At 70.4% G+C, this 50,588-nt stretch carries 48 protein-coding genes and 1 pseudogene; 29 read left to right on the forward strand and 20 right to left on the reverse strand.

The genetic code is table 11. From position 1 onward, the window contains the following. Positions 1–282 precede the first annotated feature (282 nt). Complete coding sequence (locus ACGG9C_RS09605) at positions 283–1,197, forward strand: phosphoribosylaminoimidazolesuccinocarboxamide synthase (RefSeq protein WP_228480894.1); 915 nt, start codon at positions 283–285, stop codon at positions 1,195–1,197. A 21-nt stretch (positions 1,198–1,218) separates the two neighbouring features. On the opposite strand, the gene ACGG9C_RS09610 is transcribed toward ACGG9C_RS09605, so the two are convergent. Together ACGG9C_RS09610 and ACGG9C_RS09615 are read right to left on the reverse strand one after the other, a co-directional pair. Beyond that, positions 1,219–1,968: a cytochrome c biogenesis CcdA family protein gene (locus ACGG9C_RS09610; protein WP_286717506.1), complete on the reverse strand. Its 750-nt coding sequence runs from the start codon at positions 1,966–1,968 to the stop codon at positions 1,219–1,221. Further along, entirely contained in the window at positions 1,968–2,531 is a 564-nt protein-coding gene (locus tag ACGG9C_RS09615) for a thioredoxin family protein (RefSeq protein WP_390178592.1), read from the reverse strand. The genes ACGG9C_RS09610 and ACGG9C_RS09615 overlap by 1 nt, the downstream gene beginning before the upstream one ends. Before the next feature lie 123 nt (positions 2,532–2,654). Here ACGG9C_RS09615 and ACGG9C_RS09620 point away from each other — a divergent pair, with 123 nt between their 5' ends. Continuing rightward, positions 2,655–3,974: a uracil-xanthine permease family protein gene (locus tag ACGG9C_RS09620; protein ID WP_194384311.1), complete on the forward strand. Its 1,320-nt coding sequence runs from the start codon at positions 2,655–2,657 to the stop codon at positions 3,972–3,974. 39 nt (positions 3,975–4,013) lie between these two features. Continuing rightward, entirely contained in the window at positions 4,014–4,898 is an 885-nt protein-coding gene (locus ACGG9C_RS09625; RefSeq protein WP_071043405.1) for a VOC family protein, read from the forward strand. Positions 4,899–4,916: 18 nt separating this feature from the next. Here the strand turns inward: ACGG9C_RS09625 and ACGG9C_RS09630 are convergent. The 6 genes and pseudogenes from ACGG9C_RS09630 to ACGG9C_RS09655 form a co-directional block, all read right to left on the reverse strand. Next, a pseudogene (locus tag ACGG9C_RS09630) lies at positions 4,917–5,945 on the reverse strand (LacI family DNA-binding transcriptional regulator); the annotation flags it as partial. Positions 5,946–5,975: 30 nt separating this feature from the next. Then, complete coding sequence (locus ACGG9C_RS09635; RefSeq protein ID WP_390178593.1) at positions 5,976–7,451, reverse strand: GH1 family beta-glucosidase; 1,476 nt, start codon at positions 7,449–7,451, stop codon at positions 5,976–5,978. Between the two features lie 5 nt (positions 7,452–7,456). Next, entirely contained in the window at positions 7,457–8,371 is a 915-nt protein-coding gene (locus tag ACGG9C_RS09640; protein ID WP_071043406.1) for a carbohydrate ABC transporter permease, read from the reverse strand. Then, complete coding sequence (locus ACGG9C_RS09645) at positions 8,368–9,474, reverse strand: carbohydrate ABC transporter permease (RefSeq protein WP_390178594.1); 1,107 nt, start codon at positions 9,472–9,474, stop codon at positions 8,368–8,370. Before ACGG9C_RS09645 ends, ACGG9C_RS09640 begins: the two co-directional genes overlap by 4 nt. A gap of 87 nt (positions 9,475–9,561) precedes the next feature. Further along, entirely contained in the window at positions 9,562–10,842 is a 1,281-nt protein-coding gene (locus tag ACGG9C_RS09650) for an extracellular solute-binding protein (protein WP_194384308.1), read from the reverse strand. 200 nt (positions 10,843–11,042) lie between these two features. Further along, a complete protein-coding gene (locus ACGG9C_RS09655) occupies positions 11,043–12,176 on the reverse strand; it encodes an ECF transporter S component (protein ID WP_194384307.1) in 1,134 nt (377 codons plus the stop codon). Between the two features lie 446 nt (positions 12,177–12,622). On the opposite strand from ACGG9C_RS09655, the gene purS reads away from it, so the two are divergent. Together purS and purQ are read left to right on the forward strand one after the other, a co-directional pair. Next, the gene (gene purS / locus ACGG9C_RS09660; RefSeq protein WP_194384306.1) at positions 12,623–12,871 is read left to right on the forward strand and encodes a phosphoribosylformylglycinamidine synthase subunit PurS; all 249 of its coding nucleotides are present in this window, start codon (positions 12,623–12,625) and stop codon (positions 12,869–12,871) included. After that, positions 12,868–13,572 carry a phosphoribosylformylglycinamidine synthase subunit PurQ gene (gene purQ / locus ACGG9C_RS09665; protein ID WP_071043411.1) on the forward strand — a complete coding sequence of 235 codons (705 nt, stop codon included), beginning with the start codon at positions 12,868–12,870 and terminating at the stop codon, positions 13,570–13,572. Before purS ends, purQ begins: the two co-directional genes overlap by 4 nt. Positions 13,573–13,729: 157 nt before the next feature. Here purQ and ACGG9C_RS09670 read toward each other — a convergent pair whose 3' ends face one another. Beyond that, the gene (locus tag ACGG9C_RS09670; RefSeq protein ID WP_194384305.1) at positions 13,730–14,164 is read right to left on the reverse strand and encodes a DUF1761 domain-containing protein; all 435 of its coding nucleotides are present in this window, start codon (positions 14,162–14,164) and stop codon (positions 13,730–13,732) included. A gap of 100 nt (positions 14,165–14,264) precedes the next feature. On the opposite strand from ACGG9C_RS09670, the gene ACGG9C_RS09675 reads away from it, so the two are divergent. Continuing rightward, positions 14,265–15,197, forward strand: coding sequence for a 2-hydroxyacid dehydrogenase (locus ACGG9C_RS09675; protein WP_228480892.1), 933 nt, complete (start codon positions 14,265–14,267; stop codon positions 15,195–15,197). A gap of 95 nt (positions 15,198–15,292) precedes the next feature. On the opposite strand, the gene ACGG9C_RS09680 is transcribed toward ACGG9C_RS09675, so the two are convergent. Both ACGG9C_RS09680 and ACGG9C_RS09685 read right to left on the reverse strand, forming a co-directional pair. After that, positions 15,293–15,505: an SCO4848 family membrane protein gene (locus ACGG9C_RS09680; protein WP_194384304.1), complete on the reverse strand. Its 213-nt coding sequence runs from the start codon at positions 15,503–15,505 to the stop codon at positions 15,293–15,295. Positions 15,506–15,707: 202 nt separating this feature from the next. Continuing rightward, complete coding sequence (locus ACGG9C_RS09685; RefSeq protein WP_228480891.1) at positions 15,708–16,322, reverse strand: NTP transferase domain-containing protein; 615 nt, start codon at positions 16,320–16,322, stop codon at positions 15,708–15,710. Between the two features lie 49 nt (positions 16,323–16,371). Between ACGG9C_RS09685 and ACGG9C_RS09690 the strand changes: the two genes are divergently transcribed. The 6 genes from ACGG9C_RS09690 to treS all read left to right on the forward strand — a co-directional run bounded on the left by ACGG9C_RS09690 (position 16,372) and on the right by treS (position 25,623). Then, positions 16,372–17,535: an XdhC family protein gene (locus ACGG9C_RS09690; protein ID WP_194384303.1), complete on the forward strand. Its 1,164-nt coding sequence runs from the start codon at positions 16,372–16,374 to the stop codon at positions 17,533–17,535. 111 nt (positions 17,536–17,646) lie between these two features. Then, on the forward strand, positions 17,647–18,423 hold the full coding sequence (locus ACGG9C_RS09695; protein ID WP_194384302.1) for a nucleoside phosphorylase: 777 nt from the start codon (positions 17,647–17,649) through the stop codon (positions 18,421–18,423). A gap of 230 nt (positions 18,424–18,653) precedes the next feature. Further along, on the forward strand, positions 18,654–19,490 hold the full coding sequence (locus ACGG9C_RS09700) for an FAD binding domain-containing protein (protein WP_194384301.1): 837 nt from the start codon (positions 18,654–18,656) through the stop codon (positions 19,488–19,490). After that, on the forward strand, positions 19,487–22,453 hold the full coding sequence (locus ACGG9C_RS09705) for a molybdopterin cofactor-binding domain-containing protein (protein WP_194384300.1): 2,967 nt from the start codon (positions 19,487–19,489) through the stop codon (positions 22,451–22,453). Before ACGG9C_RS09700 ends, ACGG9C_RS09705 begins: the two co-directional genes overlap by 4 nt. 9 nt (positions 22,454–22,462) lie before the next feature. Next, complete coding sequence (locus ACGG9C_RS09710) at positions 22,463–23,047, forward strand: helix-turn-helix domain-containing protein (protein WP_071044314.1); 585 nt, start codon at positions 22,463–22,465, stop codon at positions 23,045–23,047. 269 nt (positions 23,048–23,316) lie between these two features. After that, the gene (treS, locus tag ACGG9C_RS09715; RefSeq protein WP_194384299.1) at positions 23,317–25,623 is read left to right on the forward strand and encodes a maltose alpha-D-glucosyltransferase; all 2,307 of its coding nucleotides are present in this window, start codon (positions 23,317–23,319) and stop codon (positions 25,621–25,623) included. 71 nt (positions 25,624–25,694) lie between these two features. On the opposite strand, the gene ACGG9C_RS09720 is transcribed toward treS, so the two are convergent. Continuing rightward, a complete protein-coding gene (locus tag ACGG9C_RS09720; RefSeq protein ID WP_194384298.1) occupies positions 25,695–26,948 on the reverse strand; it encodes a phosphotransferase in 1,254 nt (417 codons plus the stop codon). 89 nt (positions 26,949–27,037) lie between these two features. On the opposite strand from ACGG9C_RS09720, the gene ACGG9C_RS09725 reads away from it, so the two are divergent. Next, entirely contained in the window at positions 27,038–27,682 is a 645-nt protein-coding gene (locus ACGG9C_RS09725) for a DUF2087 domain-containing protein (RefSeq protein WP_194384297.1), read from the forward strand. A 16-nt stretch (positions 27,683–27,698) separates the two neighbouring features. Here the strand turns inward: ACGG9C_RS09725 and ACGG9C_RS09730 are convergent, their stop codons facing one another. Next, entirely contained in the window at positions 27,699–28,445 is a 747-nt protein-coding gene (locus ACGG9C_RS09730; RefSeq protein WP_194384296.1) for an SDR family oxidoreductase, read from the reverse strand. A 158-nt stretch (positions 28,446–28,603) separates the two neighbouring features. Here ACGG9C_RS09730 and sigJ point away from each other — a divergent pair, with 158 nt between their 5' ends. The 5 genes from sigJ (at position 28,604) to ACGG9C_RS09755 (ending at position 33,780) form a co-directional block, all read left to right on the forward strand. Beyond that, on the forward strand, positions 28,604–29,470 hold the full coding sequence (gene sigJ, locus ACGG9C_RS09735; protein WP_194384295.1) for an RNA polymerase sigma factor SigJ: 867 nt from the start codon (positions 28,604–28,606) through the stop codon (positions 29,468–29,470). A gap of 220 nt (positions 29,471–29,690) precedes the next feature. After that, the gene (locus ACGG9C_RS09740; protein WP_390178595.1) at positions 29,691–30,281 is read left to right on the forward strand and encodes a helix-turn-helix domain-containing protein; all 591 of its coding nucleotides are present in this window, start codon (positions 29,691–29,693) and stop codon (positions 30,279–30,281) included. Between the two features lie 110 nt (positions 30,282–30,391). Next, the gene (locus tag ACGG9C_RS09745) at positions 30,392–31,459 is read left to right on the forward strand and encodes an ABC transporter substrate-binding protein (protein ID WP_194384293.1); all 1,068 of its coding nucleotides are present in this window, start codon (positions 30,392–30,394) and stop codon (positions 31,457–31,459) included. A 59-nt stretch (positions 31,460–31,518) separates the two neighbouring features. Next, a complete protein-coding gene (locus tag ACGG9C_RS09750) occupies positions 31,519–32,886 on the forward strand; it encodes an amidohydrolase family protein (RefSeq protein WP_194384292.1) in 1,368 nt (455 codons plus the stop codon). Positions 32,887–32,928: 42 nt separating this feature from the next. Then, on the forward strand, positions 32,929–33,780 hold the full coding sequence (locus ACGG9C_RS09755) for a nitroreductase family protein (RefSeq protein WP_390178596.1): 852 nt from the start codon (positions 32,929–32,931) through the stop codon (positions 33,778–33,780). A 50-nt stretch (positions 33,781–33,830) separates the two neighbouring features. On the opposite strand, the gene ACGG9C_RS09760 is transcribed toward ACGG9C_RS09755, so the two are convergent. Together ACGG9C_RS09760 and ACGG9C_RS09765 are read right to left on the reverse strand one after the other, a co-directional pair. Next, complete coding sequence (locus ACGG9C_RS09760) at positions 33,831–34,511, reverse strand: DUF4166 domain-containing protein (protein ID WP_228480890.1); 681 nt, start codon at positions 34,509–34,511, stop codon at positions 33,831–33,833. Beyond that, a complete protein-coding gene (locus tag ACGG9C_RS09765) occupies positions 34,508–35,116 on the reverse strand; it encodes an SRPBCC family protein (protein WP_194384290.1) in 609 nt (202 codons plus the stop codon). The genes ACGG9C_RS09760 and ACGG9C_RS09765 overlap by 4 nt, the downstream gene beginning before the upstream one ends. An 81-nt stretch (positions 35,117–35,197) precedes the next feature. Here ACGG9C_RS09765 and ACGG9C_RS09770 point away from each other — a divergent pair, with 81 nt between their 5' ends. The 6 genes from ACGG9C_RS09770 (at position 35,198) to ACGG9C_RS09795 (ending at position 42,049) form a co-directional block, all read left to right on the forward strand. After that, positions 35,198–35,737 carry a YaeQ family protein gene (locus tag ACGG9C_RS09770; protein WP_194384289.1) on the forward strand — a complete coding sequence of 180 codons (540 nt, stop codon included), beginning with the start codon at positions 35,198–35,200 and terminating at the stop codon, positions 35,735–35,737. 109 nt (positions 35,738–35,846) lie between these two features. Beyond that, entirely contained in the window at positions 35,847–37,346 is a 1,500-nt protein-coding gene (locus tag ACGG9C_RS09775) for an aldehyde dehydrogenase (RefSeq protein ID WP_194384288.1), read from the forward strand. Positions 37,347–37,348: 2 nt separating this feature from the next. Further along, positions 37,349–38,737 (forward strand): NtaA/DmoA family FMN-dependent monooxygenase, encoded by a 1,389-nt coding sequence (locus ACGG9C_RS09780; protein WP_194384287.1) that lies wholly within the window; start codon positions 37,349–37,351, stop codon positions 38,735–38,737. A gap of 312 nt (positions 38,738–39,049) precedes the next feature. Continuing rightward, positions 39,050–39,550 carry a thiamine pyrophosphate-binding protein gene (locus ACGG9C_RS09785; RefSeq protein ID WP_194384286.1) on the forward strand — a complete coding sequence of 167 codons (501 nt, stop codon included), beginning with the start codon at positions 39,050–39,052 and terminating at the stop codon, positions 39,548–39,550. Beyond that, positions 39,547–40,161, forward strand: a complete 615-nt coding sequence (locus ACGG9C_RS09790; protein ID WP_194384285.1) for a thiamine pyrophosphate-dependent enzyme — start codon at positions 39,547–39,549, stop codon at positions 40,159–40,161. Before ACGG9C_RS09785 ends, ACGG9C_RS09790 begins: the two co-directional genes overlap by 4 nt. Before the next feature lie 325 nt (positions 40,162–40,486). After that, complete coding sequence (locus tag ACGG9C_RS09795; protein ID WP_194384284.1) at positions 40,487–42,049, forward strand: GMC family oxidoreductase; 1,563 nt, start codon at positions 40,487–40,489, stop codon at positions 42,047–42,049. A gap of 18 nt (positions 42,050–42,067) precedes the next feature. Here ACGG9C_RS09795 and ACGG9C_RS09800 read toward each other — a convergent pair whose 3' ends face one another. Continuing rightward, complete coding sequence (locus ACGG9C_RS09800) at positions 42,068–42,895, reverse strand: alpha/beta fold hydrolase (protein WP_194384283.1); 828 nt, start codon at positions 42,893–42,895, stop codon at positions 42,068–42,070. A gap of 115 nt (positions 42,896–43,010) precedes the next feature. On the opposite strand from ACGG9C_RS09800, the gene add reads away from it, so the two are divergent. Beyond that, entirely contained in the window at positions 43,011–44,045 is a 1,035-nt protein-coding gene (gene add, locus ACGG9C_RS09805; RefSeq protein WP_194384282.1) for an adenosine deaminase, read from the forward strand. Between the two features lie 115 nt (positions 44,046–44,160). Here add and ACGG9C_RS09810 read toward each other — a convergent pair whose 3' ends face one another. The 4 genes from ACGG9C_RS09810 to ACGG9C_RS09825 form a co-directional block, all read right to left on the reverse strand. Next, positions 44,161–44,577 (reverse strand): hypothetical protein, encoded by a 417-nt coding sequence (locus tag ACGG9C_RS09810; RefSeq protein ID WP_228480889.1) that lies wholly within the window; start codon positions 44,575–44,577, stop codon positions 44,161–44,163. A 47-nt stretch (positions 44,578–44,624) separates the two neighbouring features. Then, positions 44,625–45,215: a sigma-70 family RNA polymerase sigma factor gene (locus ACGG9C_RS09815; RefSeq protein ID WP_194384281.1), complete on the reverse strand. Its 591-nt coding sequence runs from the start codon at positions 45,213–45,215 to the stop codon at positions 44,625–44,627. Between the two features lie 63 nt (positions 45,216–45,278). Then, positions 45,279–46,118 carry an alpha/beta fold hydrolase gene (locus ACGG9C_RS09820; protein WP_194384280.1) on the reverse strand — a complete coding sequence of 280 codons (840 nt, stop codon included), beginning with the start codon at positions 46,116–46,118 and terminating at the stop codon, positions 45,279–45,281. Positions 46,119–46,243: 125 nt separating this feature from the next. Continuing rightward, positions 46,244–47,035 carry an SDR family NAD(P)-dependent oxidoreductase gene (locus ACGG9C_RS09825; protein ID WP_194384279.1) on the reverse strand — a complete coding sequence of 264 codons (792 nt, stop codon included), beginning with the start codon at positions 47,033–47,035 and terminating at the stop codon, positions 46,244–46,246. A gap of 110 nt (positions 47,036–47,145) precedes the next feature. Between ACGG9C_RS09825 and ACGG9C_RS09830 the strand changes: the two genes are divergently transcribed. The 4 genes from ACGG9C_RS09830 (at position 47,146) to ACGG9C_RS09845 (ending at position 50,160) form a co-directional block, all read left to right on the forward strand. Beyond that, positions 47,146–47,652, forward strand: a complete 507-nt coding sequence (locus tag ACGG9C_RS09830; protein ID WP_194384278.1) for a MarR family winged helix-turn-helix transcriptional regulator — start codon at positions 47,146–47,148, stop codon at positions 47,650–47,652. 76 nt (positions 47,653–47,728) lie between these two features. Next, positions 47,729–48,076, forward strand: a complete 348-nt coding sequence (locus tag ACGG9C_RS09835) for a TraR/DksA C4-type zinc finger protein (RefSeq protein WP_194384277.1) — start codon at positions 47,729–47,731, stop codon at positions 48,074–48,076. 91 nt (positions 48,077–48,167) lie between these two features. After that, positions 48,168–49,397, forward strand: coding sequence for an MFS transporter (locus ACGG9C_RS09840; protein WP_194384276.1), 1,230 nt, complete (start codon positions 48,168–48,170; stop codon positions 49,395–49,397). Between the two features lie 172 nt (positions 49,398–49,569). Beyond that, complete coding sequence (locus ACGG9C_RS09845) at positions 49,570–50,160, forward strand: nucleoside deaminase (protein ID WP_194384275.1); 591 nt, start codon at positions 49,570–49,572, stop codon at positions 50,158–50,160. The last annotated feature ends 428 nt before the right edge of the window (positions 50,161–50,588 follow it).

The raw sequence follows: 50,588 nt of genomic DNA on the forward strand, positions 1-50,588 counted from the left end.
GCCGTTTCGCCCGACATGCGCGCACGTTTGAGGAGTTGTGAACCGCGCCCGGGGCGGAGCGGCAGGTCGCCGCCCGGGGGATGCCGACCGCCACGTCGCATCGGTTGCCACGCGGCGGCGCCCCGCCCACGCGGCGGCGCGTGCGTAACTCCGCACAAACGGCTGCCGCGACGGCAGAACGGGGCGATTTCACCGCTGCGCATGTCCCGTTTGAGGAGTTGTGAACCGCGCGGCCGGGTGGAGCGGCAGGTCGCGGCCCGGGGCGACCGGGATAATGGGCGGGTGAGCACCGACGCACCCGCCCCCGCCTCGGCCGACCTGCCCGGTTGGCGTCACGTCTACTCGGGCAAGGTCCGCGACCTGTACGTTCCCGCCGACGTGGCCGACGCTGCAGACGCCGATCGGATGCTCGTGATCGCGAGCGACCGCGTGTCGGCTTTCGACCATGTGCTCTCCCCCGGCATCCCGGGCAAGGGCGAACTGCTGACGCGCCTCAGCATGTGGTGGTTCGACCGCCTCGCGGGCTCCGACGGCGGTCCGCGCATTCCGAATCACATCGTCGACGGCGCCGAGCCGCCGGCTGCGGTGGCGGGCCGCGCGATGGTCGTGCGCTCTCTCGACATGCTGCCGATCGAGTGCGTCGTGCGGGGCTACCTCACGGGTTCCGGCTATCAGGAGTACGTCTCGTCGGGCACCGTCTGCGGCATTCTGCTGCCGGCGGGGCTCGAGGACGGCGACCGCCTTCCCGAGCCGCTCTACACCCCGGCCTACAAGGCCCCCCTGGGCGAGCACGACGAGAACATCACGTTCGAGCAGTCCGTCGAGCTCGTCGGCGAGGATCAGGCGGCGGCCCTGCGCGACGCGTCGCTGGCGATCTACACCCGCGCCGCCGCCACTGCCGAGGCTGCGGGGCTGATCCTCGCGGACACGAAGTTCGAGTTCGGCCTCGATGCCGAGGGCACCCTGACCCTGGCCGACGAGGTGCTCACGAGCGACTCGTCACGATACTGGGATGCGGATGCGTGGCGAGACGGCTCGACCCCCGCCGAGCGCATGGCGAGCTTCGACAAGCAGATCGTGCGCAACTGGCTCGCCGCGCACTGGGACAAGACCGGAACGCCTCCCGAGCTCCCCGCCGAGATCGTCGAGCGCACCGCCGCCCGCTACCGCGAGCTCCTGGACCGCCTCACCGCCTGACCCCCACCGGAGGCGGTGTCGTCAGCCGAGGAGAAGGCGCTCGAGGTTCTCGATCGGCTCGTACCAGCCCTGGTCGAGCACCCAGGTCTGGAGCACGCGGTCCCACCCGAGCGCGACACCCACCCCCACGACGAGCAGGATGCCGCCGACAACGCGGCGGAACACGCCGTGCGGGTCGCTCAGCCAGCCGAGCCTGCGCACGATCGCCGTGCCGGCGAGCGCCACCCCGAGCAGAGCGAGCGCGAGACCGATCGCGTAGGCGGTGACGTAGACCGTGCCGGCGGCGAAGCTCGCGGGAAGCACGGTCGCCACGATGAGCGCGTAGGTGGGCGAGCAGCTGCTGAAGGCCGGACCGAGCGCGGCGCCCAGGGCGACGTCGCCCGTGAGCCCGCCGCGACGGTATCCGCGATCGAGCAGGCGACCGCCGCCGGCTTGCAGCCCGGTGGCGACGGTGACCCGCTCCCACAGCGCCGGGAAGAGCATCGTGAGGCCGAGCACGGCGACGATGACGCCCGAGACGGCCTGCCAGATCCATGCCGGCACGCCGAGGAGCGCCGAGGTCGCCTTCAGCAGCAGGGTGAAGGCGATCACCGAGGCCGCCAGGGATCCCGCGATGACCAACGGCCGGAACCACTGCCGCTCGGCGATGCCGGCATCGGCCCGGGTGCGCGCCGCGGTGCCGCCGACGATCACGGGCAGCAGCGGCAGCACGCACGGCGCGAGCACCGTGAGCACACCCGCCGCGAACGCCACCAGCGTGAGCCCGAGCATCAGTCCAGGCCGAGGCCGGTCAGCGCCGTCTCGAGCGTCGGGTCGTCATAGGGCACGAACGACGCCGTCGCGGCACCGCTGTCGTCCAGCGCGACGACCGTCGTCTGCTGACGGACGTCGTATCGCTGCCGCAGGTCCTGCTGCGTGTCGTAGTCGACCTTGAGCACGGTCACCCCGTCGGGCACGCCCTGCGCGACGATGTCGTCGTCGAGCGCGCGGCACTGCGGACACCACGTGGCGTGGAAGAACAGCACGCGCGTGCCCTCGGCCGCGGCGAGCGCGCTCTCGCTGTACTCCACGTACGCACCGGGCGAGGCCCCGGCGGCCGCGTCGCCGGCATCCGCCGCCTCGTCGCCATCGGCCGCGTCGGACCCCCCGGCATCGGCGTCGGACTCTTCCGCCTCGCCCGTGGGATCCGCCTCCCCCGTGGGATCCGCCTCGCTCGTGGGCGTCTCGACCGCGGCGGGCTCTCCACCGCCGGTCACGGACAGGGCGACCGCGCCCCCGACACCGACGACCAGAAGGCCCGCGACGGCGAGGGCGACGACGGTTCCGCGCTTCATGCATCCATCCTCCCCCGCCGGACGCGCCGAAAGCATGACGAAGCGCTGACGGATGCCGCCGCCGACACCCGATATCGTGTCGGCGGCGCGGATTCGCCTGTCGCCCAGCCTCGAGGAGCACGTATGCCTGTCTGGTCCCTGCACGGAAACGGTCGAACCGTCGAGCCCGGCAAGGTGGTGGCGCCCGGGGAGCGGCTGAACTGGCCCGCCACGATAGCGATCGGCATGCAGCATGTCATCGCGATGTTCGGTGCGACGTTCCTCGTGCCGGTGCTCACCGGATTCCCCGTGCCCACGACGCTGCTGTTCTCGGGCGTGGGCACGATCCTGTTCCTGCTGATCACGCGCAACAAGCTTCCCAGCTACCTGGGTTCGTCGTTCGCATTCATCGCTCCGGTCACCGCCGCCACCGCCACCGCGGGCATGGGGTCGGCGCTCGCGGGCATCGTCGCCGTCGGCGTGCTGCTGGCGGCCGTGGGCGTGATCGTGCAGGTCGCCGGACTCGGATGGATCGACCGCCTCATGCCGCCGGTCGTCGCCGGTGCAATCGTGGCCCTCATCGGCTTCAACCTCGCCCCGGTGGCGTGGGACAACTTCCAGCAGCAGCCCCTGACGGCGACCATCACGCTCGTCTCCGTGGTGCTGTTCAGCGTTCTCTTCCGCGGCTTCCTCGGCCGCATCTCGATCTTCCTCGGCGTGATCGTCGGCTACGTCGTCGCCCTTCTCTCGGGCGAGGTCGACTTCACGGCGCTGAACGAGGCCGCCTGGGTGGGCCTGCCGCCCTTCCAGATCGCCGACTTCGCCTCGCCCCAGACGTGGGGGGTGATCGCGATGTTCCTGCCGGTGGTGCTGGTGCTGATCGCCGAGAACGTCGGCCACGTGCGGGGGGTCGCGGCGATGACGGATGCATCGGTCAACCGTCACACCGGCCGCGCGCTCCTCGCCGACGGCGCGGCGACCACCGTCGCGGGCCTGTTCGGCGGCTCGGGAACGACCACCTACGGCGAGAACATCGGCGTGATGGCCGCTACACGGGTGTACTCGACGGCGGCGTACTGGGTCGCCGGCGCAACCGCCATCCTGCTCAGCCTGTCGCCGAAGGTGGGCGAGCTGTTCAACTCGATCCCCGCGGGCGTGCTCGGCGGGGTGACGACCGCGCTGTACGGCCTCATCGGCATCATCGGCATCAAGATCTGGGTCGACAACCGCGTGGACTTCTCGCGTCCGGTCAACCAGTACACCGGAGCCGTCGCGCTGGTCGTCGCCATCGCCGGATTCACGATGCAGTGGGGCGACTTCCAGCTGGGAGCCATCGTCATCGGCTCCGCCGCGGCGCTGCTGATCTACCACCTCGGCAACGCGATCGCCCGCGCCCGCAGAACCGGCGCCGACGACGGTGGCCCCATCCCGGCTGTCGGGGCTCTCGGCGGCGACCCGGAGTGATCCGGAACACCACGACGGTCGCCGCGGTTGTTCATTCCCATGAATGAGAAAACCCGCGGCGACCGGCTGGCGTCCGCGACCTCGATGGGCGCGGTGACGCTGCTCGTCGCCGATCTCGACGCGATGATGCGCTTCTACCGCGACGTCGTCACTCTGCAGGTGCTCGCCGAGGACGCGACGTCGGCGACCCTCGGCCGTGCCGGGCACGCAATCCTGGTGCTGCGGCATGAGCCGACGCTCCGGCACGCCGTTCCCGGATCGGCAGGGCTGTTCCACACCGCGATCCTCTTCGAGAGCCAGCGCGCCCTGGCCGCCGCCCTGTACTCCGTCGCGCGCCACGCCCCGGGAAGCTTCACCGGCTCGGCCGATCATCTCGTCAGTCAGGCGTTCTACCTCACCGATCCCGAGGGCAACGGCATCGAACTCTACTGGGATCGAGCGCGCACGGAGTGGTCGTGGACCCACGGCCAGGTCGAGATGGCGACGCTGTTCCTCGACCCGAACGCGTTCCTCTCCGAACATCTCACCGATGAGGCGGCGCTCGGTGCCACCGCCGACGATCCCGCCGCGGTCGGACACGTGCATCTGTCCGTCGGGGATGCCGCCACGGCGCGCGCGTTCTACGCCGACACGATGGGGTTCGATGTGACCGCATCCCTCGGGAACCAGGCCGTCTTCGTCAGCGCCGGCGGATACCACCATCACATGGCGATGAACGTCTGGAATTCTCGGGGGGCCGGCCCGCGCATGCCCGCGCTCGGCCTGGGCCGCGTGGACCTGGTGCTCCCCGACGACGACGCCCTCGGCGCCCTGGGCGAACGGCTTCGGGATCGCGGGGTGCCGGTGCGCGACGACGGCCGCACCGTCACCTTCGACGACCCCTGGAACAACGTGCTGCACGCGGGGGTCTCCGGCCGCGGGTGAGGCGGCTCCGTGCAGCGATCAGGCGGAGTCGCGCACGATGAGATCGGCGGGAAGCACCGTCACGTGGGCAGGCTCGAGCCCGGCGAGGCGGTCGAGCAGCATGCTCGCCATCTGCTCGCCCTGCTCGAACGACGGCTGGCGAACCGTCGTCAGCCGTGGGGTGACGGATGTCGCAACCGGGGAATCGTCGAACCCGACGATCGCGACGTCACCGGGAACCGATATGCCCTCGGCCGCCAGCACGCTGAGCACACCCTGCGCCATGAGGTCGCTCGCGACGAAGATCGCTTCGGGGCAGGGACCCGCCGCGAGCATGCGGCGCATCGCGGCGGCGCCGCCGTCGGTGGTGAAGTCGCCGTCCTCGACGATTCCCTCGGCGAGGTCGGCGGCGGCGAGGGCATCGCGATACCCCTGGAGGCGGTCGATCGCCGCCGGCATGTCGAGCGGGCCGCTGATCGAGGCGATCGTGCGGTGGCCCTTGCCGATCAGGTGCGCGGTCGCCTCGTAGCCGCCGCGGCGGTTGTCGACGTCGACGTAGTAGTCGCGTTCGCGCGTGGTCACGGGACGGCCGCCGTAGACGACGGGGACGGCGGCAGCGATGCGATCCAGGTACGTGTCGCTGGTGTGGTGGGAGACGACGATGGCGCCGTCGACCGCACCCGAGCGCATGTAGCTCGTGGTCTTGTCGCCCGGGTCGTCGCTCGCGATCACGAGGTTGAGCACGTAGTCGGACTGACTGAGGCGTGCATTGATGCCGGAGACGACCGAGGCGAAGAACGGGTCCCCGAAGAACCGCGTGGTGTCCTCGGGCACGATCAGCGCGATCGCGTGGGTCTGACGACTGGCGAGGGTGCGCGCGGCGCGGTTGGGCACGTAGTTGAGGTCGGCGATCGCGCGGGTGACCGCTTCGACGGCCTCCGGGCTGACGGCGGGGGAACCGTTGACGACGCGTGACACCGTCGACCTCGACACCCCGGCCTCGGCGGCGACCTCCTCGATCGTGACGGCCCCGCGAGCTGCGGACGACGTGGTCACCACGACTCCTTCCCTACGCCTGCGCGATCGGGCGGTGCGGGATCACAGCGCGCGCGAGGCGATGATGCGAGCGTACTCGCGACCGCTGTCCTTCACGGCCCGCTCCTGCGTGGCGTAGTCCACGCGCACGATGCCGAACCGCTTCTCGTAGCCCCACGCCCACTCGAAGTTGTCGAGCATCGACCAGTAGAAGTACCCGCCGACCTCGACACCGGCCTCGATCGCGTCGAGCACGGCGCCCAAGTGTCCGCGCAGGAACTCGACGCGGTCGGCATCGTGCACACGGGTCTCGCCGTCTTCGACGATCGCGACGTCGTCGTAGGCGGCGCCGTTCTCGGTGACGTACAGCGCCGTCCCGGCCGGGCCCGCATAGTCGGCCGACACCCGCTGCAGCAGGCGGGTGAGTCCTTCCGGCTGCACCTCCCACTGCATCGGGGTGCGCGGAAGTCCCCGCTCGTGCCAGAAGATGCCCTCGTGCGAGGGGAACGCCGAGTGCGCGGGACGCGCGGTGGGCGCATCGCCGCCGACGGGTGCGACCTCCGGCTCGTGACCGCCCACGTACTCGCCGTGGTAGTAGTTCACGCCGAGCGAGTCGATGCGGCTCGCGATCGTCTCGAGGTCGCCCGGCCGCACGGCGGTCTCGAACGCGGCGACGGCGTCGGCATCCACTCGCCGGATGTCCTCGACCACGTCCGCCGGGTACTCCCCGCGGAAGATCGGATCGAGGAACCAGCGGTTGAACTGTCCGTCGATGCGACGCGCGGCGTCGGCGTCGGCGGGGTCGGCGGGATCCACGGCGTCGGCGACGGTGAGGTTCAGCGTGATGCCGAGGTTCAGCGACGCGTCGCGCTCACGGAGCGCCGAGATCGTCTGTCCGTGCCCGAGCAGCAGATGGTGCGAGGCGAGCAGGCCCTCTTCCACGCTGTAGTGACCGGGGGCGTGGATGCCGGCGGTGTAGCTGAGGAACGACGAGCACCACGGTTCGTTGAGGGTCGTCCACACGCGCACCCGGTCGCCCAGGGCGTCGTGCATGTCGAGCGCGTACTCGGTGAAGCGGGCTGCCGTGTCGCGGTTCGCCCACCCGCCCTTCTCCTGCAGCGCCTGCGGCAGATCCCAGTGGTAGAGGGTGAGCCAGGGCAGGATGCCGGCATCCAGCAGCTCATCGACGAGACGCTTGTAGAAGTCGACGCCGGCCGCGTTCACCGCGCCGCCGTCGGGCCGCACGCGAGACCACGACGTCGAGAAGCGATAGGTGTTCAGGCCCATGTCCGACATGAGCGCGACGTCGTCGCGGTAGCGGTGGTAGTGATCGCAGGCGACGTCGCCGTTGTCGCCGTTGATCACGGCGTCGGGCACCCGGCAGAACGCGTCCCAGATCGAGTCGCGACGACCGTCCTCGCGGGCCGCGCCTTCGATCTGGAAGGCCGCGGTGGCGGCGCCGAACAGGAAGTCCGACGGGAACGGGCGCGAGGGGGCGGTCATCCGGGGGGAGTCCTCTCGGGAGGTGGTGGCGGTCATGGTGCTCATCCCTTCACGGCTCCTGCCATGATGCCGCTCACCAGCTGCTTGCCGACGAACACGAAGAGGATCAACAGGGGGATGGTCGCCAGCAGCACGCCCGCCAGCACGATGGAGTAGTCGACGAAGTAGTTCGACTGCAGCAGCGACAGCGCCACCGGCAGCGTCGGGTTCTGCCGGTCGAGCACGATGAACGGCCAGAAGAAGTTGTTCCAGGCGGTCACGAACGTGAACAGTCCGAGCATCGCGGCGGCCGGGCGCGCGGCGGGCAGGCCGATCGTCCAGAAGGTGCGGAACGATGTCGCACCGTCGACGCGCGCCGCCTCGATGAGCTCGTCGGGAACGGACTGGCGCAGGTACTGCGTCATCCAGAACACCCCGAATGCCGTCACCAGTGCCGGAACGATGATCGCACCGATCTGGCCGGTCCAGCCGAGGTCGGCGAAGAGGATGTACAGCGGAACGACGCCGAGCTGCATCGGCACGGCCATCGTGGCGATGACGAAGACGAGCAGCCAGTTGGCACCGCGGAACCGCAGCTTCGCGAAGGCCCAGCCGGCGAGGGTCGAGAAGAACACGACGGACAGGGCGATGAGCGCCGAGCTGTAGATGGAGTTCCACAGCGCGAGCCAGAAGTTCACGGCCGGGTCGTTGACGACCGCGAGGGCGTTGTCGATGAAATTGCCGCCGGGCAGCCACGACATGTCGGGGTCGCGGATGGTGGAGGCGTCGCCGGATCCGATGAGGAACGACCAGTAGAAGGGGAACAGCGACCCGCCGAGCACGATCGCCAGCGCACCGTAGACGAACCAGCCCGGTCGCGATCCGCGGATCGCGCGGCGGCGACGCGGGCGTCGCTTCTCCTCGGCGGGGATGTCACTGTCGGCGATGGTGACGGGAGGAGTGGTGGTGGTGCTCATCGCTCGTCCTCTCGGGTCGGGCCGGTCGCGGATGCGGCACGCGCACGAGCGTCGCTCTGCACGGCGAGCCGGGCGGATCGGGCGGCGGCGCGGCGTTCGGATCGGGTCTGGGTGGTGCGGGTTCCTTCGGTGCGCACCAGCCCCTGGGTGACGAACAGGTTGATGACGCCGATGAGCAGGATGATGATGAAGAGGATCCACGCGAGGGCGGCGGCGCGGCCGAAGTTCCATTCGCCCCAGCCGATGTTGTAGAGCCAGAGGGTGATCGTCAGCCACTGCGAGTTCGGCCCGCCGGTGCCGTACTGGTCGTACATGCGCGGCTCGTCGAAGATCTGCAGACCGCCGATGGTGGAGGTGATGATCACGAAGATCAGCGTCGGGCGCAGGCTCGGCACGGTGATCGAGAAGAACTGGCGCACCTTGCCCGCGCCGTCGACCGTCGCGGCCTCGTAGTAGTCGCGCGGGATGGCCTGCATCGCCGCCAGCAGGATGAGGGTGTTGTAACCGGTCCAGCGGAAGTTCACCATCGTCGCGATCGCGATGTGGCTGGCGAACGCATCCGAGTGCCACTGGATGGCGGGGATGCCGAGGTTCTGCAGGGTCGTGTTGACGAGGCCGTACTGGTCGCCGAACAGGTTGCTGAAGATGAGGGCGACGGCCACCGGAGCCATGACATAGGGGACGAGGACCCCCATGCGCCAGAAGGTCTTGGCGCGGATGTTCTGGTCGAGCATCGCGGCGATGAAGATCGCGGCGATCAGCTGCGGGATGGATGACAGCAGGAAGATGCTGAAGGTGTTGCGCAGGGCGATCCAGAACTTCGGGTTCCCGAGGATCCAGCCGTACTGCTCGAAGCCGACGAATTCGCCCGCGTTTCGCACCAGGTCCCAGTCCATGAACGAGATGACCGCGGTGTAGGCGATCGGGAACAGCCCGACGATCGCGAACAGGATGAAGAACGGCGAGATGTAGAGGTAGGGCGAGAACTTCAGGTCCCAGGTGCTCAGCCGATGCCCGAAGGCGATCCGCTTGACGGGGCGCTCCGGCTCGGGGGTCTCGCTCCGCCGGCTCGGGGCCTTCGGCGGGGTGGTTGTCGCGGTCACGACGGTCCTCGTTTCATGCGTGCGATACGGCGGGGGCGCTCGTCGCTTCGGGGGCGGGTGCGCGCTCGCACCCGCCCCCGAAGGGTGTCAGCCGATGAGCTCGACTTCGGAGACCCACTGGTCCCACGAGGTCTGGGCGTCCTGCGTCCCGTCTTCGACACGGGTCAGCGCCTGCTGCATCGCGTCGTTGATCTGGAAGTAGTACTCGCCCTTGAACGGCGACACGGTGACGGCGTTGGCCCGGTCACTCAGGATCGATCCGACCGGTGCGTCGTTGAAGTAGGCGTTGGTCGCCTCCAGCAGCGTCGGGTCGGTGAGCGCCTCGTTCTGGCTCGGGAACGTTCCAGCGGCCTCGAACGCCTTGATCTGCTGCTCGGGAGCGGTCAGCCAGTCGGCCAGTTCCTGCGCGGCCTCGACGTTGGCGCCGTTGCCGGGGACGGTCAGGTACGACCCGCCCCAGTTGCCGCCGCCGTTCGGGAAGACGTTCGCGATGTCCCAGCCGGTGGTGTCGGCTGCGTTGCCCTCGATGACGCCGAGCATCCAGCCCGGGCAGAGCATGGTGGCGAAGGCGCCGTTGGACAGGCCGGCGAACCAGTCGTCGGACCACTGACCGAGGTGGGCGGACTGGTCCGCACTCGCCTCGAGCACCTGGTCGTAGATGTCGGCGACCTCGGGGTTCTCGGTCGCGGTGATCTCCCCCGTCTCGGGGTCTTCGTAAGCAGCGGGCAGCTGGTTGACCATGCCCTGGTAGGTGCCGCCGGCGGAGTCGAAGAAGGCGTTCCCCGTGGCCTCCACGTACTGCTCGCCCATCTCGAAGTAGGTGGACCAGTCGCCCTCGAGCATCGCGGCGACCTCGTCGCGATCGGTGGGCAGGCCCGCCTCGGCGAACAGGTCGGAGCGGTAGCACACGCCCTCGGGCCCGATGTCGGTGCCGTATCCGATGAGGTTGCCCTCGGCGTCGGTGGCGGCCTCAACCTTCCAGTCGAGCCAGCGGTCGGACAGGTCGGTGGGAACCGGGGCGAGCAGGTCGGCGTATTCCATCACCTCGGGCAGCCAGTCGACCTCGATGGCCTCGATGTCGGCGAGGCCGGTCTTGCCGAGCTTCTGGAAGTAGTTGGCGCGGGCGTCATTCGAGGTGGCCGCGCGGTTGTGCACGATCGTGACGTTCGGGTGCTCGTCCATGTACTCCTGCAGGAGCTCATCGGTGTAGCCGAAGTCGTTGAAGGTGGCGATCGTCAGCTCGACCTCTTCATCGCCCGAGCCACTGCTCGACGAGTCCGACGAGCCGGCACAGCCGGCGAGGACGAGGGCTGTGGCGGATGCCGCGGCTGCCGCGGCAGCGGCGCGGCGCAAGGCGCGTGATTTCACGGGTCACTCCTTTGTGGTGTGGGTCCTGGTGGATGCCGGTGCTCGCCGCATGCAAGTCATGAGAGCGCTCTCACCGAACGAGGAGAGACGCTACGGGAGCGCTCTCACGATGTCAAGGGAGCGCTCCCACCCTGATCACGGTTTGGTCACGCGCTACTCGGACGCGGCGTCACGCCACATTCATGACGTGGAATACAGCCTCAGCGGCGGCGTGATCGCGGGCGGAGGAGTCGCGGGATGGGCTCGTCTCGCAGCCGCAGAGGAGCGACCAGACGCGCGAGGGCGAGCGCCGCGAACCCGGCGATGAGCTTGTCGGCAAGCGATGCGAGGAAGTTGACGGAGAAGACGGCGAGCCACATGCCTTGCGCGGTACGCAGTGCGGTGATGTACGCGTCGGTGACGTGGCCCGACCCGTCTCCGTCGTACAGCAGTCCGTTCAACGGAGCGGCGATGAGGGTGCACACGAGTGCCACGACGAGGTTGAGCACGACGAAGCGAGGGATCGTGTGGGCGAACCGGCGGATCCCGTATCCCCACAGCACCGCACCGGCGGCGTTGACGAGCCCGAACAGCATGGTCTCGGGAGAGGTGATGAGGGCCGCGAGGAGGTTCGTGGACACCCCGACCGCCAGGCCGTACCAGGGCCCGAGGGCGAAGGCCGCGGTCGCCGTGCCGATCATGTCGAGGTAGACGGGCAGACGCAGCTCCCCCGCCACCGCGGTGCCGAACAGGTTCAATCCCACCGACCCCACGAGGATCGCGACGATCAGGCTCGCCCGCAGCGTGGCCAGGGTGGGGCCATCAGCGTCCGCGTGCGTCGTCGTCGGTGCCGCGCCGGCACTGGGTGTCGGGCTGGTGCTGGGGATGCCGGTGCTGGGCGGCGGGCTGGTGCTGACCGTCTGGCCCGGGCTCGGAACGGCGCCGGTGCTGGGCGACGGGACCGTGTCGGCGGCCGTGGTCAGCGAGGCCGTGTCGGTGGCATCCGAGTCCGGGCCCTCTGCGCCCACGACCGCCCCACGGTCGGTTCGCGCCGCCAGACAGCGTCGACGCCAGTCGCGGGCGGATTGCTCGTCGCCACCGAGAGCGAGGACGATCTCGGCGACGAGGTCGGCGTTGATGCGCCGCCGGCCGGGCCGGAACACGTCGTACACCGTCGAGCGGGCGATCCGCGCTCCCGCCGGGCTCGCGCCCTCGGCTTCTCGCCGGCGCGCGATCCGCGCAGCGATGTCGGCGTACGACACGTCGCCGGATTCGATACGGAGGCGCTGGAGGTCCGCGGCGATCGCGTCGAAGGGTGCAGATGCGCGCGTGGACGCATCCTCTTCTTCTGTCATCGTCTCCCCCGATGCCCCCCCCCCCGGCACAGTGATCCTGATGCTACGACACCGAATCGGCAGGTATCGATTCCACCGTCACACGGCGACCCGAGCGAGCCCGCGAACGCGATCTGTCTGTCCGGGAGTGTCCGGAATCGGCGTCGACCCGGGGCGCTGACCGCCCTGTCCCGTTGACTGGTGCACGTCGCCGCCGTCTCGACCTCGGGCGAAGTGGGGGCCGCGAGGCTCGCCCGTCGAATCCGGCCGCGGCGACGATGACTGACCGGCGTTCATCCGCGCCGTCAGCGGAGGCGCGGGTGTCCGGGGGACGATGCGGCCTTCGACAGGGTGTGGCCGCGGTGGGGGCCGCGGCCACACCCTCTCCTTGCCATCGCCGGGCTCGGAGACGCGGCCCGCGCAGATAGGATGGTCGCGATCCCTGCCCGCGACATCCGGAGCCTCGTATGCCCACCATCGTCGTCGACGTCATGCCCAAGGCCGAGCTGCTGGACCCGCAGGGGAAGGCCGTCTCCGGCGCCCTGGGGCGCCTCGGCAACACCGATTTCTCGGACGTCCGCATCGGCAAGCGGTTCGAGCTCACCGTCGACGGCGAGGTCACCGACGAGGTGCTCGCCTCGGCGCGCAAGATCGCCGATGAGATCCTGTCGAACTCCGTGATCGAAGACGTCGTGGGCATCGAGGTGGTCGAGTGACCGCCCGCATCGGGGTCATCACCTTCCCGGGTTCCCTCGACGACGTCGACGCGCGACGCGCGATCGCCCTCGCCGGCGCAGAGCCCGTCGCACTGTGGCACGGCTCGCACGACCTCGACGGTGTCGATGCACTCGTCCTGCCCGGGGGCTTCAGCTACGGCGACTACCTGCGCGCCGGAGCCATCGCCGCCCTCGCGCCGATCATGGCCGAGGTGAAGGACGCCGCCGCGGCGGGAATGCCCATCCTCGGCATCTGCAACGGCTTCCAGATGCTCGTCGAGGCGCATCTGCTGCCGGGCGGGCTCATCCGCAACGCCCATCAGCAATTCATCCGCCGCGATCAGCGGCTGCGCGTGGAGAACGCCGACACCGCCTGGACGGCCCAGTTCACCGCGGCGCAGGAGATCGTCATCCCGCTCAAGAACGCCGACGGCGGGTACACGGCCGACGCCGACACCCTCGCGCGCATCGAGGGAGAGGGGCTGGTCGCCTTCCGCTATCTGGGCGTCAACCCCAACGGCTCGCTCAATGACATCGCCGGTCTCACCAACGAGCGCGGCAACGTCGTCGGTCTCATGCCGCATCCGGAACATGCCGTCGAGGCCGGCTTCGGGCCCGACACAGCTGCGGCGATGCGCTCCGGCGTCGACGGCCTGTCCTTCTTCACCTCGGCCGTCTCGACTCTCGTCGCCGCCGCCTGACGTCACCCGGGGCGCCTTCCCGCGCCCCGCCCCGCCCCGCCCCGCGTTCCCCGGTTCACCTGTCACGGGATGTCGCATCCGCCGGGGATGCCGACATCGCGTGACAAACGAATCGCGAAAGCGGCTCGTCGGGCCGCGGGAGGGCGGGAGAGCGGGATCAGACGGTGCCGGCCGGGGGCCAGACGCCGATGATGATCGCCATGACGACGAGCGTGACCAGTTCGTGCGCGATGTTCAGCACCGTCAATGAGGTCGGGCGACCCTCGAACGCGTCGTGGGTGATGAAGCGCGCCGCGGTGAAGCCCGCCCAGAGGATCACCGAGGTGGCCAGCGTCGCCCACAGGTATCCGCCGCCGTAGAAGTGCCACGCGATCGTCGCGGCACCGGCGAGCACCCATGCGGTGATGAAGCTCACGATGAGGGTCGTGATGATCGGCCACAGCGCGGTCGCGGCGGGCCGGTCCATGTCGACCTTCGCCAGCCGGGCCCACCGTGTACCGAACACTTTCGGCGTGTACCAGATCGACCCCACCACCATGGAAGACAGAGTCGCGATCAACACGGCCCAGTAGTTGATCTCGGGAATGGTCATCTCGGCCTCCTCGTCACGCCGACGGCGTGTGCTCGGCGCGAGCGTATCGCCCACCGGCGCCGACCGCATCCGATCTGCGCGCACGCGATAGCGTGGCGAGGTGACTTCCGGCACCTCATCCCTCGTCGTCAGCGTCCCCACCGAGCGCCTCGCGCACGACATCCAACCTCTTCCCGAAGGCGTCGAGGTGGTCGTATGGCCGATGGACGGCCCCGCCCCGCAGCAGCGATTCGACATGGTCGTGCCGCCGTACATGTCGATGAAATCGGTGCTGGAGCATCTGAGCGGACTAGATGTGGCGCTCGTGCAGTCGCAGTCGATCGGCTACGAGGGCGTCGAGGACCTCGTCCCCGACGGCATACGCTTCGCAAACGCCTCGAGCGTGCACGAGACGTCGACGGCGGAGCTGGCCGTCGGACTCGCCATTGCGTCACAGCGCGGAATCGACCGGTTCGCACGCACGCAGGCGCACGGTCAGTGGGAGCCGTTCGTCGCCCCCAGCCTCGCCGACCGGCGCGTCATGGTGCTCGGCTACGGCGGCGTCGGAAAGGCCATCGCCCGCCGCCTGTCGGGCTTCGAGGTCGAGATCATGCCCGTCGCCTCGCGCGCGCGCGACGAGGACGGGGTGCGCGTGCACGGCGTCGCCGAGATGCGCGAGCTGCTGCCGCACACCGACATCGTCATCACCTCGCTGCCCGGCGGCGACAGCACGCGCCACATCATCGACGACGGTTTCCTGTCGGCGCTTCCCGACGACGCCCTCGTGGTCAACGTCGGACGCGGACCCCTGATCGACACCGATGCGCTCGTCGACCACGTGACGCGCGGGCGCATCCGTGCCGCGCTCGACGTGACCGATCCCGAGCCGCTGCCGGCAGACCATCCGCTGTGGACGCTGCCGGGCGTCTTGATCGTGCCGCACGTCGGCGGCGCGACGACCGCGATGACGCCGCGCATCGCTGCGCTCGTGCGAACGCAGATCGAACGGCTCGCCGCAGGCCAGGCGCCGCTGAACGTCGTTTTCGGCGGCTGATCCGCGACACCCGAGAGCGGGCTGTCTTTCCGAGACCGGGTGCGTGCGGCCAGGTCTCGGACCGTGTGCCAGGTCTCGGGTGTGTCCGGGCGGCTCTAGAGCAGAACGAGCACGCCGGCGACGATCGACAGCGCGGCGAGGATCAGCGCGATCGTGATGAGCACGACGTGCACGCGATAGAACGTCGTGCGCTTCCCGCTCGCGTCGGTCGCGCGAGCATCATTCGCGATGCGCGGATAGAAGCGCGGCCACACCACGACGTTGAAGACGGCGTTGACGAACAGCACGGCGGCAGCGAGGATCTCCACCCTCCCAGGCTAGTCGCGCCGACTCCGCCGGACGGCACGCCGTCACGTGGCGAACAACACCGGAGATCCGCGCCGCGAAGGCCGCCACAGGGCCATTCCGGCGGCTGGACCGAGGAATCTCCTGCGTTGTTCACGGCAGCGCGGCTCGATACGGGATGCGGCGTCGCGCGGGACGTAGCGCCGCGCGGGACGTGGCGGCGGGTCAGGGGGTGTCGATGTCGGCGCCCGACCAGAGGTCGCCGCAGTCGACGCGCGTGACGGCGTGGGCTCGCAGGTAGGCGCGGGCGCCGTCATCGCCCGCGACCTGCTGGGCGATCTCATCCAGGTGGCGGCCGCCGAGCAGCACCGGATGACCCGGGGCTCCGGCGTAAGACGCCTGCACCAGGGCGCCGGCGACGTCCGTTCCCGCGGCGTCGATCACCCGACGCACCGCGGCTGCTGGCGCGTCGGGCACGTCGACCGGCAGCACCACGACGGCCGCCACCCCGCCCGCCGTCACCCCGGGCGCCGTCACGCCACCCACCGCCGCGCCGTTCGCCGCAACAAGGCCCGCGCGCAAGGTGGCCGACAGGCCGGCCGCCCAGTCGGCGACGTGCACGACTTCGGCCCCCGCCGGCACGAGGCCCGCGACCTCGTCGCCTCGCGCGCCGACCGCGACGAGCACGCGGTCGCACCCTCCTCGGCTCAGGGCCTGCACCGCCCGCACGAGCCATGGGGTTCCCGCCGCGTCTCGCGCCAGGCCCTTGGGAGCGCCGAATCGCGTGCCGGCACCGGCGGCGAGGACGAGCCCGACGATCGGCACGGCGCGGTCTCCCATGGCGTGGAAGCGTAGCGCGCCGGAAACACGACGGGGGTAGCGTGACGGCATGCTGGGCTTGGGATCCGAGGCGCACCGCCGCCTGCGCGCCGGCGAGCGCCTGGGCGTCGTCACGGTGATCGGAGTTCCCGGCAGCGCGCCGCGCGGCGTCGGGGCGTCGATGGCGGTCACCGTCGAGGGCGAGGTGATCGGCTCGATCTCGGGCGGATGCGTCGAGGCCGATGCCGTCGTGCTCGCCCGTCTCGCGCTGGCGACCGGATCGGCCCATCGCGCGACATACGGCCTGTCCGACCGCGACGCTCCGGCAGCGGGGCTCGCGTGCGGTGGCCGCATCGACGTGCTCGCCTACCCCATCGGCGTCGACGACCCTGTCGTCGCCGATGTGCTGGAGCGCGAGGACGCCGACCGTGCGATCACCGTGGGCCTCATCACCAGGGGGCCCGACGCGGGACGCGCGTATGCGTCCCACGACGCCTCGGGACTCCCCGCCGCGCTCGAGGCCGACCTCGCCCGCGCAGCCCTCCTCCGCGAGAGCCGGCGCCTGGATCCCGCCGTCGACGCCGCCTCCACCGACCCGGCCTGTGAGCGGCCGGCATCCGAAACGCTCACCCCACCGGAGATGGTCGCGCTCAGTCGCGCGCCGCGCCCGCGACTCATCATCGCCGGCGCCGGCGAGCACGCTGCGGCGCTGTGCCGTATCGCGACCGTCGCGGGGTTCGCGGTGACGATCGTCGACGCGTGGGAGGTGCTCGTCACCGCGGAGCGCTTCCCGGATGCCGCACGCCGCGTCGTCGCCGCTCCCCACGATTACCTCGCCGACCAAGGTCCGGAAGACGTCGATCTGCGCACGGCGGTGTGCGTCCTCACCCACGACGAGCGGCTGGACATCCCAGCGCTGCAGACCGCCATCACGCTGCCGGTGGGCTTCGTCGGAGCGCTCGGCGCACGCCGCACCGTCGCCCGGCGCACGCACCTCCTCGCCGAGCGGGGGGTGTCCGCAGACGCGATCGCGCGCATCCACATGCCCCTCGGACTCGACCTCGGCGGACACTCACCCGACGAGACGGCCATCGCGGCGCTGGCGGAGATCGTCGCCGCCAGACACGGAGGCACGGGCGCACCCCTCCGCGAGACGACGGGCCCGCTGCACGACACCCGCGATCGCGCGCGTCACGGCGCGAACGGCGCGGAGTCGCCGGCGCGCTCGTGCTAGCCTGCCGCGCGACGCGGTCCTATCAACCATGGCCTCTCGGCCGAGCACCGGATTCCGGGCGGTTCAGGGCGGGGACACCAGCGCATCCGACGCTGCACCCGAAGGAGAACCATGTCCACCACGCCCGCTCCCGTCGACAAGTCGCAAGCCGGCCTCGACACCCGTCAGTACCACATCGGCATCGCACCGGGTGAGGTGTCGAGCGTCGCCCTGCTGCCGGGCGATCCGTTCCGCGTGCCGCTGGTCGCGGAGTTCCTCACCGACGTGCGGGAGGTCGCGCACAACCGGGAGCACCGCACCATGACCGGCTGGTACAAGGGGCGTCACATCACCGCGACCTCGACGGGTATGGGATGCCCCTCCACGGCCATCGCGGTCGAGGAGCTCGCGCGCGTGGGCGTGACGAGCGTCATCCGCGTCGGGTCGTCGGCGGGGCTGCAGTCGGGCATCGCGCCCGGCGACCTCCTCGTGAGCGAAGGCAGCTACCGAATGGACGGCACGACCGATGCGTACCTCCCTCGCGGCTTCCCGTCGCTGCCGGATGCCGAGCTGACGCTCGCGCTGAAGCGGAACGCGGAGCGGATCGCCACGGCCGCCGGCACGCGCGCGTATACTGGGATCAGCACATCGAGCGACGCCTTCTACGCCGAGACGCCGGAGCTGATCGCGGAGCTGAACGGCATGGGCATCCTCAACATGGAGATGGAGGCCTCGGCGATGTACGTCGTCGCCCGCCTGCGGGGGATGCGTGCCGGCATGGTGTGCGCGGCATCCAGCAACCTCGTCGACGGCGCCTCGGTCTACGGCGACACCAAGCAGGCGCTCAAGGACGGCTGGATGCGCTCGATCGAGGCGGCCCTCGACACCGCCGCCGAGCTCGCGCTCTGACGCCGGCCCGGGTTCCCGGGCTGCGCCGGTGGTGCGGCAAGTGCACGCGTTCTCGGCGAGTGAACGAGGAGGCGACGGTCTCGAGGGCGTGCACTCGGCGAGTTCTCGCGCATTCGACACGGCCGTGAGCACGCGCACGGATGCGCGGGTCGCGCGTGCGAAACACCGGCGTAATGCCGCGGTGGTTGACTCTCCTCACCTGTTCATGTGATCAACATCCCGAGGCGCCCGTGGACATCACGACCATCCGCGACTTCCGTGCCGCGCGCACGGCGGACGACCTCGCCCTCGCCGAGGGTGAGGTCGTCATCGCGGGCGGAACCTGGCTGATGAGCGAACCGCAGCCGGCCACGACCGGCTTCGTCGACCTCATGGCGATGGGCTGGCCGGACCTCGAGGTCACCGCCGAGGGCCTGCGCATCGGCGCCACCTGCACGATCGCGCGCCTCGTGCGCTGGGCCGAGCGCGAGGCTCCCGCGGCCTGGACCGCCGCGCCGCTGGCCGTCGACGCGGCCAACGCGCTGCTCGCGTCGTTCAAGATCTGGAACACCGCCACCGTCGGCGGCAACATCTGCCGCTCGTTCGCGGCAGCCGGCATGGTCGCCTTCACCGTCGCCCTCGACGGGGTCGCGGTGATCTGGTCGCCCGATCCGGACGCACCCGGCACCCTCCGCGAGCGACGCCAACCGGTCGCCGAGATCATCACCGGCAACGGCATGAACTCGCTCGCACGCGGCGATGTGCTGCGCGCGATCGAGATCCCCGACGCCGCCCTGCGGTCGCGTGCCGCGCTGCGCAAGATCGCGCTGGCCGAGCTCGGCCGATCCGGTGCCGTGGTCACCGGGCGCATCGATCCCGACGGCACGAGCGTGTTCGCCGTCACCGCCGCCACCGCCACGCCGACCGTACGGCGGTTCGCCACGCTGCCCGAGGAGCAGGTGCTGACGGATGCCGTCGCCGGCGCATCCGGCTACTACACCGACCCGCTGGGGGCCGCCGACTGGCGTCGCGGGGTGAGCGTCGAGCTGGCGCGGCGCGTGCGGGCGCAGCTGGAGGAGGCCGCGTGAGGTTCGACGTCAACGGCTCCGCCATCGAGGCCGACCCCGCCCCGGGCCAGTGCCTGCGCACGCTGCTGCGCGAGCACGGGCACACCGAGGTGAAGAAGGGATGCGACGCCGGCGACTGCGGCGCCTGCAGCGTGATCCTCGACGGCGAGCCGGTGCACTCCTGCATCATCCCCGCCGCGCGCATGGAAGGCCGCACCGTCACCACCGCCGCCGGTCTCGCCCCGGGCGACGAGCTGCATCCGGTGCAGGAGGCGCTGGTCGAGAACTTCGGCTTCCAGTGCGGATTCTGCACACCCGGCATGGCGGTGACCGCCTCCACCCTGTGCGAGCACGACCTCGACGACCTCGATCGGCGGATGAAGGGGAACCTCTGCCGCTGCACCGGCTACCGCCCCATTCGCGCGTCGATCCGCGAGGCGGTGCTCGGCCCGGTCCGTGAGACCGGCCCAGCCGCGGCGCATCCCCCCTCGGCCACCTCTTCCACCACCACCCCTTCCACACCCACCCCTTCCATGTCCCAACAACCGTCGGCAAAGGCACCTCATACCGACGGAAAGTGGGACATGGATGCAGGTGGCGCGGGCGCAGGTGTGGCAGGATCCGGCGCGGGTGTGGCAGGATCCGGCGCGGGTGTGGCAGGATCCGGCGCGGGTGTGGCAGGATCCGGCGCGGCCGCAGGCGCGGCCGCAGGCGTGGGGCGCTCGACGCAGCCGGAAGCGGCGCGGCGCGTGGTGCAGGGGCTGGAGCCCTACACGTTCGACGACGAGACCACCGGCGCCCTCGTGCTGAAGGTCGTCACCTCGCCCGTGGCGCACGCGCGCATCCGTTCGATCGACACGACGGCGGCGCTCGCGATCCCGGGGGTCGTCGCCGTCTACACGCACGAGGATGCGCCCGCGACCCGCTACTCCTCCGGGCGGCACGAGCACCGCACCGACGATCCCGACGACATGCGGATGCTCGACGACGTCGTGCGCCACATCGGCCAGCGGGTCGCGGCCGTCGTCGCCGAGGACGCCACAGCAGCGGATGCGGCCGTCGCCGCGGTGGTCGTGGTGTACGACGAGCTCCCGGCCGTCTTCGAGCCCGAAGCCGCTCGCGCCCCGGGCGCGCCGCTCCTGCATCCCGACCGCACGCCCGCGGACCGCGTCGTCGAGGCGGCGCGGAACGTGGTCGCCGCGGCCCACAAGACCGTGGGCGACGACCCCGAGGCCGCCCTGACGAACAGCGCCGTGACCGTGAGCGGAACGTGGCAGACATCCCGCGTCTCGCACGCGCAGCTGGAGACGCACGGCGCGATCGGATGGCTGGACGACGATGGGCGCCTGGTCATCCGGTCCTCGACCCAGGTGCCCTTCCTCACCCGCGACGAGCTCTGCCACGTGCTCGACCTCGAGCCCGAGAAGGTGCGCGTGTACGCCCCGCGCGTGGGAGGCGGGTTCGGCGGCAAGCAGGAGATCTTCACCGAAGACCTCGTCGCCCTCGCCGTGCTGCGCACCGGCCGGCGCGTGGCCTACGAGTTCTCGCGCACCGACCAGTTCCAGCGGGCGTCGATGCGGCATCCGATGCGCGTGTCGGTGAGCCTCGGCGCGACCGCGGCCGGCGAGCTGACGGCGATGACGATCGACGTGCTGAGCGACACCGGCGCCTACGGCAACCACGCGATCGGCGTGATGTTCCACGCGGTCGCCGAGTCGCAGCTGCTCTACCGGTGCCCCGCACGACGCATCGATGCCGAAGCGGTGTACACGAACAACGTCCCCTCGGGGGCGTTCCGCGGCTACGGCCTCGGCCAGGTGATCCTCGGGGTGGAATCGGCGATGGACATGCTCGCCGAGAAGCTCGGAATCGATCCGTTCGACCTGCGCCGCATCAACGCCGTGCGCGAGGGCGACGAGCTGCAGGACGACCACCCCCACGACGACGTCGCGTGGGGAAGCTACGGTCTCGATCAGTGCCTCGACCTCGCGCAGGATGCGCTCCGTCGCGGCAACGGCGTCGAGGCCCCCGAGGGCTGGGCGGTCGGCGAGGGCATGGCGGCGTCGATGATCTCGACCATGGCCCCGCGCGGGCACGTCGCGCACGCAACGGTCACCCTCACCCCGGCCGGCACCTACCTGCTGGGCGTCGGCACCGCCGAGTTCGGCAACGGCACCTCGACCGTGCTCCGGCAGATCGCCGCCGACGTGTTCTCCGCCCCCGGCGACCGAGTGCGGCTGTGGCAGGCCGACACGGATGCGGTCGAGCACGACACCGGCGCATTCGCCTCGGCGGGCACGACCGTGGCGGGCAAGGCGCTGTACGCGGCGTGCCTCGCGCTGCGCGAGCGGATGCGGTCTCTTGCCGCCGCGCTCACCGGCACGTCCACGGACGAGGCCGTCGTCACGCCGGACGGGGTCTCGACCCCCGACCGCGTCGTGTCGTTCGCCGAGGTCGTCGCGGCCGCCGCACCCGAGGAGCTTCGCCCGGAGGGACTGCGCGCGGAGGGATGGGAGCGGGGCGACCTGCGCTCGCTCGCCTTCAACGTGCACGCGGTGCGCGTGGCGGTGGACCCGTCGACCGGATCGGTCCGCGTGCTGCAGAGCATCCAATCCGCCGACGCGGGCTTCGTGATGAACCCCGCCCAGTGCCGCGGGCAGGTCGAGGGCGGTGCGGCTCAGGGTCTCGGCAGCGCGCTGTACGAGGAGGTCCTCGTCGAGGACGGGCGCGTGGTGAATCCGGTGTTCCGCACGTACCGGGTGCCGCAGATGGCCGACATCCCCGACACCGAGGTGTACTTCGCCGAGACCCACGACGCGATCGGTCCGTTCGGCGCGAAGTCGATGAGCGAGTCGCCCTACAACCCGGTCGCCCCCGCGGTCGGGAACGCCATCGCGCGAGCCCTCGGCGAGCGCCCGTTCCACCAGCCGTTCACCCGCGAGCGCGTCTGGCGCCTCGCGCAGCGCGCCGGGCAGTCGGGCTAAGGTGAGGCGGTGCCCGCCAGCGACCAGCCCGCTTCGATCGATCAGCTGATCGGCGACCGTCTCGGGCGCGCGATCCGCGAGGCCCGGTCCGAGCGGAAGCTGTCGATGCGGGCCCTGGCCACGACCGCCGAGATCAGCCAGCCGTTCCTCAGCCAGATCGAGAGCGGGCAGACGATGCCCTCGCTCATCACGCTGTACCGCATCGCGAACGCGCTGGACATGTCCCCGTCGGCCCTGCTGCCGGCCGATCCCGACCCCGACGTCGTGCACGTCTCGCGCGCCGCCGATGCGCGCTGGGTGCCGGTCTCCGAGGCGCCCGACACGGCGCACACCCGCGTGATCCACGCCGGTGTCACATCGCTCCAGGAGTACCTGGTCAGACCCGGCGAGCGCGTCGGCGACTGGTTCGAGTCCGACGGCGAGGTCGTGCACTACGTCATCGAGGGCTCCCTCGCACTCGAGATCGAAGGCCTCGGCGTGTGGGAACTGAGCGAGGGGGATGCGATCGCCCACCCGGGAGCGCTCCGCAACCGCTGGCAGTCCCGCGGCGACGGCTCCGCCCGCGTCGCGCTCATCTACACCGCCGGCTCCTGACACCGCACGACCCGCAGCGCTGTCCCACCCGCATCCTCCGGCTCTGACACCGCGCCTCGCCGCCGCGCCGTGCCGGCCCGTCGCCGTTCACAACTCCTCACATCCGGGTCATCGTGGCCGCTCCTTCCCCCTCCACCGCCTCATCCGGTCGATCGTGAGGAGTTGTGAACGGGAGAAGCGCGTGCCCGCGCGACGCGCCGGCCCATACCGCGTCCGCGTCAGGGTGTCGACTCCTCGTTTCCGCGACGGATCCTCCGTAGGTTGGACACATGGCGCGAGACGAGCACCGGCCCGAGGAGCTGTACACCGGTCCCATCGATCTGCCCGGCCTGCGCGAGCTCGCCGAGGCGGAGTCCGAGGTCGACCCGCCGGAGATCACGTACGACGAGCAGCGTTATCCGGCCCGTCCGCGGCGGCTGCGTCCGCGCGACCAGCTGCGCCGCGGCGGCGTGCGGCGCCGGGCGACGGATCCGCGAACCGCGAACGGCACCAACCCTCGTTACGTCGAGTGGCTCGTGAACCAGTCGATGCTCCATGACGCCGACGTGCTCGCACGCGAGGTGTCGGGGCAGCCGGCGATGTGGCGCAACCCCTACGCGAGACCGGATGCGCGCCGCGCGATCGCGGCGACCGACGTGTGGTTCACGGCGTATCCGATCTCGCTCATCACCCGTCCGGGGCAGTCGTTCCTGTCCGCCCTCGGCGAGGAGCAGCTGTGGGCGGCATTCGAGCGCATCGGCATCACGGCGATTCACACCGGTCCGGTCAAGCGCGCGGGCGGCATCGCGGGATGGGTCGACACCCCGAGCGTCGACGGTCACTTCGACCGCATCAGCACGCAGATCGACCCCACCTTCGGAACGGATGACCAGTTCCGTGCGCTGTGCGATGCGGCAGAAGGCCACGGCGGCAGCATCATCGACGACATCGTTCCCGGTCACACCGGCAAGGGCGCCGACTTCCGCCTCGCCGAGATGGGGTACAGGGACTACCCCGGGATCTACCACATGGTCGAGATCCAGCCGGAGGACTGGGGGCTCCTCCCCGACGTGCCCGACGGCGTCGACAGCGTCAACCTCGACCCGGCGACCGAGCACGAGCTCGCCGAGCGCGGGTACATCATCGGCGCCCTGCAGCGCGTCATCTTCTACACGCCGGGCGTGAAGGAGACCAACTGGAGTGCGACCACACCCGTCGCCGGCCCGGACGGCGTCACCCGGCGGTGGGTGTACCTGCACTACTTCAAGCAGGGGCAGCCCTCGATCAACTGGCTCGACCCCACGTTCGCCGGCATGCGCCTCGTGATCGGCGACGCCCTCCACTCGCTCGGCGAGCTGGGGACGACCGCGCTGCGCCTGGACGCCAACGGCTTCCTCGGCGTGGAGAAGAGCGCGGAGGGACTCCCGGCGTGGTCGGAGGGGCATCCGCTCTCGCACGCGGCGAACCACATCATCGGCGGGATGGTGCGCAAGGTCGGCGGCTTCACCTTCCAAGAGCTGAACCTGACGATGGAGGATATCCGCGACACCGGTGCGGTGGGTGCCGACCTGTCCTACGACTTCGTCGGTCGCCCCGGTTACCACCACGCCCTCGCCACCGGTCAGACCGAGTTCCTGCGCCTCGCGCTCACGACGTCGCTCGAGCTCGGCGTGGAGCCGGTGCAGCTCGTGCACGGACTGCAGAACCACGACGAGCTCACCTACGAGCTGGTGCACTGGGCGACCCGGCACGCCGACGATGAGTACCGCTTCCGCGGGGCCGAGATCACCGGCGGCGACCTCGCCGAACTCGTGCGGGCGGAGCTCACCGAGAGTCTCACGGGCACCGCGGACTACAACCGGGTCTTCACGCAGAACGGCATCGCGTGCACGACGACCTCCCTCATCGCCGCGACGCGCGGCTTCGCGCGCCTCGACGACATCACCGAAGCCGACGTGCCCACGATCCGCGACGCGCACCTGCTGCTGTGCGCCTACAACGCGTGGCAGCCGGGCGTGTTCGCCCTGTCGGGCTGGGATCTCACCGGGATGCTCACCGTGGCGCCCGACGAGGTCGCCGACCTCGTCGCATCCGGAGACACCCGGTGGATCGAGCGCGGCGCACACGACCTGCTCGACGTGGCCCCCAAGGCGACCGGATCGGCGGCGGGGATGCCACGCGCCCGCTCGCTCTACGGGCCCCTCCCCGCGCAGCTCGACGAACCCGAGTCCTTCGCGTCGCGGCTCAGTGAGGTGCTCGAACTGCGCCGGCGGCACGGCATCGCCACCGCGACCCAGGTCGACATCCCCCAGGTCGCCCACGCCGGGATGCTCGTGCTGGTGCACCGTCTCGACGAGGGTGATCCGCAGGCCGAGGCCCCGTTGCAGGTGACCGTGCTGAACTTCGCCGGCGAACCGACCGAGGGAACCGTGCACTCGGACCACCTCACGCCGGGCGCCGAGGTCATCGACGAGGCGAGCGGCGAGTCGGTCGGAACCGTCGACGATCTGCACAGCTTCTCGGTCTCGCTGCCCGCATACGGCGCGATGTTCCTCCTGCTCGAGGCACCGGAGTCATCCGAGGAACCGGCGGACTGACTCCGGGCGGCGGACGTTCAGGCGGGCAGACGTGCCCAGGCGGGTGGTGCCCGGGAGGTGCCGGATGCGGCTCAGGCGGCGCGGAAGGTGAGCGCGGCGTCGATTCCGGCGAGCGGCACGGGCAGCCAGTCGGGCCGGTTGCGGGCCTCGTAGATGGTCTCGTAGACCGCCTTGTCGAGCACGAGCGCACGCAGCAGCGTGCCGTCGAGGTCGGCTGAGCCGGCGGCGGTGGCGTAGGCGTCGATGAAGACCCGCTGGCAATCGGCCGTCCAGGTCGCCGCATCGGGGCCGCCGCCGACCGCGCCGGCGTAGTCGAAGGAGCGCAGCATGCCCGCGACGTCGCGCAACGCGAGATCCGGGATCGCCCGCTCCTCCATCGGCCGCAGCGGCTCGCCCTCGAAGTCGACCAGACGCCAGCCACGGCCGGGCACCGCCAGCACCTGACCGAGGTGCAGGTCGCCGTGGATGCGCTGCAGTCGCGGCCACGCCTCGTCGAGCGCGGCGCGGTAGACGGCGTCGATGGCGTCGACCCGATCGGCGACGGCGGGCACCTCGGATGCCGCGATCCGCAGCCGCCGCTGCCAGGTGTCGCCGGTGGCCGCCACCAGGTCGGGGGCGGCATCGGCGGTGTCCAGCGTGACGCTGAGGGCTCCGTGCACGCCGGCGACCGCGATCGCGAGATCCCGCGCGGCGTCGGTGAAATCGCGGCCTTCGCGGGCGGCATCCAAAGCGATCGCCCACCCGTCGCGCACGCCCGGGAGGAACTCCTGCGCGAAGCCGAGCGTGCCGTGCGCGGAGCCCGCCTCGCGTCCGACATCCGGCCATGACGCGTCCTTGCTGCCGAAGAACCGCGGGATGTAGGGCGAGCCGGCGGCGCTGAGGGCGCGCTGAACGGTCACATCGGGATTCTCGCCGTGGTGAAGGGTGCGGAAGAGCTTCAGGATGATCGTTGGCTCACCCCGCTCCTCGAACACGATGGACGTGTTGGACTGTTCGCCGGTGAGCACGCGCGCGCCGGTCACGCGGCGCACATCCACCCCCATTTCGGCGAGTGTGTCGATGGCGAAGTCCTGCTGCCGAGCGGCATCGACGAGGGCGCTGCCGTCGCGCGGGTCGATGACGTCGGCGTCGTCGACCGACGACGCCTGCACGAGGGGGACGTGGTAGAGGGTGGGCAGCGTTCCGGCGTCGTCCATGACGAGATAGCGGGTGCTGCCGGCCGGCCCGGGTTGCGCGTCGAGGATCCGCAGGCGCGGCTGGTGCCCTTTACCGGCATACCAGCGCTGAGTCGTCATCCAGGCCGCGAGCGCATCGATGAAGTCCACGCTCCACCGTGGCGTGGATCGGATGCTCGCCACAAGGGGTGGACGCGGGCGGTCATGGCGTGCAACCCTGCACCGCCTACCGTGGAGGGATGAGCGAGCAGCCCAGGGCGGTGGGACCCGCGGAGGTCGCGCCGCGGCGATGGCGCGCGGTGATCGCGGCGCTGGCCAACGAGTCGGCGCGACGCGTCTACGCCGAGCTGATCCTCGGCGTCGAGAGCACCACCCTGGCCTCCCTGTCGCCATCGCGACGTCGCCAGATCACGAAGGTGCTGACGCAGTCCGGCCTCGTCTCGGAGAAGGACGGACGCCTCGTCGCCGGCAACGCCGTCTTCGCAGACCTGCTGGCCTCGGCACCGCCGACGCCGAAACCCGCCGGGCTCGACCGGTTCTTCGACGAGCAGGGTCGCATCGCGGTCTACCCGTCGAACGCGACGATCCGCGGCGAGCTCCTCGCCGCGATCGCCCCGTCGATCCTGAAGCCCGGCGAGGTGCTGAGCGAGCAGCGGATCAACGCCCGGTTGAGCGACGTCACGCATGATGTCGCGGTTCTTCGGCGCCACCTCGTCGACCACGGCCTGATCGAACGCACGCCATCCGGCACCGCATACTCCCTCGTGGCGCCCGAATCTGCGGAGACGGACGTTCCGCGCGTTCACAACTCCTCAATTTCGCCCACCGATGTGCCCGGGACGGACTTTTCGACCCCTCGTGGCCGAGATCTTGAGGAGTTGTGAACGGCGAGGTCCTCGCTCAGCCCGTGGTGCGCTCCAGCCAGGCGTCGAAGGTCTCGACGCCGAGCTCCGCCCCGGCACTCGGCAGCAGGGTGCCGTCTCGCTGGGCCTTGCCGAGCCCGCCGGGCAGCGGGACGGCCGGAATCCACCCGCGGTGCCCGGATGCGCGAGCCCACCGGCGAACCATGTCGACCAGCGACTCCTCGCGGGGACCCGCGAGCTCGACATAGCCACCGCGCGCGGGGGATTCCACCAGGTCGACCAGGCGCGACGCAACCTCGCGCGCGGCGATCGGCTGCGTACGCATCTTCGGTGCGAGGTGCAGCGGCCCGGCATGCGCGGTGGCGTAGATCTGCTCGGCGAATTCGTGGAACTGCGTCGCCCGCAGGATCGTCCACGGCACCGGCCCGGCCTCGATGGCGATCTCCTGCGCGCGCTTGCCGGCGTAGTAGTCGAACGGGGCGCGCTCCACGCCGACGATCGACAGCGCGACATGCCGTTCGATGCCGGCGCGCTGCTCGGCGGCGAGGAGCGTGCGGGTCGCCGTCTCGAAGAAGTCGGTGGACGCATCCGCATTCATCGTTCCCACGTTCGTCACGTCGACGACCGCATCTGCGCCGCGCAGGGCGGCGTCGACGCCCGCGCCCGTGACCACATCGACGCCGCGCGAGCGCGCCAGCACGACGACCTCGTGTCCTCGCGCGGTGGCATCGTCGACGACGAGCCCGCCCATCAGTCCCGTCCCCCCGGCGATTGCGACTCTCATGCTCTTCCTCTCTGTTGCGGATGCCTCGATCGGCCCCTCTGACGGATCGACGACGCAGCCCCGCCGAACGTGAGCCTCACACATCCATCCGGTTCCTCGTCGTGTTGTCAGAGGGCGCGATGATGGACACGACCGCCGCCCAGAGAGGAAGGCACTCGATGACCGACGACCTCACCTCCACGCTCGATGCTGAGCGGCCGGCGTTGCGGGGGCTCGCGTATCGCATGCTGGGCAGCCTGAGCGATGCCGAGGATGCGTTCGTGCGGTGGGTGCGCCTGACGAATGAGCAACGGGCGTCGATCGAGAATCCGGGGGCGTGGATGATGCGGGTGACCTCGCGCATCTGCCTCGACATGCTCGGGTCTGCCCGCGCACGTCGAGAGACCTACGTCGGGCCGTGGCTCCCCGAACCGGTTCCCGCGCTGGCAGAGCCGCCGGTGTCGGATCCTCTCGAGCGGGTCACCCTCGACGACTCGGTGAGCATGGCGCTGCAGGTCGTGCTCGACACGCTCACCCCGGCCGAGCGGGTGGCGTTCGTGCTGCATGACGTGTTCGAGCTGCCGTTCGCGCAGATCGCCGAGACCGTCGGACGGTCGGTGGAGGCGACGCGGCAGCTGGCCTCTTCCGCCCGCCGCAAGGTGCGTTCCCGCACCGAGAACGCCGCCCCGCGCGAGCGGCACGACGCGGTCGCGGCCGCTTTCGCCGCCGCGACCGGAGCCGGGGACTTCGATGCACTGGTCGCGCTCCTCGATCCGGATGTGGCGCTCACCTCCGACGGGGGCGGCAAGGTCAGCGCGGCGCGGCGACCGGTGCTCGGCGCGGTCAACGTGGCCCGCTTCATCCTGGGGGTGCTCACCCAGCGCCCGGATGCGCGGGTCGACCCGATCGCAACGGCCGACGGGCTCGGCTTCATCGTCAGCGAGAACGCGGTGGTCGACACCGTCATGGTGCTGGGGGTCCGCGCCGACCGCGTGTCGGACGTGTGGCTCGTGCGCAATCCCGACAAGCTCACCAGCTGGCGCTGACCCGGCCCCCAGGCCACCCCTACCTGGTCGTTGAGCGAGGAGCGCAGCGACGAGGCGAATCGCACGCCGCCCACGTTTCGTCTCGCTCCGCTCGCTCAACGACCGAAGGTGACGCCCCGGCCCGCTCAACGACCGAAGGTGACGCCCCGGCCCGCTCAACGACCGAGGAGGACGCCACCGTTCGCTCAACGACCGGCGCATGGCCGTCTATCGTGGGAGCGTGTCCGAGCAGCGCGCCACCGTCTCCGACGCCGCGATCAGCTCACTGCTCGGCGCGGCGATCCGCGAGGCGCGCCAGTCGCGCAAGCTCTCGATGCGAGCCCTCGCGGCGAGCGCGAACGTGAGCCAGCCGTTCCTCAGCACCGTGGAGAGCGGGCAGACGATGCCGTCGCTGGCATCGCTGTATCGCATCGCGGCGGCGCTCGAGGTGTCGCCGTCGCACCTCCTCCCGGCGGCGGGGGAACCGGAGCCGATCACGGTGTCGCGACGGGATGCCAGCGGGTGGGCGCCGATCACCGACCATCCGGACACGGGATTTCACCGCGTGGTGTCCTCGGGCACCGCCCGACGGGCGACGGTGCAGGAGTACGTGCTCGAGCCCGGGCAGCGTCTGGGCGACTGGTACCAGTCCGACGGTCAGCTCACCGTCTACGTCGCGGAGGGATCGATCACGGTCGAGGTCGAGGGTCGCGGCTCGTGGGAGCTCGACGAGGGTGAGGCGATCGCGCATCCCGGGGCCCTTCGAAACCACTGGTCGGTGCGGGGGAACGGGCGCACCCGCATCGTGCTGGTGTACGCCGGCGACAGCTGACCGCAGGAAACACATCCGTAACGTCATCGCTATTTGTTATCAACGATAGCTATCTACTATCGATCGCATCCCGACCCGCGTGTCCTGTGACACCCCACGAAAGACGATCGATGGCATTCCTCACCCGCAGCATCGGTGTCGCCGCCGCGTTGGCCGCCTCGGCCCTCGCCCTCTCGGCGTGCTCCGGCACCTCCACCTCCGACACGACCTCCGGCTCCACAGCCGCCGCATCCGCCGACGACTTCGGCGACCTCACCGTCCAGCTGAGCTGGATCAAGAACGAGGAGTTCTCCGGCGAGTACATCGCCGACACCGAGGGCTACTACGACGAGGCCGGCTTCGACTCGGTCAGCCTCGTGCCCGGACCGTCGTCGGGCGCGACCGAACTCATCAGCGGCACCGCCGATGTCGCGATCAGCGACGCGGTCTCCATCGGCTCGGTCGTCGCGAGCGAGGGTGCGCCCTTGAAGATCGTGGGCGCACTGTTCCAGAAGAACCCGTTCTCGGTCCTCTCCCTGGCCGATGCCGGAAACATCGCGACGCCCGAAGACCTCATCGGCAAGCGCATCGGCGTGCAGGATTCCAATCGCGCGATCTTCGACGCACTCCTCCTGGCGAACGACATCGGAGCGGATGAGGTCGAGATCGTGCCGGTGCAGTACGACACATCGCCCCTGACCACCGGTGAAGTCGACGGCTTCATCTCGTACCTCACCAACGAGTCCCTCACCGTTGCGATGGAGGGCTACGACACGGTCGACCTGGCGTTCGCCGACAACGGCCTGCCGTTCGTCGCGAAGACCTACACGGTCACCGACGAGACGATCGAGAACGACCGCGAGATGGTGAAGGCTTTCCTCGAGGCCGAGATCCGCGGCTGGACCGAGGCCCTCGCCGATCCCGCCGTCGGCGTCGAGCTGGCCATGACGGAGTACGGCGCCGATCTCGGGCTCGACGAGGAGCACTCGCTCGCGGGCGCCGAGGCGCAGGTCGCCCTCATCAGCACCGACGAGACGCTCGAGAACGGCCTGTTCACCATTTCGGATGCGTTGGTCGAGGAGAACCTCGCCAGCCTCGCCGCGGCCGGGATCGACATCGACGCGGAGGCGCTGTTCGACCTGTCACTGCTGGCCGAGGTGTATGACGAGAACCCCGACCTCGTCGCCTACGAGCAGTAGAGTCCTTCCTCCCGGGGGCGGCGCAGTCGCGCCGCCCCTTCCCTCGTGAAAGCGCGCACATGACCTCCACCCTGCTGGTTCCCGACGCCGTCGTGACCATGAACGACTCGCTCGACGTCCTGACCGACACGGCCGTGCTGGTCTCCGGCGACACGATCACCGCCGTCGGTGCCGCCGCCGACCTCGCGGCGCAGCATCCGCATGCCGAGCGGGTCGACCTCACCGACCGCGTCCTCATGCCGGGCCTGGTCAACGCCCACCACCATTCCGGGATGCTGCGGGGCACCGCCGAGCACCTGCCGGTGTGGGAGTGGCTGCGGCTGCACATCGACCCGATGCACCGCGTGCTGCGGCCCGACGAGGCCGAGGCGGCCGCGTGGCTCTGCTACGCGGAGGGCCTCCTGTCGGGCACCACGACCGTGGTCGACATGTGGCGGTACATGGATGGCGCCGCCCGCGCCGCCCAGACGCTCGGCAACCGCGTCGTGACCGTGAACTACGTCGGCGAGCATCCGGACTTCGACTACTTCGACACCCTCGACGACAACGAGCGAATGCTGCGCGAGTGGACCGGGGCCGCCGGTGGCCGCATCATGCCCTGGGTGGGGCTCGAGCACTGGTTCTACGCCGATGAGGCCGGCCAGAAGCGCGCGATCGACATGGCGCGCCACTTCGACACCGGCATCTACACGCACTGCAGCGAGTCCGAGGTCGAACTGGCCGACTTCGACAGCCGATACGGGATGCGGCCCATGCACGCACTCGACAAGCACGGCTTCTTCGACACTCCCCGCGCGATGCTCGCTCACGCGGTGTGGCTCGATCAGTCCGAGGTCGACCTGATCGCCGAGCGCGGCGTCGGCGTGTCGCACAACCCGATCTCCAACATGAAGCTCGCCTCCGGCATGGCGCCGGTCGCCGAGATGCTCGCCGCCGGGGTCAACGTCGGGCTCGGCACCGACGGCGAGAAGGAGAACAACAACCTCGACATGTTCGAGGAGATGAAGGTCGCCTCGCTCCTCGGCAAGCTGCGGTCGATGGATGCCGCCGCGATGGACTCGTGGCAGGTCATGCACATGGCCACCCACGGCGGTGCCGCAGCCATCGGTCAGGGCGACCGGCTCGGCCGAATCGCGCCCGGCTTCCAAGCGGACCTCGTCGCGGTGCGCACCGACACGCCCCGCATGACACCGTTCCTCCCCTCCGGCGGCTACGCCAACATCCACCACAACCTCGTGCACGCAGTGCGCGGGTCGGACGTCGACCTGACGATGGTCGCCGGCGAGGTCGTGGTGCGCGGCGGCGAGCTCGTCACGGCCGATGTCGCCGAGCTCATCGCCCGCGTGCGAACTCTGGTGCCGGGACTGTTCGAGCGCCGACAGGAGTGGCTCGACGCCCATGGCGATCCCGAGGGCCTGTTCCACTGACGTCGAGGGAATACCTGGCGGCGGGTTATCGTCGTCCCTGACATGACCGAATCAGCGACGACGACCTCGACGACCCCCGACGCCGACGCCATCGATGAAAGCCTCGGCGCACGATACGGCGACGCCGCCCCCGACACGATCGAGTCGGTGAACGATGTCATCGCGCTGCAGTTGCGCCATCGGTCGGTGCGGCAGGTCACGTCGGAGGACGTCTCCGACGACGCGGTCACCGCGATCATCGCGGCGGCGCAGTCGGCGTCGACGAGCTCGAACATGCAGTCGTGGTCGGTCATCGAGATCCGCGACCCCGAGCGCAAGTCGGCGGCATCCGAACTTGCCGGCGACCAGGAGTTCATCCGGCAGGCACCGGTCTTCCTCGTGTTCATCGCCGACTGGGCGCGCAACCGCGCGATCGCGAAGCACCACGATCAGCCCGATGCCGGCATCGACTATCTCGAGAGCACGCTGGTGTCCTTCGTGGATGCGGGTGTCGCCGCGCAGAACGCCGCGATCGCCGCCGAGTCGCTGGGTCTGGGCATCACCTACGTCGGGTCGGTGCGGAACAACCCGATCGCCCTCAGCGAGCTGCTCCAGTTGCCCGCCGGGGCGTTCCCGGTCGCGGGGATGGCCATCGGGCATCCGCATCCCGATGACGCGGCCCGGGTCAAGCCGCGCCTGCCGCAGGACGTCGTGCGCCACCGCGAGACCTACACCAGGCCTGCGGACTCAGCGATCGACGCCTACGACGACGCACTCTCCGCCTACTACGCCTCCCAGGGCAGCGCGCGGCCGTGGACGCCGACCGTGCTCGCTCGCGTGCGCGACGAGGCGAGTCTGCGCGGTCGGCACGTAATGCGCGACGCCCTGGAGCAGCGCGGCCTGCCTTCGAGGTAGGGAACACGGCCGCCCCTAGGCCGAGATCGCCCCGCACCTGGTCGCGCCGGTCAGAGCCGGTGCTCGTGACGGACGGGCTTGAGGCGGTCGGGTGCGTCGCTCGCCGCGGGATACTCGCACGTGAACCAGCCCTCGTAGCCGAAGAGGAACCCGAACAGGCGATTGCGCACCTCCAGGGAGATGTGAAAGGCGCCGACCGTGTCGTCGTAGTGCTCGTGTAGCTCCGCACGCCCGGAGAAGAGCATCGGGAAGCGGAACGCCACCGGCCCCTCGTAGAACCGCTGCGCGTCGGATCTCAGGATGAGACCGCCACGATCGTCGACCTCCAGGTGCAGATCGACGGCCAGGTGCTGGTGCGTCCCGAGGTAGTCCACGATCGTGCCGCGATCGGAGTCCAGCACCATCGTCGCGTCGAATCGAGCGGGTTTCGTGCGCGCACGATATTCGCGCACGAACGTCACCGTCTCGCGACCGAGCGGGTCACGGTACGGATAGTTCTCGATGATGAAGGGCACGTCCGTTCCGGTGTCGGCGACGAGGATGTGGCGGAGCCGGCCGATGAGCAGGAACGGCACGGTCCACCACGGGCCGCGCCGGATGCGGGTCATCGTGCCGCGCCCGACGCACGCGTAGCCGTCGGCCAGGGAGACACCGAACCGGCGCTGCATCATCGGATGCAACCGGTTGAAGTCGTCGCCGAGCGCTGATCGGAAGATCGCCTTCTCGCTCACGAGATCGCCACCTCCCGCAGGTTCTCGGGCGCGTCAGCCATGGCACCCTTCGGCGGTGGCGTCGTACGACACCGTGATGCTCGCGGCCGATCGGCTCGCCAGAGGGCGAGCGCCGAGCGCAGCCTCCATCGCGGCTGGGTCTCTTCCGACTCCGCCCAGATGCGCAGCCGGTCGAAACTCCACGCCGTCATCCACAGGATGACGGGGCGCATCACGATATCCAGCAGAGGGCCCCAGCCAGGGCGGTAGTCGTAGCCGGTGATGAAACGGACACCGCCGTCGGTGGGGACGTATCGCCAGTACCCGCGTCCGCTGCGCAACGGCGAGGTGCGGTCGTCGGTGGAGAATCCGAGCGCGGAGGTGCGTGTGCCATCGGCGCGTTCCTTCTCGCCGAGAGAGACGCCCTCGCCGCGGATGACGTGGAAGGGCAGCGCGCGTTCGTATCGGAACCGCGTGCGCCCGGCGTCATCCGTTCCGATCGGCTGGATCGCGCTGAACCGCAGGTCCCAGAGAGGATGGAGTTCCGGACTCTGCGTGAGGGTCCAGACCCGCTCGACGTCGGCGCGGATGAACGTCTCGACGTACAGCGGTCGTCCCCCGGTCATCGCGCCCCTCTCGCTCAGCACCCTCGAACGTACCGCTCCGACGGCAGCGAGCTCTTCCTCGGCGCGGCATAGGCTGACGGGATGGCTGCCGGCGCGACGATCCACACCTTCACCGTGACGCTGGCCGACGTGGATCGCGGGGTCTACGAGGATCTCTCGCTCCGGGTGGCGCGGCATCCGTCTGAGACCGATGTCTACATGCTCACCCGGGTGCTCGCCTACGGCCTGGAGTTCGCCGAGGGCATCGCATTCACTGAGGGGATCTCGGCCACCGACGAGCCGGCCGTCGTCATCCGGGATGCGACCGGCTCGCTGACGGGATGGATCGAAGTAGGCGCTCCGGAGGCCGCGCGCCTGCACGAGGGCAGCATGAAGGCCGGCCGCGTCGCGGTCTACACGCACCGCGATCCGGCCAAGCTCGTCACCAGCTGGCAGGGCAAGCGCATCCATCGCGGGCCCGACATCCTGGTGCACAGCTTCGACCGCGGGTTCCTCGAGGCCGCGTCCGCGCACATCGAGCGTCGCACGACGATGAGCCTGTCGGTGACCGAGCGACACCTCTATCTGGAGCTCAACGGACAGGCGTTCTCCTCCGACATCCACTCCGTGGCCGCCGCCTGAGTCGTCGGGCGCGCGCCGCGAAACACGCGCGAAACCTGATAGCTACAAGCAATCAATGATTGCTGTCTAGCATCATGGGCATCCCCCGCTCCCGACGTGAGGTGCCCGCATGACTCCCCCCTCCGCACCGACGCTCCGCGACGGCGTCACGCGATTCCTCGCCGACGACCCCGGCCGACTGCTGATCGGCGGATCGTGGCAGGCCGCGGCATCCGGTGCGACATTCGACACGTTCGATCCGGCAACGGGCCAGGTGCTGGCATCCGTCGCCCGTGGCGAAGCCGCCGACGTCGCGCAGGCCGTCGCCGCCGCACGCGACGCACTGCACCGCCCCGACTGGCGCGGGATGAGCCCCGCCGATCGCGGCGCGATGCTCTGGCGCATCGCGGACCTGATGCAGGAGCACCTGGACGACCTGGCCGAACTCGAAACCCTCGACCAGGGCAAGAACCTGCGCACCTCGCGCTTCGGCGAGGTGCCCGCCGCCATCAACCAGTTCCGCTACTACGCCGGCTGGCCCACGAAGATCTTCGGCCAGACCATCCCCACGTCGGTCTCGCGGACGCCCGCCGGCAAGGAGCTCTTCGCCTACACGCGTCGCGAACCCGTCGGTGTCGTCGGGGCGATCGTGCCGTGGAACTCGCCGCTGATCATGACCGCGATGAAGCTCGCGCCGGCGCTGGCCGCCGGCTGCACCATCGTGCTCAAGCCCGCCGAGAACACCCCGCTCACGGCCGCGTTCCTGGGTCGCCTCCTGCAGCGCGCCGGAGTCCCCGACGGCGTCGTCAACATCGTCAGCGGCTACGGCGCCGAAGCCGGACAGGCGCTCGTCGAGCATCCGGATGTGGCGAAGATCGCCTTCACCGGATCCACCGCCGTCGGCAAGCGGCTCGTGCAGACCGCATCCACCGATCTCACTCGCCTCACTCTCGAGCTCGGCGGCAAGTCGCCGTCGCTGATCCTGCCCGACGCCGACATCGACGCCGCGATCGACGGCGTCTCCCGCGGCATCTTCGACAACGGCGGCCAGGTGTGCGTCGCGAGCGCGCGCGTCTATGCGCACCGTGACGTCTACGACCGGGTCGTCGAGGGGATGGCCGCTGCCGGCGAGAAGCTGCGCCTCGGCCACGGACTCGACCCCGAAGCCGACCTCGGCCCGCTCGTGAGCACCCCGCAGGCCGAGCGCGTCGCCTCCCTCGTCGACGCCGGTGCCGCCGACGGGGCGCGCGTCGTCACGGGCGGCAAGCGCGACGGCACCTTCTTCACCCCCACCGTGCTCACCGACGTTCGCGCCGACATGCCGCTCATGCGCGAGGAGATCTTCGGGCCCGTCGCCGTGGTCACCCCGTTCGACGAGGTCGACGAGGTCGTCGCGTGGGCGAACGACTCGCGCTACGGCCTCGCCGCGAGCGTGTGGACCGAGGGTCTCAGCAACGGCCACCGCGTCGCCGCCCAGCTCGAGGCCGGCACCGTGTGGGTCAACTGCCACTCGTTCCTCGGACCCGAGCTCCCCAAGGGCGGCCACAAGGAGTCCGGCTGGGGCACCGAGAACGGCCCGCAGGGGCTGGAGAACTACCTGGAGACCAAGACCGTGGCGATGGTGATCTGACGATGAGCGACAGGACCAAGCCCATCCTGCTGGGTGCGTTCGAGATGATGAACCCCAGCAACGGCATGCCCACCTGGACCGACCCTCGCGGCCGCGGCGACGACTGGGATCGACTCGACTACTGGGTCGACCTGGCGACCATGCTCGACGAGGCGGGATTCGACTTCCTATTCTTCGCCGACACCTACGGCTACGCCACCCTCAAGGGGCGGATGCCGCACGAGGTCGCCGCCCACGGCATCCAATTCCCCGCCCTCGACCCCATGCTCGCCATCCCGGCGCTCGCCCGGGCGACCGAGAACCTCGGGTTCGTCGTCACCTCGCCCACGACGGTCGAGAAGCCCTACGCCACCGCGCGCCGGTTCGCCACGCTCGACCGGTTCACGGGCGGTCGCATCGGCTGGAACATCGTCACCGGCAGCTCGCAGGCCACCACCGACGAGCTGTTCGGCGTCACCCGGAAGCTCACCCACGACCAGCGCTACGACGCCGCCGATGACTTCCTCGACACGTGCCTGCGGTTCTGGGAGCACAGCTGGGACGACGACGCCGAACGGCGCGACCGCGCGCGGCGCCTGTACGCCGACCCGGAGAAGCTGCACCGCGTCGAGGTCGACGGCGAGTACCAGCGCTCGCACGGCATCTTCGCCGTGCCGCCCACGCCGCAGCGCACGCCCGTACTCTTCCAGGCCGGCACCTCCGACCGCGGCCGGGCCTATGCGGCGCGCAACGCCGAAGCGGTGTTCATCCAGGGCCAGTCGATCGCCTCCGCCGCCGCACACGTCGCCGACATCCGCGCGAAGGCCGAGTCGCACGGCCGCGACGGCGCCGAGGTCAAGGTCGTCACCGGCATGACGGTGACCGTAGCCCCGACCACCGAAGAGGCACACGCTCTGCGCGCCGAGTACGAGGCCCTCCTCGGCCTCGACGACGCCGCGGTCATGTTCGCCGGGATCACCGGCATCGACCTCACGGGCGTCGACCCCGACACCCGGCTGGTCGATCTGCGCACCGACTACGGGCAGACCCTCGTCGACCGCTATGCCAAGAACGACCCGGATGTGCGGGTGCGCGGCGTACTGGACCAGTTCCGCACGAAGGCCATCCGCGGGTTCCAGATCACCGGGAACCCGGAGGAGGTCGCCGACGAGATCGAGGCGATCATCGACGGATCCGGCATCGACGGCCTCATGCTCGAGCCGACCTTCGGCGGCCCCGACTCCTACCGAGCGTTCATCGATCTTGTCCTGCCGATCCTCGTCGACCGCGGACGCGCGAGCGCCCCGGCGCCCACGCTGCGCGAACGCTTCACCGGCCGCCCGCGGCTTTCGCCCACCCACCGCGCCCATCGGCTGACGGCGAGCGCCGCATCCACCCCCGTTCCCGCCTGACCCGTGCCCGCCTGACCCGTGCCGCCTCGAACGACGTCCACCCCACACGATCCCCCCGCCCCATACGACCCCTGCTCCGCCCGACTCCCTTCGCCCCTTGACCCCGTCCCCATACGACCCCTGCTCCGCAGTCACAAACTGCGGATTCCTCCCCGCTACGGGCGCACAACGTGACTGCGGAGCAGGTTGCACCCCCGTTCCGCAGACACGAATTGCGGATGTGCCGCCGCAGCACCCGCACAACGTGACTGCGAAGCGGAGCGGGATACCCGCGTCCCCACCCCACGAGCAACGCCAGAGAGAAGAGACCGAATGAAAGCCGAAGCCGTCGAGGCGGTGATCCGGGGCCTCAAGCGCGCCGGGGTCAGCGTCGCCACTTACCTTCCCGACTCGCTCCTGAACGAGCTGTATCCGGCGCTCGACGCCGACGCCGACATCCGCACCATCCCCGTCACGAACGAGGGGGAGGGCGCGGCGATCGCCGGCGGCGTGTTCCTCTCGGGCAAGCGCGCCGTGCTCGTCATGGAGAATTCGGGCCTGCGCGCCGCGACCGAGCACCTCGCCCGCCTGGGCCTCGGCGCCGGCATCCCGGTCGTCATGATCATGAGCTACCGCGGCGAGCTCGGCGAGAACAACTGGTGGGCGATCCCCCACGGAATCACCATGGAGCCGCTGTTGCAGACCCTGCGCACCCCCTACACGATCGTGCGCGAAGTCGAGGAGATCGAGCAGGCGGTGGTCAACGCGTACGAACACGCGTACGCCTCGTACCACCACGCCGCCGTCGTGCTCGGAGGAGGTCTGGTCCGATGAGCTACTCCCGTTTCGAAGCCATGAAGCTGCTCGCCGCACGCCTGCAGGACGAGCTGGTCATCCTCTCGCTCGGCGGCGCCGTCGACGAGTGGTACAACGCTGCGCCCCACATGCGCGAGGCGAGCCTGTTCCAGCAGCAGCTCGGATGCGTCTCGGCCGAGGCGTTCGGACTGTCCGTAGGTCTCCCCCACCGTCAGATCGTGTCGCTCGACACCGACGGCGGTCTGCTGTTCAACCTCGGCATCCTCGCGACCCTCGGAAACGAGCGGCCGGAGAACCTCTTCATCGTGGTGTGGGACAACGAGCAGTACCAGTCCATCGGCGGCCCCCGCACCCACACCAACGGCGGACGCGTCGACCTCGCCGCGATCGCCCGCGGCGCCGGGGTCGAGAAGGCCTTCACCGCGCAGACGCTGGAGGAGTTCGACGAGCACTGCGCCGCGGGACTCGCCGCCGACGAGCCCTACATCGTCGTGGCGAAGACCGACGGCATCCTCGAGCCCGGCATCAAGCGCAAGCACTCCGACGGACGCGAGGACAAGTACATCTTCGTCCGCCACGTCGAAGAGACCGAGGGCATCACGATCATGGGCCCGAGCGAGCACAACTGATGCTGCACGTCCGTCCCTCTGAAGGTCCCCCCTCCGCGACCGGCGGCCCTTCATCCGCGATCGGCGGCCCTTCATCCGCGATCATGTCCCAACTTCTGCGCTCAACACCCCCTCTTAGCAGCAGAAAGTGGGACACACCCCAGGCGGAAGACCCCTCCGCCGCAGTCAACCCCTCCGCCGCGGTCAGCCCCTCCGCCGCGGTCAGCGCCTCCACCGCGGTCAGCGCCTCCACCGCCGGCATGTCCCAACTTCTGCGCTCAACACCCCCTCAACGCAGCGGAAAGTGGGACACGCCACGGCGCCACGCCGATAAGGCGGCGGCCTGATGCCGTTCGTCGCCACGCCCGCCGCCTCTTACGACTTCCTCGTCGTGGGGGGCGGCGCGGCCGGATGCGTGCTCGCCGCACGCCTGTCGGAAGACCCGGCTGCGACGGTGCTGCTCGTCGAGGCCGGCCCCTCCCACAGCGGGGTGCGCGAGATCCTCGAAGCCGCGCACTGGGACGCCATGATCGGCGGCCCCTACGACCACGGTTACGCCTCCACCCCCACCGAGCACGTCCTCGGACGCGCGATCGCGATGCCGCGCGGACGCGTGCTCGGCGGCTCCTCGTCGACCAACGCGATGCTCTGGTACCGCGGCGCCCGCGCGGACTACGATGCCTGGGCCGCGGGCGGGGCGACGGGATGGGGATACGACGACCTCCTGCCGTACTTCCGCCGCTCCGAGTCGCGGCCCGGCGGCGATCCTGCCCTCCGCGGGCTCGATGGCCCCGTGCGGGTCGGTCCGCTCACCCGTGTGCATCCGATCGCGCACGCGCTGATGGATGCCGCCGGCGAGCGCGGGATCCCGGTGATCGACGACGCGAACGCGGCCTCGAACGAGGGCGCCGTGTACGCCGACTACAACGCGGTCGAAGGCGACGACGGGTCGTTCGAGCGCTGGAGCACCGCCCGCGCCTACCTCGAACCCGCACTCCACCGGCCGGGCCTGCACGTGATCGTGGACAGCCCGGTGCACGACGTCGTGCTCGAGGGCACGGTCGCCACCGGCATCCGTCACGAGGTCGACGGGGCGCTCGTCACCACCCGCGCATCCCGCGTCGTCCTCGCGGCCGGCGCGCTGGACACGCCCCGCCTGCTGCAGCGCTCGGGCATCGGCGATCCGGCGCGACTGCGCGCGGCCGGCATCCGCCCCTGCCACGACCTGCCCGGCGTCGGCGAGAACTTCCAGGACCACCCGCTGATCCTCGGCGTGAACTTCCGCGCCCGTCACGATCTCGGCGAGGTGCTCGGAAACGGCGGCGGCGCGATGGTCAACTGGCGCAGCTCGTACGCCGAGGCGGGGCCCGACCTGCACACCGTCATCGCACACGGCTCCCGCGGCGAAGACGCCCTCCACGCCCGCCACGACCTGTCGGGGAACCGCGTCTTCGCGCTCGTGCCGGGATTGTACGGCTCGCGCAGCGTGGGCTGGGTGCGATCGCGCTCGGCCGATCCGACGGTTCCCGCCGACTTCCAGCCGAACTACCTCGCCGACCCGACCGACCTCGCCGCCATGGTCGAGGCGCTGGATGCGGTGCAGGATCTTGTCGCCACCTCGGCCTACGCCGACCTCGCCGAGGGACCGATCACGCCACCGGTGTCGATGACCGCGCGCGAGGACCGCGTGCGGTTCGTGCGCGAGAACATCGGCTCGTTCTTCCATTGCGCCGGCACCGCGCGCATCGGCACCGACGAGATGGCCGTCGTCGATCCATCCCTCGCGGTGCGAGGCCTGCAGGGCCTGTGGGTGGCGGATGCCTCCGTCATGCCGGTCATCCCCACCGCGAACACGCAGGCGCCCACCGTCGCCATCGCCGAACGCGCCGCCGACCTGCTGCGGGCGTGACCGACGGTGCCCGCCCGCTCAGGAGGGTGCGACGTCGGCGGCCCACCGCACGAGCTCCGCGGCAAGGTCGGCCGGGGCATCCAGCTGCACGAGGTGTCCCGCACCCTCGATGAGGGTGAGGGCAGAATGCGGAAAGGTTTCCAGGAGCCGGTGGGCGCGATCAACCGGGATCCACGTGTCCTCGGTGCCCCAGAAGATGTGAACCGGCTCGTTGATCTGGCGGTATCGGGATTCGATGTCGTCGGTGAAACGCTCGGAAGCCTCGGCGATCTGGCGTACGAAAGCAGCCTGGCCCACCTTCGTCGTCCACGGTTCCACGAGCATGGCGAGATCGTCCGGCCGCAAACCACGGTGACTCGCTCCACGAATATAGGCCTCGACCATTCCGCGATGAATCGCGGGCGGGATCTGCGCGAATACCGCTTCCTGATCGCGAACGAGACGGAAGAAGGGCGAACCCCATGGCGCAAGGGCGACGACGTCCACAAGGGCGATCGCCGCGTAGCGAGTGCCGTGACACAGCCTCGCACGCAACGCGACCGCGCCACCGATGTCATGGGCGATCACGCGCGGCCGGTCAAGACCCCAGTGCTCCAGGAGCTCTGCGAAGAGCTCTGCCTGCACGCCAATGTCGACGGGATGATCGCGGTGCATCGACGACTGCCCGTAGCCAGGCATGTCCCAGAGATACACGGTGTGCGTGCGGGCCAGCACCCGAGCGATCGGGCGCCACAGCTCCGACGACCATGGCGTGCCGTGAAGCATCACGAGAGGGGGCCCATCGCCGAAGCGATCCCACGCCACGGTGCGGCCGCGCCAGGAGAAGGAGTGCGCGAGAGGTGTCATCGTGCCCCCATCCTCGCAGGGTCGTCCGACACCGGCGCAGCAGCGGTCAGCGGCGAGCGTCACGCATCCGAAATCTCGGTGGGATAGACAGGAAGTCCGCACCCGAAGGATCACCATGCTCTCCACCACCGACTTCCTGCGCCTGCTCCCGAAGGCCGAGCTGCACTGCCACTTCGTGTCGGTCATGCGCGTACCGACCCTCATCGAACTCGCGGCGAAGCACGACGTGGCGCTGAAGACGGACGACCTCGACGCGCTGCTGGAGTACGAGGGCCTGCCCGACTTCCTCGACGTCTTCAACGCCGCGCACCTGGCGCTCACCACCGGCGACGAGATCGCGCGCGTCGCCTATGAGGGGGTCGAGGATGCGGTGCGCGACGGCAACCTCCGCTACCGCGAGTACTTCATCAACCCCGACAACTTCGCACCCCGCGGGATCGACTATCCGAGCCTCATCGACGCGATCACCGACGGCCTCACGCAGGCCGAGCGCGACTTCGGCGTCGGGTTCCGCATCGTCGCCGCCATCAATCGGTCCCTCCCCGCGGCAGCGGCAACCGCAATGGTGGAGACGGTGCTGGCGCACCCTCGCGAGCAGGTCGTCGGCATCGGGCAGGACGACCTCACGCCCGAACTCACCGAGGATCCGCTGCGGTTCCGCGAGGCGTACGACCTGGCAGGCCGCCACGGCCTCAAACGCACCGCGCACGCCGGCGAGACCATGACCGCCTCACCGTGGAACGTGATCGACGCGATCGAGACGCTCGAGGTCGACCGGGTCGACCACGGCTACCGCGTCGTCGACGACGCCGATGCGCTCGCGCGTGCCGCCGCATCCGGAGTGCCCTTCACGTGCACGCCGCACTCGACGCACATGCTCTCGCACTGGGACTTCTCCCCCGAGCACCGCATCGCGCAGATGGTCCGTGCGGGCCTGCCCGTCACACTCGCCACCGACGACGCCGTCTTCTTCAAGACCGACATCGGCCGGGAGTACACCCACGCCCTGCCGGCGATGGGTCTCGACGATGCGGATGCCGCGCGCATCGCGCGCGCCGGCTTCGAGGCAGCCTGGTGCGACGACGATCAGAAGGCGCGCATGCTCGCCGACGTCGACGCCGCCGTCCTCGCCCTCTCCGCGTTGCGCTGACCGCGACATCCGCCGCTTGCGGAGGAGGTACACCGTCCCGAGGACGGTAACGTCGCAGGGGACCTCCTGAGGCCGGATCTCCTCACCATCCGCGCCTCGGAAAGCCGCGGGTGGCTCAGTCCTGGTGGAGCTCGTCGTAGTCGGCCAAGGGCACGATGTCCGCCGCGGCCGCGGCGATGCGGCCGTCGCCGGCGACCAGGACGTCGGCCTGCAGCGAGGCGACGGCGAGGTACTCCGCCGACGCCGTGTCAGGCCAGTCGAGCCGGTGTGCGAGCGTGAAGGCGGTCGCCCGTGAGACACGATCGCCGAGCAGCCGGATCTTCAGCCCCGCGAGCGTGTCCAGCTGAGCTCGGGCGTCCGCCTCATCCAGAACACCCTCTCGCGTCTCCTGATAGAGCATCGACAGCACATGACTGCGCAGCACCGACGGCCCGACGAGGGGATGCCGTGCGCCGATCTCGGGATCGTCGCGCACGATGCGCAGCGCCGTGACGGCGTCGATCGCGAAACGTCTCACTTCGGATGTCACCATGTGTCCACTGAACCCGACGTGCGTCGAGCGCTCAACCCGGTTGCACGTCAGGCCACCACAGGTTCAGCGGGCACGCTGTGGTGTCGCCGGAGCCGGGGCAACGCGTCGCGGATGCGGGACTTCACGGTGCCCAGGGGGCAGCCGATCAGCTCGGCGATCTCCGCGTGGGTGTGACCGCCGAAGTACGACAGCTCGATCACCCGGCGTTGCGCTGCGGTGAGACCCGAGAGTTGCTGCCGCAGGCGAGCGCCGTCGATGCGCAGCTCGGCCTCGGTCGCGGTGTCGCCGCCGGGCGTCGCGGCGACGCGCGCCGCATCCGCGATGTCGCGCTCGCGGGCGGACTGCACCGCGCGCACCCGATCGACCGAACGACGGTGCGTCAGCATGAGGATCCACCCCTTCGCCGCCCCGCGATCGGCGTCGAACGTCGAGGCGTTCCGCCAGATGTGCAGGAAAACCTCCTGCAGCACCTCCTCGGCCAGATGCCGGTCCCCGATGACCCGGATGGCGAGGCCGAAAGCGGCCGGCGAGATCTGCGCGTACAGGTCTGCGAAAGCACCGGCATCCCCGTTCGCGACCGCCGCCAGAAGATCATCGAGATCCGCCTGCGATGGTGCCGCGCCGAATGGTTCCGCCATGTGAGCATCCTCCGTCAGGGCGACGGAAGCGAACCCCAGGGTTGCCACCGCGCCCGCCACCCGCTATGGATGCGTCTCGGATGGGGATGCATGGTCACCGATCGGATGTGCGGACATGTGCATCACGACGGCCGCGGTCAGCTCCCCTGCGTGTGTCGCGGCGAGATCGTGACCGGCACCGGGGATGACGACCTCCTCGATCGTCGGGAGGGCCCGCGCAAGCCGTGCGCGCATCCCGGCGAACATCGCGGCGGACTCCGAGCCCCCGACCACGAGTGCAGGCGCCGACACGGACGCGGCCTCACGCGGACCGAATCGCCATGCCGCGAGAGCGGGAAGATCGGTCGAGAAGAAGGTCTCCGCGTGGCGCGCCGAGGGAGCCGCCGGCGGTGAGGCGACACGGGTCTGATCACGACCGGGCGCGCCGCTCAGCAGCGCAGCGAAGTGTTCGAGGGCCGCCTCGGTCCCCGACTCCTGCCATCGCTTCAGGAGCGCGTCGTTGAGCCGTCGGAAGTCGTCGTCATCAGACGGCGGTGGTTCGATGACGGAAACCGTGCGCACCAGCTCCGGCGCCATCGTCGCGAGCGTCAGCGCGACCGCCGCACTGTAGCTCGCGCCGACCACATGCGTCGGCTTCGCGTCGAGCGCACGGATGACGGCGGCGACATCGGCGGCATCCGCGGAGATCGACCCCGGCGCATGCGGGGCACTGCTCGCACCGTACCCGCGACGCCGCACATGGATGACGCGGAAAGTGCCCGAGCGGGCGATGCTGTTCGCAACGTGCGACATCTCGTCGACATCGAGCGCTGTCTGGGTGACGGCGACCGGCTCGCCCGACCCGACCACATCGACGTCGACGCACCCGCGGCCGACGTCGACGAGCAGACGACGAGGCTCCATGCGGCGAGCATCCTCCGGCGCGGCGAACCGCGCAAGCGGGGGGTCCGCGTCACTCGTCGCCGACCGCACGCGTGTGCGCCGGCCGGCTCGACGGGCCGGCGCGACGTCGCGCGCTGATTCCCGGATCAGAGCATCGTCGTCAGCGTGCCGCCGTCGGCGCGCAGAGCGGCGCCGTTCGTCGCGGACGAACGCGGACTCGCGAGGTATGCGGCCAGGTGCGCGATCTCGTCCGGCTCGATGAATCGCTGCAGGAGCGACGTGCGATTCCCGGCCGCGATCGCGGCCTTCAGGTCGTCGACGGGCATGCCCTGCGACGCGGCGATCTGCGCGACGGTCTCGGCGACACCGTCGGAGTAGGTCGGTCCGCCGAGGATGGTGTTCACCGTCACGCTCGTGCCACGCGTGAGCTTTGCCAGACCGTTGCCGAGCGCGATCGTGGCCGCCTTCGTGACGCCGTAGTGGATCATGTCGGCGGGCACGTCGACCCCGGACTCGCTGGCGACGAAGAGGATGCGACCCCATCCTCGCGCGAGCATCGGCGCCAGCGCGTGTCGTGCCAGCCGCACGCCGCTCAGCAGGTTCACGTCGAGGTATCGCTGCCACTCGTCGTCGGAGATGTCGGCGAACGCCTTCAGCTCGAAGACGCCGACGTTGTTCACGAGGATGTCGACGCCGTCGATGATTCCCGTCAGGCGCCCGAGCTCGTCGGCGCGGGCGACGTCGGCGGCGATCCCGTCGACGTCGCCTGCCGGGATCTCGGCACGCAGCGACGCCACCGCCGCGGCCACCCGCGCCTCGGTGCGTCCATTGATCACCACCGATGCCCCCTGGCGCAGGAGGGCGGCCGCGATGGCGTAGCCGATCCCCTGCGTCGACCCGCTCACGAACGCCGTCTTGCCGGCCAGTTCCTGTTCCACGGTGATCCTTCCTCGCACCATCCGGCGCGCATGACTTTCCTCGTCACGTGACCATAGGCGATCTGAGTTTCCTGAGCAAGTGAATTCCGTCGCGACGATAGACTGCCGGCGTGACGCCGCCCGACGCATCCGCACCCCTCACCGATGACGAGCTGGCGACCTGGGCGTCGCTCGCGACCGTGCTGGAGTGGCTGCCGGCGGCCCTCGATGCGCAGCTGCAGCGCGATGCCCAGCTCACGCACTTCGAGTTCGGGGTGCTCTACGCCCTGGCCCACGCCCCCGACGCGACGCTGCGGATGAGCACTCTCTCCACGTACGCGAACAGCTCCCTCTCGCGCTTGTCACGCGCGGCGACCAGGTTGGAGGCGAGGGGGTGGATGCGCCGCACACCCGACCCGAGCGATGGGCGATTCACTCTCGCGATCCTGACCGACGCCGGCCTCGGAAAGGTCGGCGAGACGACGCCCGGCCACCAGGAGCTCGTGCGCCGACTCGTGCTCGATCGCCTGACGTCGGCACAGGCCCAGCAGCTGCGCGAGATCTCCACGCGGATCGCCGAAGGCATCGGACCCGGCGCGTGGACGCCGCCGCACGGGCGAGACGCATCCACGGACTGACCGCACCGCCACCTCGCCGCGAGGCGGCGGTCGCAGCGCGTGCCGCGATCGGTGCCCAGACGTAGACTGACGCAGAATGAGCGGTCCCGAGGAACGCCTGAACGCACAGCGCGACGACGCCATGCGACGACTCGCGCGCGTTCGAGCAGACATCGACCGGCTGCGCACCGACCGCGGGGCGGAATCCGCCGACGATGAACACGACCCCGAGGGCGTGACGCTCTCGGCGGAGTGGTCGCGCCTGGAGGGACTGCGCGCGGCTGCCGAGCGCGAACTCGACGAGATCGATGCGGCACTGGCGCGCAGCGCATCCGGCGCCTACGGCACGTGCAAGACGTGCGGCCGCGCGATTCCCGCCGCACGGCTCGAGGCCCGCCCGAACGCCACGCAGTGCGTCGCGTGCGCGACCGCATCCGGCCTGTGACCTTCCTCCGATAGGATCACCCCGAAGAGCAGAAAAGCAGTGGGCGACCGATGTCCTCCGGGCCGGGGGAGGCATCAGAGAGCGACCCGTCATGTCTGCAGACACCTCTGCCCGATCCGCGCTCGCGGCCTACCGCACACTTCCCGCCCGCGCGGGGTGGGGCTACCTCATCGCGACCTCCCTCGGACGCCTGCCGCTGTCGATGATGCCGCTGGCGATCCTCACACTCGTCAGCGCATCCACCGGCTCGATCGCGCTCGCGGGAGCAGCCGCCGCGGCCGCCGCGGTGGGCGAGGCGATCGGTGCTCCGACCGGCGGCGCGCTGAGCGACCGCTTCGGACAGCGCCCCGTGCTCCTGACCGGCGTCGTGCTCAACGTCGCATTCGCGGTCGCCCTGGTCGCGACCATCGCCGACGCGCCCGACCTCGTGATCGTCGCCCTGGCCGGAGCGACCGGCCTCTCGTTGCCCCAGGTCGGACCGCTCTCGCGGGTGCGCTGGATGGCGATGAGTGGCGACGACCTCTCGGCGGCCTTCGCGTTCGAGGGCGTCACCGACGAGGTCGTCTACATCATCGGCCCCGCTGTGGTCGGCATCCTCGCCGTGACCGTCTCCCCGGAGATCGCGCTGCTGTCCGCGGCTGGGCTGATCGCGGTGTTCGTGACGCAGTTCGCTCTGCACCCCACCGCTCGCTTCGCCCTGCGTCGACCGGATGCGGCGCCGGCCGACGCTCCCGAGACGACGCGCGTGCCACTGCCCGCCTGGATGCGACGTTCCCTCGGCGCCGTCGTGCTCGGCGGCATGCTCGCGATGGGGACGTTCTTCGGCGCGAGCCAGGCCGGGCTGACCTCCTTCGCCCTCACGAACGGGCTCGGCGACTCGGGAAGCCTGCTGTACGCCGTCATGGCGGTCGGCTCCGCGGTGACGACGGTCGCCATGGTCGCGGTGCCCGACCGCATCGGGCTCGCGACGCGGTGGGTGCTCGCCGGAGCCGGGATGGCTCTCGGCGCGGTCGGCATGATGCTCGCGCCGAACGTGGTCGTCCTGCTGGTGTGGGCCGTGCTCGCCGGAGCCTTCCAGGGGCCGGCACTGCTGACGATGTTCAGTGTCGCGGGGTCCATCGCGCAGCCCGGCCGGGCCGGCATCCTCATGACCCTGACCGGCAGCGGCGTCGTGCTGGGCGTCGCGATCGGCACCTCGGCCGGAGGCGCGCTGGCAGCCGGCGGCGGTCCCGCCGCGGCTTTCGCTCTGGTCGCAACCGCCGCTGGCGTTCTCGCGCTGCTCGGCGCCGTCGTCGGCATCCTCATTCGCCCCCGCCGCTGACCCGCACTGCGCCGCACCTCCGGCCGGCGCTCCGGGCACGCACGGCGACTTCTCGTCCCGTCGTCGGCGCCAGGGAGAGATCGGCGATACGCGGCGGAAACACGCGCACCGACGCCGCGAAACGTGCGCACTCTAGCGTCGAGGTGATCCCCCGCACGAAAGAAGCACCGCCATGCCCCAGCTCGCCACGACCTACACGATGACGCTGCCGGAGTGGCTGACGTCGGAACTCGACGGCCTCCCGCGCATCCTCTCCACGAACGAGGAGCGGATGGCGCTGGTCAACCAGCTCGCCGACCGCAACTGGCGAGCCGGCAACGGAGGCCCGTTCGCCGCAATCGTCGTGGACGAGTCGACCGGCGAGCTGGTCTCCGCCGGCGTGAACGTCGTGCTGAGCACCGGGGTCACATCCGGACACGCCGAGGTCATGGCGCTCGCCCTCGCGCAGCGGGCCCTCGGCCGCTGGAACCTCGGCGAAGACGGCGCGCGTCTGGCGCTCATCGTCAACTGGCGCCCCTGCGTGCAGTGCTACGGCGCGACGATGTGGAGCGGGGTCCGTTCGCTCGTCGTCGCCGGCGAGGGTCCCGAACTGGAGGAGCTGACCGGCTTCGACGAGGGGCCGGTCGTCGCCGACTGGGCGGACCAGTTCCGAGCCCGCGGCATCGAGGTGACGATCGGAGTGGCCCGCGACGAGGCCCTCGAGGTGTACCGCGCCTACGGCGCGAGCGAGAGCCTGGTCTACAACGCCCGCGGCGACGCCTGACCGGAAGTCCTCCGGCGGACCGGCGACGCGGGCGTAACCCGTGTCGGCGAGCCGGGGCAAGAGACCCGGGGTGTGACCGGGGCGGACGAGCCGTGGTGTGAGCCGGGGCGGTGAGCCCGGGGCGGTAACGCGAGCCCAGCTGCAGGGTCGTGATGGGGCTCCCGGGCCCTCTCTATGCTGGCTCGAGTCACCCTGGTGCCCTAACGCAGGCTGGTAGGGCCTCCTTGGGCCGATAACCGGCCAAACACGCGACAGGGAAGGCAACCAGCCTGAATTGCGGCACGGTGGCGAACGAAGACCCGGCCGCTGCCGGGGACCCGACGACGCTGCTCGAAGCGGCAGCACCCGACCCCGCTCCGTGCACCAACTCAGGCTGGGGCCCGGGTCAAGATCTCTTTACCGCCTAGATGTACTGACCCGGATCGTTA

Origin of the sequence: Microbacterium sp. MTN4-26, assembly GCF_042846595.1 — a bacterium.
Classification (GTDB): Bacteria; Actinomycetota; Actinomycetes; order Actinomycetales; family Microbacteriaceae; genus Microbacterium; species Microbacterium luteum.

What these genes read in the sequence shown, in the direction of transcription:
- ACGG9C_RS09845 (WP_194384275.1), top strand. Translation starts at nt 49,570, where the DNA reads ATGCCCCAGCTCGCCACGACCTACACGATGACGCTGCCGGAGTGGCTG.
- ACGG9C_RS09755 (WP_390178596.1), top strand. Translation starts at nt 32,929, where the DNA reads ATGACCGAATCAGCGACGACGACCTCGACGACCCCCGACGCCGACGCC.
- ACGG9C_RS09655 (WP_194384307.1), bottom strand. Translation starts at nt 12,176, where the DNA reads ATGACAGAAGAAGAGGATGCGTCCACGCGCGCATCTGCACCCTTCGAC.
- ACGG9C_RS09780 (WP_194384287.1), top strand. Translation starts at nt 37,349, where the DNA reads ATGAGCGACAGGACCAAGCCCATCCTGCTGGGTGCGTTCGAGATGATG.
- ACGG9C_RS09690 (WP_194384303.1), top strand. Translation starts at nt 16,372, where the DNA reads ATGCTGGGCTTGGGATCCGAGGCGCACCGCCGCCTGCGCGCCGGCGAG.
- ACGG9C_RS09725 (WP_194384297.1), top strand. Translation starts at nt 27,038, where the DNA reads ATGAGCGAGCAGCCCAGGGCGGTGGGACCCGCGGAGGTCGCGCCGCGG.
- ACGG9C_RS09730 (WP_194384296.1), bottom strand. Translation starts at nt 28,445, where the DNA reads ATGAGAGTCGCAATCGCCGGGGGGACGGGACTGATGGGCGGGCTCGTC.
- ACGG9C_RS09620 (WP_194384311.1), top strand. Translation starts at nt 2,655, where the DNA reads ATGCCTGTCTGGTCCCTGCACGGAAACGGTCGAACCGTCGAGCCCGGC.
- ACGG9C_RS09815 (WP_194384281.1), bottom strand. Translation starts at nt 45,215, where the DNA reads ATGGCGGAACCATTCGGCGCGGCACCATCGCAGGCGGATCTCGATGAT.
- ACGG9C_RS09750 (WP_194384292.1), top strand. Translation starts at nt 31,519, where the DNA reads ATGACCTCCACCCTGCTGGTTCCCGACGCCGTCGTGACCATGAACGAC.
- ACGG9C_RS09790 (WP_194384285.1), top strand. Translation starts at nt 39,547, where the DNA reads ATGAGCTACTCCCGTTTCGAAGCCATGAAGCTGCTCGCCGCACGCCTG.
- ACGG9C_RS09635 (WP_390178593.1), bottom strand. Translation starts at nt 7,451, where the DNA reads ATGACCGCCACCACCTCCCGAGAGGACTCCCCCCGGATGACCGCCCCC.
- ACGG9C_RS09775 (WP_194384288.1), top strand. Translation starts at nt 35,847, where the DNA reads ATGACTCCCCCCTCCGCACCGACGCTCCGCGACGGCGTCACGCGATTC.
- purS (WP_194384306.1), top strand. Translation starts at nt 12,623, where the DNA reads ATGCCCACCATCGTCGTCGACGTCATGCCCAAGGCCGAGCTGCTGGAC.
- ACGG9C_RS09625 (WP_071043405.1), top strand. Translation starts at nt 4,014, where the DNA reads ATGAATGAGAAAACCCGCGGCGACCGGCTGGCGTCCGCGACCTCGATG.
- ACGG9C_RS09610 (WP_286717506.1), bottom strand. Translation starts at nt 1,968, where the DNA reads ATGCTCGGGCTCACGCTGGTGGCGTTCGCGGCGGGTGTGCTCACGGTG.
- treS (WP_194384299.1), top strand. Translation starts at nt 23,317, where the DNA reads ATGGCGCGAGACGAGCACCGGCCCGAGGAGCTGTACACCGGTCCCATC.
- ACGG9C_RS09685 (WP_228480891.1), bottom strand. Translation starts at nt 16,322, where the DNA reads ATGGGAGACCGCGCCGTGCCGATCGTCGGGCTCGTCCTCGCCGCCGGT.
- add (WP_194384282.1), top strand. Translation starts at nt 43,011, where the DNA reads ATGCTCTCCACCACCGACTTCCTGCGCCTGCTCCCGAAGGCCGAGCTG.
- ACGG9C_RS09745 (WP_194384293.1), top strand. Translation starts at nt 30,392, where the DNA reads ATGGCATTCCTCACCCGCAGCATCGGTGTCGCCGCCGCGTTGGCCGCC.
- ACGG9C_RS09800 (WP_194384283.1), bottom strand. Translation starts at nt 42,895, where the DNA reads ATGACACCTCTCGCGCACTCCTTCTCCTGGCGCGGCCGCACCGTGGCG.
- ACGG9C_RS09615 (WP_390178592.1), bottom strand. Translation starts at nt 2,531, where the DNA reads ATGAAGCGCGGAACCGTCGTCGCCCTCGCCGTCGCGGGCCTTCTGGTC.
- ACGG9C_RS09640 (WP_071043406.1), bottom strand. Translation starts at nt 8,371, where the DNA reads ATGAGCACCACCACCACTCCTCCCGTCACCATCGCCGACAGTGACATC.
- ACGG9C_RS09785 (WP_194384286.1), top strand. Translation starts at nt 39,050, where the DNA reads ATGAAAGCCGAAGCCGTCGAGGCGGTGATCCGGGGCCTCAAGCGCGCC.
- ACGG9C_RS09835 (WP_194384277.1), top strand. Translation starts at nt 47,729, where the DNA reads ATGAGCGGTCCCGAGGAACGCCTGAACGCACAGCGCGACGACGCCATG.
- ACGG9C_RS09770 (WP_194384289.1), top strand. Translation starts at nt 35,198, where the DNA reads ATGGCTGCCGGCGCGACGATCCACACCTTCACCGTGACGCTGGCCGAC.
- ACGG9C_RS09695 (WP_194384302.1), top strand. Translation starts at nt 17,647, where the DNA reads ATGTCCACCACGCCCGCTCCCGTCGACAAGTCGCAAGCCGGCCTCGAC.
- sigJ (WP_194384295.1), top strand. Translation starts at nt 28,604, where the DNA reads ATGACCGACGACCTCACCTCCACGCTCGATGCTGAGCGGCCGGCGTTG.
- ACGG9C_RS09765 (WP_194384290.1), bottom strand. Translation starts at nt 35,116, where the DNA reads ATGACCGGGGGACGACCGCTGTACGTCGAGACGTTCATCCGCGCCGAC.
- ACGG9C_RS09810 (WP_228480889.1), bottom strand. Translation starts at nt 44,577, where the DNA reads ATGGTGACATCCGAAGTGAGACGTTTCGCGATCGACGCCGTCACGGCG.
- ACGG9C_RS09820 (WP_194384280.1), bottom strand. Translation starts at nt 46,118, where the DNA reads ATGGAGCCTCGTCGTCTGCTCGTCGACGTCGGCCGCGGGTGCGTCGAC.
- ACGG9C_RS09795 (WP_194384284.1), top strand. Translation starts at nt 40,487, where the DNA reads ATGCCGTTCGTCGCCACGCCCGCCGCCTCTTACGACTTCCTCGTCGTG.
- ACGG9C_RS09840 (WP_194384276.1), top strand. Translation starts at nt 48,168, where the DNA reads ATGTCTGCAGACACCTCTGCCCGATCCGCGCTCGCGGCCTACCGCACA.
- ACGG9C_RS09670 (WP_194384305.1), bottom strand. Translation starts at nt 14,164, where the DNA reads ATGACCATTCCCGAGATCAACTACTGGGCCGTGTTGATCGCGACTCTG.